Origin of the sequence: Agarivorans sp. JK6 (genome assembly GCF_045277145.1) — a bacterium.
Classification (GTDB): domain Bacteria; phylum Pseudomonadota; class Gammaproteobacteria; order Enterobacterales; family Celerinatantimonadaceae; genus Agarivorans; species Agarivorans albus.
The window spans coordinates 2682253-2739923 of record NZ_CP113525.1 but is presented as its reverse complement, the minus strand read 5'-3'; the positions used below and the strand labels follow the sequence as shown (position 1 = coordinate 2739923).

Genomic DNA, 57671 nt, shown 5'->3' with positions numbered 1-57671 from the left:
CATGTTGGTTGTACGGGTTAGAGACCAAACTGGCGAGCACATTCACAATGAAAACTACGATGTGTTGCTACTAGCAGGTAAAGGTTATAAACCTCATCAATTACCGGATGGTTTCTTTGTCGATAAGCAAATGAATAAAGCAACACATAGCTTGGTGTATTACATTGATGCCGACAAAATGTCGCAAATTAAAGATAACTGTTTTGGACTGCAAGTGATGGCTAGACCAAACAAGGGCTTTTCTTTTTACACCAACACCCAGTTTCGCTCTGAGGGTTTAGCCATCGATGAAGTGTGTGCTGCTAATCAAACCACCTATATCGATATCACCATTCATCGCGATGTCGATAAAAATGTGTTTAGGTTTGCGTCTGCTAAAGCGCCACGAGAAAGCTTTAAGAACATAAAACCCTCTGGTGATACTATTTCTTGAAACCGCAGGGAGTAAACTAGTTGTTTAAACTTATCGCAATAGCTTTAGCACTGTTTTATTGCATCTCAGCGAATGCAGGCTGTGGAAGAGATGTGTTTGAGTGCCGAGTTTATCAAGGTGATGAGATAACGCTTATGCCTTGTGAGATAAAAATCTGTGCCAGCGCTAACGATTCAACAATCTATTGGGCGCTGCAAGATGGCACCGAAATTTATGATCATGCGGAACAAGGCTTTAATGAAGTCACCATCAATAAGGAAGCGGCGCAGCAGCTTCCTAGTGACATCTTAAAAGACCCAGTAACTTGTTACAGTGCGTTGGGTAAGGCGATGGTTATATGTGCTGACGACGTATCGTTATAGGCACTACAGCATATAGCGAAGTCGTAAGCCCAAAATGGTATCTCCAGCAGTGTTAATGCCTTTGGTGGCTGCTTTGGTAAAGTAGTATTGAATATCAGGCGCAATGCTTAAGCGATTAGTCAGTTTTATATCGTAATAAATCTCGATGGACTTTTCGTTTCCGTGTTGTTTGCGGATCCTATCAACGGGTTCTACTTCGGCGTATCCAATGCCTAATACATCTTGGTTGTCTAACAAATCATTTATCACTAGGCCGGTCACGGCAACTGCTTTAGTTTTTGCTGCATAACGTTGATAAGAGCGATTGTAGCGAGCAAAGATGCCGAGATCGCCAAAGTCCTGGCTTACACTCAGAGATAAAGTTTGACCGGCCTTATTTGCCTCTAACTCATTTGCCGAGGTGTGTGAGCTAGTTGTATCGTCGATGTCTGCAAGACTGATTTTGTATTCACCTTCACCAAAGTCAAAGCTTGGTGTTAGCCCTAGCTCAAGATGGCGTACAAATTTCCCATCACTAAAGCTACGAATGTCGATATCTTTGCCGTTAGGTTTCGCATCGTTAAACCCCACCTGCACATAGGCCCATTGGTTTTGAACTGACAATGTCGCGCCTAGTGCACGTTGACCACTAGTCCAACTTAAGCCTTGGTGTGAAAATGGCGAGGCCATAAAGGTGCTACGATCATCACTTAGATATTTGTTGGTTGCCCATAGTCGGGTGGTGTAAAGGTGTCCTAGGCGATAGGTGAGTCCATGGTTTAGTAAGCTATGTTCCCACCATAAGCCGTTAATTGCGGTGATGTTTTGGTCTGGTCCTGTCATTCCACCATTTGGTTGACTTGGCCCTAATCCGACATCGTCGGAAAATTTTCGGGTATAGCTGTTGTTAAGCATGTTAACCATCACGCCGGCAAATACTAGCTTGCCGTAACCTTGTTGGTCTTCCCAAAATCGCTTGGTGATAATCAGGTCGGTTTCGTTATCAAGGTAGTTATGTCCATGGCCGTCGGTTTGGGCAATAGGCGCAATTTGAATTTGATAGTCTAAGCCATGATTTACCGACAAGTAACGTTTCATGCTTTGATAATTGCTTAGTTCATCGACATCACTCAGCAAGGGTTTGTGGTTGTAAGGGGAAACCTGTTTGGACAAATCTGCAAATTGTTGCGCTTGCAAACTCTTACTTAGTCCTAATGCTAACAGTGATAAACAAATCAGAATTTGTACGCTTTGCATGATGATGTCTCAGTAAATATTGAGTGACATATTCTCTTATGCAAACATCTAAGTGTTGAGTAAATTACGGTTTACTCCCGTTAATACAGTAAGTTAACGCTTTTTACCTAGCTGTTTGTTACCTAAAGTTACCTAGCTCCGGTTTTGCGTTCTGGTTAACACTCCAGTGTGTAACTGCTTAGCCAGTTAGCCTTGATTTAACGTTGCTTTAGTTTTTTGAATACAGGAGCAAACTTATGTGGGTGTGTTTATGTGAACAGATTAACGATCAAGCATTGACTGTTAGTTATGCGCAAGGCTTAAAAACAGTTAAGCAGTTAAAACAAGCAAAGCAGTTGGGCAACACTTGCGGTAAGTGCATTCGACTGGCAAAACAAAAGCTTGCTCAATTAGATAGCTCTCTTATTCAAGTAAGCCTGCTAACTTCGGCGCGCTAAGTAGCGAAGCGACTAAACTTTAGTCGTTATGAGTGTTGTACATGTATTAAATGATAAAAATTCATTTAATACATAGAGCTAGAGCGGCTACACTGATATTTGTAAATTTTGCTTACTAACTCGGAGCTCTACTATGTTTAAGGCACTCGTTCTCGATCAAGTTGAGAAACAAACCACTTCTAGCATTCGCCAACTTAATGATACCGACTTGCCCGAGAGTGACGTAATTGTAAAAGTTGATTATTCCTCACTTAACTATAAAGACGGCCTAGCCATTACTGGTAAAGGCAAAATTGTTCGCAATTTCCCTATGGTGCCCGGAATTGATTTAACCGGTACCGTTGAGCAATCTCACGACCCTCGTTACGCTGCTGGTGACAAAGTGGTGTTAACAGGTTGGGGAGTTGGTGAAGGCCATTGGGGTGGAATGGCAGAAAAAGCCAGTTTAAAAGCGGATTGGTTAGTTCCTCTGCCTGAAGGCTTAAGTGGTAAGCAAGCCATGATGGTAGGTACTGCTGGTTTTACCGCTATGTTATGTGTACAAGCCTTAGTTGATGCCGGTATTACGCCTGAATCGGGTGAAATTCTAGTTACAGGTGCTAGTGGCGGTGTTGGCTCGGTAGCCGTTACCTTACTTGCTAAGCTGGGATATAAAGTGGCTGCTGTTAGTGGTCGAATAGAACAAAATGGTGCTTTATTAAAAGAACTTGGCGCTAGTCGAATTATCGACCGTAGCGTGTTTGAAGAGCCAGCGCGCGCCTTAGAAAAACAAGTTTGGGCCGGTGCAGTTGATACCGTGGGTAGCAAGGTATTGGCTAAAGTACTGGCTCAAATGGATTACAATGGCGCCGTTGCCGCATGTGGCTTAGCTGGCGGCTTCGATTTACCGACTACGGTAATGCCGTTTATTTTGCGTAATGTTAGCTTGTTAGGCATAGATTCAGTGAGCTGCCCACGTGCGAAGCGGATTAAAGCGTGGCAACGTTTAGCTGAGTTGCTTCCAGATAGTTACTACCAGCAAGCGTGCACCGAAGTGGAATTAGAGCAAGTCGCGGAATACGCTGAAGCTATAACGAATGGCCAAGTCACTGGGCGGGTGGTTATCAAGCTTTAAAAACATAGTAACTTACGTCTAAGCCGATCTATAAGGTCGGCTTTTTTGTTGCTCTGCTTTTGATTGCTTAGCACCTATTCTACTAATCCCATGTCTTGCACTCGTTTGCTTATTAAGCGGCTACATTCTTGTTTAATTACATTGCGTAGCCAAATTTGCGGAGCAGAGTGCTCGCAGCGTGGGTGCCATAACAGTGAGTAGTCAAAAGGCTTAAATTCAAAAGGCAGCGGTTTAACTACCAGTTGATTCTTTTCCGCGACTAAATAGGCTAGATCAGCGGGAACCGTAATAATAACCGGGACTTGTTCACTAATTGCTAGGGCCGCTTCTAAGTGGTAGGCGCGAAGCAGCAGTTGTGGTTTATCTTGACCAGATAATGCTTCATCCAGCAAGCTTTTAACGCCATCGCTAATGGCTATCATCGCGTGTGGATAAGCCAAATACTCTTTTAGAGTGAGCTCTTTGTTTGCCAATGGGTGATGCTTGGCAAGTAAGCAAAATACACTCACTAAACCCAAACTATCTTTAGCAAGCGGGGCCACAGGTTTGGTAGGTCGACAAATCGCCATATCACAGCCATCTGCAGATAACTGTTGGGCGAGTTGTTCATGCTGCAGAGGAGCAAATTCGAGAGAGATATTCGGCGCTTCTTGATAAATCCTTGCTAGGGCAAAGGGCAGAATGGTTTGCATTGCATAGTCAGTAGTAGCAATGGTGAAATGTTGGCTGCATTCTGCTGGGTTAAACACGTTTGGGCTAAGTACCTGACGCAGGTTTTCTAAGGGACCTTGTAAGGCTTGATTCAATTCTAACGCTCGCTCAGTAGGCACCAAACCTTGCCCTTGGCGAATAAATAAAGGGTCATTGAGTAAGTCACGTAGGCGGGTTAATACTCTACTCATCGCCGATTGACTAAGACTCAAGCGGATAGCCGCTTTACTTACGCTACCTTCCTCGATGAGCACCTTTAAAGCTATGAGTAAGTTTAGGTCACGACGATAGATTTCTTCTAAGTCCATAATACTAAATACTGTCTAAACAATTGCTTAAGTATGCGTTATTTGCACAGGAGTCGGTATAAATCTTTGGTTTGAAGAAAGCTTTTAAAGAATTAATAACGAAGACGATTCAGTGTTGGAATGGGAGTTTAGCGCTTGGTTAAGTATTCTAACCGACAAACTGCGTCGGTTAGAACGTTAGTCTTATTCATGTTTTTTATCTTAATGGTGACTTTTTAGTATGGCTGCTACGTCCATTATTACTAAGTAAGAGGCGACTAATGCCAGGAATATTCCTACAAAAATCATAATGTTGTCCTTATTCTCGCGTTTAATTATTAAAACCAACAGTTCCGACAACAGTGCAATGAAGGTTTTAACGATGTATATCTTTCTTATTATTTTTTGCAGCGTATTTAGCTTATATCAGCTAGTACTCTGTTTTGCTATTAAAGCTACAAGCTTAAATAGTCATACAATTAAAGCCTATTTTTTAAACAGATGTCTGTGAGATTGATCTTGTTTTGCTTAAGAAATGGGGCATTTCAATCAGATTAGTGATGCTAAGCGCCTTAAGTAACAAAATTTGTTAGCGTTAAACCAGTAATAGCAATATACCTTCTGCCGATGAACCTAAACGGGCAAACAAGATATTTGTATTACCAATTACGGATTAGAGTGGAACTAAGCCAGAGTGTTTCTCTTAGCTAGCGATACAAAACTAGGCGCATTTAGCTGGTTAACAAGCCTACTAGTTTTAGCCTGTGTTCACTTATATCTGGTGCAACTGGAGAATTTAACCACTGGGGTTGTGGTGTTCAAGATCATTACTTAATAAGTTATTAAACAGTTATTTTGCTTTATAGTTTGCCTATAAGTTCGTTCCTCGCAATATCAATAATTTCATCGCTCACTCTGCTTTTATGTAGATTCTACGACTTGTGAAGCTAAAAAGATTAATCGCAAATAGTGCGAAGTCGGTCACTTTACAATCACAATCTTTTGCCACATTATAGTTTTGTATTACTAATACAATATGATCATTTTTACCGTAGTTAGGAGGTTTAAATGGGAACTTATCGCCGGCTAATCATTTAAGAGAGCGAATAGTCTGGAAAGGAAAAGTCATCTGGTTGTATTTCGTTAAATAGGTTTCGGACTATTTAACTACGGATGACCTTAGCAATATTAGTATTTTAACTATTACAATAATATTATTTATACCTACAAGGAGGTTTAAATGAAACCGTCTAAGCTGCTGCTAATCCCTATGAGCACAACTTTTATGTTTGGTTGTTTTGAGGCGCCAGAAGTATACGTTCCGCCACCAGAGCCTACTTATGCCATTGAAAACACCGATTGGAATATCTCTAGCGAAACCTCGAATATCACAACGTCGTCGACTGAATACGCACAAATCTATAAGTTTGTAGATGATGTGCTAACCATCTATAGCTACGATGAAACTAACGACCTTTATACCTACACGACTCAATCTTACACTGTTTCAGAAACCAATATTGCCTATGGTGATGTAGACGGTACATATGTAGTTGATGATGCAGGTGCTCTTGCAATTACTTACACTTTAAATGGAGTGGACTATAACGACTCTGGAGCAGAAGTAACCGACGAAACTATTTTGGCGGCTATTGCTGATGCAGAAAAAGAACAAACGCCAGGTGTAGAAGTTCCAACTGCTGACTATGAATGGGACTTTGCCGCTATCGACGCAGATGCTGCGCAGGGCGATAAAGAACTGCAAATGAGTAAAGCAGATGCTAATCCAAGAGCGGTTGTTGATGGCGCTGTGGATTCGAACGGTGCCGTATCTATTTCTCAGTCTACTGAATCTGGTTCTTACGGTTATCACTACACTACCATGGATAGCACCACAGACCCTCTTGCCGCTATTGATGGTGTAATTTCAATGGAAATTACTTTTAAAGCTGATAGTGCTAGCTTCAATGCTGACCTTGGCCAAGACCTACAGTTGTTAGAAAACACTGATAGCAATACCGGTTGGAAAGTAGTTGTAAATAAAAGCACTTTGATTCCTGAACTACGTATCTACAATGGCGATGGCTCAACCAGCATAAAAGCCACTTCGGTTGTAGAGGACGATACTTACATGCACCTTGTTGCTACTTACGATGGAACAACGGCCAGCATTTACATTAATGGCGAACTCGAGGGTACTGCTGAAGTAACTGACTATATTGCAAATACTAAAGAAGGCGACAAAGTATACGTTGGTGGCGGTTCTAACAGCTCTCAGAAAAACTTAGCTGGTGCTATTGATAGTGCAGCATTTTGGCTAGAAACTCTATCAGCTGAGGAAATTGCAGAACGTGCTAAAGTCTTCGGCTTTGGAGATACTGACCCTGAGACGCCTACTGGCCCAACAGCTGATTTTGAATGGGGCTTCAGTAGCATTGATGCTGCACCTTCTGAAGGTACAAAAGTTTTACAAATGAGTAAAGCTGACGATAATGCTAGAGCTGTGGTTGATGGCGCAGTAGAAGCTGATGCAGCGGTGTCTATTACTCAAACCTCTGCTTCTGGCTTATTTGGCTACCATTATACAGTAATGGACTCAACGACCGATCCTTTAGCTGCTATTAACGGTGTGATTTCAATGGAGCTGGTATACAAGTCAACCAGCGCTAGCTTCAATGCTGACCTTGGCCAAGACTTACAGCTACTTGAAAATACTGATAGCAATAAGGGTTGGAAGGTTGTGGTAAACAAAAGCACCTTAATCCCTGAGCTGCGCATCTATAATGGTAGTGGTTCTACATCAGTTAAAGCAACTTCAGTATTAGAAGATGATACTTATACCCACCTTGTAGCAACTTACAATGGCACTACAGCAAGTATTTATGTAGATGGTGTACTTGAAGGTACTGCTGAAATTACTGATTACATTGCAAACACCAAAGAAGGTGACAAAGTGTACATCGGTGGTGGTTCTAACAGCTCGCAGAAAAACCTTGATGGCGCAATTGATAATGCAGCGTTCTGGTTATCAACGCTAACAGCTGAAGAAGTTGCGGCGCGAGCAGAAGCATTTGGCTTTACTGCTAACTAGTTGTTGCTAATCAATAAACCCTCACTACTTAGTATGTGAGGGTTTGTTAAAAGTTCTACTTCGGCCTTATACAACCACTCACTATTGCTCAATTAGATACAAATGGAAACATCGCCGACCAGCAAGCTAGTTGTGATGCAATAGTCGTGAATTTGTAAATCGCTAACAATAGCAGTTCTAAAATGCACTTTATAGGGTGCATTTTTCTTTTCAGTAAACGCTCTTCTAAAAGTAAATGTGTCGCCTTCGAAGGTTTACATGCTATCAAGACGTTCTAACACTTCGTAAAGCAATATAGCTGCACCCTAAGTTAGCAATGTCGCCTACCGTCCTCCTTGCCATATTATATTTTGCATTTGAATCAACTATCAAATTAATGGGCTGTAAAAGGTGATCTGTTAGACGTTTTGCTTCAACACTAATGCTGATGATCACATTTTGAACGGTTTAGTCTATAAAATGCATTAAAATGATATTGTAATACAAATTATTGTGTTCAATGTAGAGTTATAAACATGAAATCATACAGTCTAGCGGTGTTACTAAGCGGTGGTTGTTTACTGAGTGCGAACGTTCTCGCGACTTCAGTGGACTTTCGCCATGAGTACAAAAGCGATACCAAGCAGCATGCTAGCCGAGTAAAGATGGCCCATACCTTTGAAAATAATTTCTCTATGGCTTTAGAGCTTAAATTTAAAGGAGAAGAGGGCAAATTCATGGAAGACTTACAATCAAACGGATCTGAAATCGACCTTGGCTACCGCTATAAAATAAACGATCAATGGGCGCTAATTCCTGGTATGCCTATAGAGTTTGGTCAATCCGGTGCTACCTACAAACCGCAACTCCGATTGACCTACACCCCAGAAAAGGTAAAGGGATTGTCATTAAGTGGCCGTTACCGACTTGACGTAAAACCGGGAGAAGATATTAAGAAGTATCGCCATCGCTATACCGCCAACATTGGGTATAAGTATCAGCAATGGACATTTGGTCTAGAGGGTAACTATTACTACTCCGACAACTCTGAATATCACCTCTATAACAATGGCCGAACTAATTATGAAAACAACTTTACCATTCATTACAGCATGGGCAGCTGGACGCCGTGGTTAGAGTTTGGTGATGTTTCAGTTTCCGATCAATCTAGCCAACGAGAGTTAAGAAGCCGCATAGGCCTACGCTATAACTTCTAAAGTGTGATCTGTGTATTTGTATTACAAATTATCAAGGTGTAGTCTATTTGTATTACTAAAGAGGCCGTTGGCTCTCTAACATTACTTAACCTTTAATTGAGAGTGTAGATATGTCTAATAAAGTTGCATTAATTACCGGAGCAACCGGTGGAATTGGTTTTCAAGTGGCAAAACGTTTAGGTGAAGACGGCTATACCGTTGTTTTGAACGGTATCGAAGATGAAGCCGGCGCAGCGCGCGTTGCTCAATTACAAGAACTGGGTATTGAAGCTGAATACTATAGCTTTGACGTTACTGATGAAGTTGCAGTTACTAGCAATGTGACCAAAATTGGTGAAAAGTTTGGCAAAATTGACGTGCTGGTAAACAACGCCGGTGGCTTAGGCGGTCGTAGCCCTATGGAAGAAATGACCACTGAGTTCTACCGTTTTGTAATGGCGCTAAATTTAGATAGTGCATTCTTTGTATCGCGTGCTGCAATTCCATTCTTGAAGAAAGGTGAAAGTGCTTCAATCATTAATTTCACCTCAAATGCTGGTTGGAATGCCGGTGGTCCGGGTGCTGGCATATATGGCGTTTCTAAGGGGGCGGTACATACCTTAACTCGCGCGTTAGCAAAAGAACTCGCGCCAGCTGGTATTCGTGTTAACGCAGTATCTCCTGGTACTATTGATACGCCATTCCATGCTCAAATCAAAGAAACTAAGCCTGAAGTATTTGCTTCTTGGAAAGATAGCATTCTACTAGGCCGCTTAGGTCAACCCGAAGAAGTTGCTTCAACTATCTCTTTCTTGGTAAGCAAAGATGCCTCATTCATCACTGCAGAAACTGTACAGATTGGTGGTGGACAAGCTTTAGGTATCTAATTGCTGCGTTTAGCGCTTTAGAATAGCAAAGCCACACTTACATTAAGTGTGGCTTTTTTAATGGCTGAAAGCACTCGGTGGGTGTTGTTTCTTTGGTAATGAGCTAAGACTTTAGTATTTAAGTGTTACAAATATAGCGATCAAGCCTACATTTGACGGCTTTTTTTGTATCTGGTCTATTACAAATAGGGTAGTATTAGTCATACTAAATGTAGAATGAGTTGTGTTAGCAATGATAAATCCGGCGGATTGGTTATTGCTAACACAATATTTGATTAAGGTTATTTTATGTCTAACGAATTCATGCAAATAGAAGGTGCGTCTCGAAGCCTACATTTGCAAGTAGCGAGAGAGATTGCCCGGGGCATCTTGTCGGGGAGCTTGCCTCAGGGCAGCATTATTCCTGGCGAACTCGACTTGTGCGAACAATTTGGTGTAAGCCGCACTGCATTACGTGAAGCGATTAAGTTGCTTAACTCTAAAGGTTTATTAGAGTCTCGCCCTAAAATTGGTACGCGTGTGCGTGACCGCGAATACTGGAACTTTTTAGACTCCCAATTACTTGATTGGATGATGGGTTTAAGCAATACAGAACAAGCTTATCAAGAGTTTTTGGCTTTACGCCGTGCTATCGAGCCAGAAGCAGCTGCCTTAGCGGCAAGAAATGCTACTGCCGAACAGCGTATGGGCTTGTCGGCTGTTTTTCAACAGATGTTCGATGTTGCTACCGGGGTTGATGAAGACACTTCGTGGACAGACGTAGATATGGAGTTCCACCGTTTGGTATTCCTATCTACTGGTAATAGCTTTTACATTCCTTTTGCTAACGTACTACGCACCATGTTTATCGGTTTTATTGATCACTCTTCTAAAGAAGGTGGCACCTGTATTGATGAGCATAAAGCAATTTATGATGCGATTATGGCTGGCAATGCAGAAAAAGCGCGTGAAGCTAACCTAGCCTTGCTAAATAACAGTAATCACCGTTTGCCTTCTGATAACGCTGCTTAGTATTACCTCTCTGATAATTGCTAAATGCCGACAGTTATACTGTCGGCATTTTTGTTTCTACTTCCTCTATAACTTGCTCTCTAATTCTTCTTTAAATGACTTTCTTGATTTTTATTTCATGCTTTCAAGAACTTATTTGTTTAGAAGAGGACAAACTATAGAGATAGTGCGTAGTGAAAGGGAGTACAATGCAACAACTTGCCGAGAATGTTTGGGTTGTAGAGGGGCCTAGTGTTCCCTTTTTCGGTTTACCGTATTCTACCCGTATGACTATTATCCGCCTGGATAATCAGCAGCTGTGGGTCCATAGTCCAATAGCCTTAAACGATAACTTGCTAACAAATATAGCCTCGCTAGGAGAGGTTAAGTATTTGGTCGCGCCAAATCATCTGCATCATCTGTTTATTGAGCCTTGGCAACAGCAGTTCCCTGATGCTCGCCTGTATGGCACAGAACAATTAATTATTAAGCGTAATGATTTGGATTTTGATGGCGCTTTAACCAACAGTTCAAGTGAAGTGTGGCCTTGGCATCAACAGATAAAACAAGTGCTTTTTACCGGTTCTCCATTGATGCAAGAATGCATTTTTTACCACCCTTCATCAGGTGTATTAATTGTTACCGACTTACTTGAGAACTTTAACCCAGCTGGTTTTGACTGGTGGCAACGTTTATTGGCAAGAATGACCGGTATAGTTGCGCCGAATGGAAAAATGCCGCTAGATTGGCGGCTTAGTTTTATGTTCGGTAAAGCCAAAGCACGCCAGCATTTAACCCTGATACTCAACTGGCAAGCTAATACCTTAGTGATGTCGCATGGTGAAATCATTCACGAAGATGCGACTAACTTTTTAAAACGCTCTTTTCGGTGGTTACTGTAAAGCCACTAGTTGTTAATGGCAAAACCAATACCCAAGCTTTGATTATGTTTATTGTAATCAATTAGGGATTCACCATAGCCGTTAAAGTACTTAAGGTAGAGCGCTAACTCTTGGCTTATACCATAGGACCAGCGTAGGTCTAAAGCGCCTTTGTTTTCCTTTTTAAAGTTATTGCGTCCTAAAAAGCTTAAACGATGACGCTCACTTATTTGCCATTTGGCCGTTAGCTCACCGTAGCCGTAGTAGTCTTCCATGTTAGGGTTATCGTCTTCAGACTCGTCTTCTGGTATTCGATACCATGGCTTAATCGAGATGCTTACCGGGTCTGCATCAAAGCCAAATTCTGCGTACACTCGGTTCCATGAGCGCGAGCGTATTTGTGTTTGTCCGTTTGATTCGTGCACTAAGCCAAGGCGCAGCCACTCAGGCGACCATTGTGATTTTTGGTCAGCTTGGCTATTCCATTGGTAGAAAAACTCGGGTTCATAGTTGGTTTCTCGAATCGAATCTCCCGAGCGTTCATAAGGCTGCCAAAAGGTTTGTTGAGTGTAAGCAAAGCTTAAATTATCGCTATCGGTAAATAGCGTGAAAGGAAGCGTGAGGCGGAAACTAAACTGAAACTCTACTTCCATTTTTTCAGGTTGTTGACCAGGTATTCCACCGGCTAAATCAGGGATAGCAGGGGAGGGATTATATTTAAATGGCAGAATATAGTTATCTCTAAACATGCTCATGCCGGCAAACGTCCATTGGCTGCTGGTAGACATCATTTCACGACGGTCACCGATCCGGTTGAGGGCAACCCCTAAACCAAAAGACTGGTTGTGAATGTTGTAGTCAAGCATTGACTCGCCATAGCCATTAAAATACTTGGCGTAGAGAGAAAATGCAGGGCTAATGCAGTAAGCAAAACGCAAATCTAAAGCGCCCTTATTATCTGATTGTAGATTATTGCGGCCCATTGCTGTGATGCGGTGGTTACATTGATTGTCACCAAATAAATACCCTACAGTCAGTTCTCCGTAACCATAATAATCGGTGAAGTCACCGCCGTTGTTTACTTCGGGGCCTACTGGGATCCACGGTTTAAAGGTGATTAACCAATCGTTATAAGAGGTATCAAGCTGGGCGTATATTCTCTCCCATGAGCGATCAAAATCACCGTAAGAACCATTTGCTTGATGGCTAAACCCAAGGCTAGCTGCGCGCAACAACCAGCGATTTTTGGCAATGCTAAATTGATCGGGGCGCCAAGTGTAAATGAGCTCGGGCTCGTAATTGGTATCACGAAATGGGGACGAGAAGGGTTTGTTATATACCTGCCAAAAACTTTGCTGAGTATAGGCAATGCTAAAGTAGTCTCTTTCACTTAATAGGTTTTCAGCTACGATGAGCTTGCCACTAATTTGAAACTCAGTTTCTAGGTTGTCGATACCTCTGCCATTTTCGCCTTCTTTAGTGGCTAATACTGAGGAGTAATCACCTAAACTTGGTGGGTTAGGGTTGTATTTCCCTAGCAAAATATAGGTATCACGATAGGCAACTAATCTAGGACCACCGTCTTGCTCTGCCAAGCTAGTACTTGATAGCGATAGCAGCAAGATACTAAGTACTGTTTTCTTCATTCCGTCCCTGAAAATCTTTGTTAACTAGCAAGCTAGCGTTAGATCAATGATTTAACATTTTTATGTTAGCGGGGAAAAGAAAAAGAAGCGAGTAAACCTAGTAGAAATTCTTTGTGGGTGAATTTAGTTTGGCGCAAGTAAAAGGACGCGAAAGCGCCCTTTGGGTGAATAAGGGGGTTAGTTAAGAGATGCTATAAGCAATAACAACGCCTAAGGCCACAAGGCCTAGCGCAAAGGCAAACTGTATTGCGGTAGACAATAACGCTAATACAAAACCCGCTACAGCAGTGGTTCGAAAGACCAAAGAGAATAGAATGCTAGTGATAACTAAAGCAACTAAAGAAGGGAAGAGCCCCTCACCAATAACCATTTCGGTAAACGCTGTAGCGGCTATGGCAGCAATTACAGCAACAAAACAAACATCTATTCCTGAGCGCTCAATTTTGAGCACTTGAGTGCCCAATTTAATTGGTGCAAGCATAATTAGTGTTAGTAGAGAAAGCGTTAATACTATCGTCATTCCTTTAACCTCTATTCGTTGATAACAATCCTTGTTAAACAGTTACCTAAATCAAGTATGTTACTAATTAGGTATGACGAAAGAGTAACCTAAGCTGATAATTCACGACCATTCCCCATTTGGGTTAAATTACTTGTTTGTTAATTAATCAACTTTGGCAAGCTTGTCAGAGTAGGGGATGGCGATAGATGAATATTTTGTTACAGCAGAATGTTGGTAGAGCAGTATGAGCTTGACGCGAGGCAATAAAAAAGCCCCGCATAGCGAGGCTTTTACAAGAATAGAGTGTATTAAGCTATGTAAACCGCGCCACTCCAGCGTAGGGTTTCGCCATTAATCTCTAATTGATGTTGAGTATCTGATTTCACGTTTGCTTGGTTAGAAACACAAACGGTAATCTGTTTGCCCGACACCAAGTGAATCGCCACTGCTGACGCCACTTTGTTGTGAGCCAATACTTCAACCGAAACAACTTGGCCACGAGCCTCGGTGCTTGCTTCAATCGCTTCATTAAAGTAGCCATGAGTTTCGAACACATTGGCGAACAAATGATCTTTACCTTGCTGGCGTAACAGTAATACTGGTTCGCTGCGCAAGTTGAAATCTGGATCGTTTGCACCGGTACGCGCCATAATAACTTGGCTATTTGCTACCGAAGAACTAACCATTGTGTAATAGCTGTTGCCTTGCAACCAAGTGATTAGGCTTGAACCTTCAACTTCTGCTGTTGCTTGATGCCATAGGTGCTGGTAACCATTGTTTTCACCTAAAGGCTTAAGGCGTGCATTGCATTCGTAGTTAAAGTCGCTGCGAATAAACTGGCCAGAGTAGTGAAGGGCGTAATCATAGTTATGCTCTTGCTCGCTTACTAGGCGGAACAAATCCAATACCAAAGGCTTAGCGAAGCCTTCTGCTTCAAACATGATTACACTGCGTTGTTGATCAACTCCAGGGTAGTAGTTGCGTACAAACGCACTCATTGCTTGTAACTGGTTGTCTCCACTTACAAAGAAGTGCTGCTCGCCCCATTTTTCTTCTGCGGTGGCGGTATCACCTTGGTTTTGGCTTTGGTAGTCAACAACCACAGTGTTGTGAGCAATGGTTTGCTTCGCGTAGCTTTTGTTCTCTGGAATGTAACGGCCGCCAAATTTTGGCTCTACATTTACCCAGCGGCCAAAGCCGTAGTCGTGCAATACTTCTTGGCCACGATTAAATAGGTTGAAGTGCAAGCCGTCAAAATGGCCATGGTCTAAGGCCGAGTGAAGTTTGTGGTCACTACCATGCTGGCCGAACCAAAGTAGCGCCATGCTGTCGTCTTGCTGAGCATCACGGTGGCGCAAAATTGCTACGCCGCCTCGGTCGCCTTCAGCGCCGTCGGTTAATACTAAGCTGCCCCAGTTAAAGCCACCAATACTTGCAGCATTTTCACTAGCATCCGATAGGCTGGCACCAGAACCATGCACCCAAACTTTAGCTTGGTGTTTGGCCATAGCCACTAAGTTGGCATCACGTTGGTAACGGCTAAAGCACATGCTGGTAGCAATCAAAATACCTTCGTCGTTAATGTCCATGGTTTTTGATGAATCATTAAGTGCAGGTAACACACCATTAGGAAAGGCGGTAGCCATTACTGCGTAGGTTGTAGTTTTAATAACCTGATCTTTTAGTTGGTAAATACCAATCTCTGGTTGGCGACGCTCAATAGCCTCGGCAAACAAGAAGATTGGGCGCAACGAAAAGCGGTGGTAGTAAGGACCTTCCATGTAGTAACCGTCAGGAGAAAACAGCTGAGTAAGCTGAGCAATAAAGCCGCCGCTTACGCTATCACCTTTAAGGCCATACAAGGCTTTATCTACGCTGGCTTGGTCTTGAATTGCGTAACCACAAATACCAACACCTGCTACTGCCCACAAACCGTGGTTGTGCACAATATCAAAGTCGTGGGCGTACACGTCTACAAACAGCTCAATCATTAACTTAAATAAGTCATTTTCGATCAGTGTTTGCTCGTCTTCTGCCAACTTATGACGAATGCAAGAATATGCACATGAGGCGTACAGCATCCACATGTTCTCGTTCAATGTTTGGTGGAATAAACGCCCTGGTGGGTTTGAGTCTCGGCTAGTGTTTAGCTCTAAAGTAGGGTACACCTTGGCGTATTCAACCAGCATGCTACGTGCATAATCTAAGTAGCGTTGGTCTTCAGTAATTAGGTACAAGCGGCCAGCTAAATCCAAGTGGATGTAGTTTTGCTTGTGGCGGTTATGCTCATAACCGCCTGCTTCACCGTGGCCTGGGATCTCAATGCCTAAAGGCATGTAGGCTTCTAGTGCGGCAACTTCTGCCGCGATAGATTGACCAATCAGCGAATCGGTATTTAGATGCTTAGCTAGCTCTTTTGCTTCTTCAAAGCTTATCAATAATGGTTGGTAAGTCATGGTTAACCTCGGTTCTTTTCTAACGCCAGAGATCCCTGCCAGCAATAAGTTTGTTGATTATGTTCAATAGTGTGCTGAGTTTCAGCGCTTACATCGCGTTGGTTGCTAAGCATTACGGTGAAATCAATGCCTTCACCTTTAACTTCAATAACGCTGCCAATGTCGTTGCTTACAACTACAGTAACTTGGTTTACTTTGCCGCGAGCATTAGTACTGGCTTCTACAGCTTCGTTAAAGTAGCCGTGCGTTTCTAATACGTTAGCAAATACCGTAGATTTAGCTTGGCGGCGTAAAATAAAGCTGGTTTCGCTGCGCAGGTTAAACTCTGGGTCGTTAGCGCCTACGCGAGTGAAGAAGAGCTCGTCGTTTGCTTCGCTGGCACTAATCCAAGAATAGTAGCTATTGCCTTGTAGCCAGCTTACTAAATTGTTTTCAGAGGCTTTGCCTTGCGCTTCGTTCCACAAATGTTGGTAACCAAAGTTGTCACCCATTGGTGCCAATTCTTTATGTGTTTGGTAATCGCTTGTACAACGTACAATTTGACCTTGGTATTGTAGGGCGTAGTCGTAGCTATGTTCGGTGTCGCTAGATAAACGGAAAACGTCTAGTAATAGCGGTGCTTCTAGTGCGTCGTCGTTAATGAGTACTACACTGCGTTGTTGGTCAACGCCAGGGTAAAACTCTTCAGCAAAGGCACTTACTGCTTGTAGATCTTGGTTGCTACTTTCGAAGAAGTGCGGAATGCCGTGTTTGCTGTCTGCCAATTCTACATCGAAGTTGTTTTGACAAGCTTGGTCTACAGCAACTGCGTTGTGAGCAACGGTTTGGCGTGCATAAGATTTGTTCTCATCTAAATAACGACCACCAAATTTAGGTTCTACATTTACCCAGCGGCCAAATCCGTACTCTTTAAGTACCTCTTGTCCACGGTTGAAGAAGCTAATGCCTAAGGTGTCGAAGTGACCATGTCCCATGCCGTGTTGGCCATAGTTCATTACCAATTGGCTAACGTCACCGTCTTTGCTTTGCATACGCACAAAGCCTTGTGCGCCGCGATCACCATTTGGACCTTCGTTTAACTCAACACTTGGCCAGTGAGGAAGGGCTGTGTTGGTTGACTCTTGGTAAGCTTTTGACAACGCTGCGCCGCAACCGTGTAACCAAACTTGCTGCTGAATTTTAGCCATGCCAAGCAGTTTTTCATCGTGGCCGTAGTGTTTGTAAGCTAAGCTCACTGCCACTACTACACCTTGATCTTTAATGTCCATTGTTAACGAGGCATCGTTTAGCGCTGGGAACACACCGTTAGGGTAGGCGGTAGCTAACATTGCTTTAATGGTTTTACCAATCACTTGGTCTTTGTAGTTAAAGATGTCTAGCTCTGGACGATGGCGGTGCAACACTTCGGCAAATAAACACAGTGGGCGGATCGCATAACGATGGTAGTAAGGCCCCTCCATGTAGTAGCCTGATGGCGCAAACAGTTGGCTAATTTGTGCTAAGAACCCACCAGTAACATCGTCACCTTTTAGGCCATGTACCGACATTTCTACATATTCTGGTTTGCCAATGGCTAGACCACAAATACCTACCGCTGCCACCGCCCAAAGGCCGTGGTTGTGAATGCGGTCAAAATCAAAACCGTATTTGTCGGTAAACATATCCAACATAGGTTGAAATAGTTGGCTTTCGATATGTTTAACTTGCTCTTCGTTTAACCAGTGCTTAATACAGCTGTAGCCTAAACTTGAATACAGAAGCCACACGTGTTCGTTAAGAATCTGGTGAAACAAACGCCCTGGTGGGTTGGTATTGCGTTGAATATGAAAGCCAAAGCCTAGGTACTTGTCGGCATACTCGGTCAGTATGTCTGCGGTGTATTGGGCGTATTGCTCTTCACCGGTAATAAGAAATAAGCGACCCGCTTGATTTATGTACTGGTAGTTCTGCTTGTGACGGTTGTGCTCGTAACCACCCGCTTCGCCATGGCCGGGTACCTCAATAGGCTTAGCCATATAAGCCTGAGTTTCGCTAATCATTTTAGCTAAGCTTAAACCCATTAAGCTTTTGGTGTTTAGCTCTTGGCTAATTTCAGCAATTTCCTGCTGGTCTAGTAACACTGCATTTAAATTCGCAAGCATTTGAAACCTCATACACATAATTTATTGATATAAAGTAATACAAATAAAAAATGAATTCAGCATAATCAGGTAAAAAAGTGAACTTACTCACAATATATCTTTTTGCTGTTTATTCGTTCTACAGCATTGTAGCTTACTTGTTGAAGCCATGTAGCGTGAGGCTGGATTTGCCTTAAAATTAATCAAAACAAGCTAAGCAAAAAATAATTGGATCTTCATCACACATAAAGTGTTTTTGTATTACAATATAATTAATTTGTAATACACTTAGCTGGCTTTAATTATTTCACACTTAACTTTTGACCTTCAGAGGCGGCTATGAGTATTGATATCGTTGTTGTACTAGCCTACTTCGTATTTTTAATTGCGATAGGTTGGATGTTTCGTACTTTTACATCTTCCACCAGTGACTACTTTAGAGGCGGCGGTAAAATGCTGTGGTGGATGGTAGGTGCGACAGCATTTATGACTCAATTTTCAGCATGGACCTTTACTGGAGCAGCAGGGAAAGCATTTAGCGACGGTTTTGCCATCGTTATCTTGTTCTTAGCCAACGCGTTTGGCTACTTTATGAATTACATTTATTTCGCTCCGAAGTTTCGACAACTTCGCGTAGTTACCGCAATCGAAGCGATTAAAAAACGTTTCGGCCGTACCTCTGAGCAATTTTTTACTTGGCTAGGCATGCCCGACAGTTTGATTTCTGCCGGTGTATGGTTAAACGGTTTGGCAATTTTTGTTGCCGCTGTTTTCAACATTCCTATGGAAACCACGATTATTTTCACCGGTGTAGTATTGGTGATAATGGCTGTAACCGGTGGTTCTTGGGCGGTTGTTGCGTCTGATTTCATGCAAATGTTAGTGATAATGGCTGTAACAATTACCTGTGCCATTGCTGCTTACTTCCATGGTGGCGGTCTAACCAACATCATTGGTAACTTCCATGGCGACTTTGTGATGGGCAGTAACCTTAACTATGTGAGCATTTTCTTATTGTGGATTGTATTCATCTTTGTGAAGCAATTCGGGGTAATGAATAACAGTATTAATGCATACCGCTACTTATGTGCCAAAGACAGTGATAACGCACGTAAAGCTGCTGGTTTAGCTTGTGTGTTGATGATTGTTGGTCCGCTTATTTGGTTCTTACCACCTTGGTACGTAAATGCCTTTATGCCTGACTTTGCGGAAGCTTATAGCACCGTAGGTGGCAGCGATGCAGCGTACTTAGCCTTTGTTCAAAACGTTATGCCAGCAGGTATGGTGGGTTTGTTAATGTCGGCAATGTTTGCCGCTACGATGAGCTCTATGGACTCGGGTCTTAACCGTAATGCAGGTATCTTTATTCGTAACTTCTATTCACCGATATTACGTAAAGAAGCAGCCAGCGAAAAAGAACTTATTGTTGCAAGTAAAGCCGCAACGATATTCATGGGCTTTGTGATTATCTCGATAGGCTTATTTATTAACTCACTACGTCATCTAAGCCTGTTTGACATTGTATTAAACATTGGCGCGTTGATTGGCTTCCCTATGCTGATTCCTGTGCTACTTGGTATGTGGATCCGCAATACGCCTGATTGGGCAGGATGGGCAACCTTAGTAGTTGGTGGTGTGGTGTCTTATGTATTTGGTATCGCGTTAACTTCTGACGACATTCAAAACTGGTTTGGCTTAGAGCAAGCCCTAACTGGTCGTGAATGGGCTGACCTGAAAGTAGGACTTAGCCTAGCAGCACACGTGATATTTACCGGTGGTTTCTTTGTTGGCTCAACCTTGTTCTTTAAAGGGCGTACGCCAGAGCGTGAAGCTGAAGTAGCTGAGCTGTTCCGCGATTGGAATACTCCAGTACATGCAAACACTGAAGAGCAACACAACCTAGATACTAAACAGCGTTCAATGTTGGGTAACCTAATTAGTGTTGCTGGTTTCGGCATCATCACCATGGCATTGATTCCAAATGACATTTCCGGTCGAGCACTGTTTGTTCTGTGCGGAACCATAGTATTGGTAGCTGGGATCTTGTTAGTACAAGCTTCTAGAAAACCAAATAAAAACTTAGACACAGAAGCGATAACGGAATAAACGCGAGAGGCTTAAGCCAAGGCGAGTGAGTCTCGCCTTGGTAAAAGAAGGATTTACCTTAAGCACAACTGAAAACTAACCATAACGAGAAACATTATGACAGCATTTTTTAATTCAGCAGAAACTCCTTGGGATGACCTTGGCGATGGCGTTACCCGTAAAATTGTGGGTCACACCGACCAGTTAATGGTTGTTCACGTACGTTTTGAAAAGGGCGCTATTGGTGCTCCACACGCCCACGAATTTCACGACCAAATTGGTTACGTAGCCGAAGGTAGCTTTGAAGCTGAAATCAACGGCGAAAAAAGAATTGTTAAGAAAGGTGATGCTTACATCGCCCCGCGTACTTTCATGCATGGTGCAGTTGCGCTGGAAGAAGGTAGCGTATTAGTAGATTGTTTCTCACCACCGCGTGAGGACTTCTTGTCTTAAGAGGAAACATTCATGACTGAGTTAAAAGTCGCCTTTATTGGCGAATGCATGGTAGAACTGCAGCAACAAGAAAATGGCCTTCGTCAGAGCTTTGGTGGCGACACGCTAAATACAGCGGTATATTTTTCGCGTATTAGTCAAAATGCCAAAGCTAGCTATGTTACCGCACTTGGCCGCGATGCCTTAAGCGAGCAAATGATCGCAACATGGCATGCCGACAATATTGATACCCACTTGGTACAACGTTTAGATGACAAGTTACCTGGTATTTATATGGTTCAGGTAGACGAGACTGGCGAGCGCAGCTTTTTGTATTGGCGCAACGATTCCGCTGCTAAATTTTGGTTAGAGCGTGCTAGTGACGCTTTAATTGAAGAGCTGACTAATTATGATGTAATTTACTTGTCGGGAATTAGCATTGCAGTGTTGCCAGAAGCATCTCAAGAGAAGCTTTTCCAAGTTTTAGCTCAGTGTAAAAACAACGGGGCGAAAGTTGTATTTGATAACAACTTCCGCCCAGCTTTATGGCAAAGTAAGCAACAAGCTATCGACGCATATGCCAAAGTTCTAGCCTGCACTCATACTGCTATGCTCACCTTTGATGATGAGCAAGAGATTTATGATGATGCGCATATAGAGCAATGCATAGAGCGTACTTTAGCGCTAGGTGTTAGCGAATTAGTGATTAAGCGCGGTAGTAAAGATTGTTTAATCGTTACTGAAGACGGCGCAATTAGTGTTCCAGCTACAAAAGTTGCTAATGTGGTTGATACCAATGCTGCGGGCGACTCATTCGCTGCAGGTTACTTGGTTGCTCGTTTACACGGTGCAAATACCGAACAAGCAGCATTAACTGGCCATAAAGTGGCTGGTACAGTTATTCAGCATAAAGGCGCAGTAATTGACGCCGCACATATGCCAAAGATTCAGCTATTATTTACCGCAGATGCGGTGTAAGAACTAGGAACAAAACATGAACTTAAATGAACAACTTCAAGCGCTTAAAGTAATTCCTGTTATCGCTATTGATAACGCAGATGATGCTGTGCCATTGGCAAAAGTATTGGTAGATAATGGTTTACCTTGTGCTGAAATTACTTTCCGCACGCCAGCTGCGGCTCAAGCAATTGCTAACATGCGCGAAGCCTACCCAGACATGCTAATTGGTGCGGGCACAGTATTAAACAGTGGCCAAGTTGATCAGGCTATCGAAGCAGGTGTTGATTTTGTGGTTAGCCCTGGTTTCAACCCAACAACCGTGCGTTACTGTCAGCAACGTAACATGCCGATTATTCCTGGTGTTAATAACCCTTCATTGGTTGAGCAAGCGATGGAAATGGGTTTAGACACCTTAAAGTTTTTCCCAGCAGAGCCATCAGGCGGCGTAGGCATGTTAAAAGCGTTAACGGCGGTTTACCCGGTTAAATTTATGCCAACTGGTGGTGTATCGGTTAAGAACATTAACGATTACCTAAGCATTAATGCTGTACTTGCTTGTGGCGGTACTTGGATGGTTCCAGCGAATCTAATCAAAGAACAAAACTGGGATGCTATCGCTGAGCTAGTTAAAGCTATCGATTTAAACTAGTATTTAGTTTTGTATAAAAAGCCCTTGCAGAGCAATCTGCAAGGGCTTTTTTTATTTGAAATTAGAATAACAACACAATTCGTCTATTGTTATAAGTGTAAGCAGCTTAACCTGTTGCATATGTTGTAATTATGTTTATTTATTGATGGTTTTGTAGGAACGTATTAGTATAATTTTTCTAATTTTGTAATTAAAGAAGCTCAAACTCATGAAAAGTTTTCTGTTCTGTTGTTTTGCTTTAATTTTTACCACACTACTTAGTGCTTGTATTTTCGACTCAACTGGCGATTTAGCAGTGGCTAAGTTACAAGTATCTATAGAATCACAAAAAGGTGACTCGTTAAACACGGGGGTTCCAAAAGGCTTTAGCCCATCGCTGATTGCCATTGCCACCTTGTATGATGGTTCAACAGAAGACGTTACTAATCAAGTGTTTTGGCATAGTAGTGATCAAGCTGTAGTTAAGTTTGAAAACAACAAAGCATTGGCTGTAGCACAAGGTACTGCACTTGTGTCGGCTGGTTTTCGCGGAATAGAAAGCAATCAGCTGAGAGTTGAAGTGACAGATGCAGTGTTAGTCGAACTTCAACTCACACCTGCATTAACTTCACTTCCGGTTGGTATTAGTCATGATTATCAGGTGTTGGCTACTTTTAGTGATTCAAGTATTGTTAACGTTACTGACGAAGTAACTTGGTCTCTGAGCGATGAAAAGGTGGCCAGTATTAATTCGGGTCAGTTGCTCTCACTAATGCCTGGCTCTATAGGTTTGTCTGCGAGCTTGTTAAACGTTCAAAGTAATCTTGTTGAGCTGGCAGTCACAGACGCTGAACTAGTCTCTATTCAAGTTACCCCTAGCGATCTCACTATTGCTTTTGGTACCAATGCAGAGTACTTGGCAATAGGTACTTACACTGATAATAGCACTCAAGAAATAAGCAATTTAGTTGAATGGAATAGCAGCGACACTGATGTGGCAACCATCGCTGATAGCATAGCAACAACAATAGCTCAGGGCTCAACAATTATTAGTGCGAGCTTCAAGGATGTATCGAGTAATAATGTAGCGTTAACGGTAACTGCCGCAGAGCTAGTTAGTATTCAAGTAACTCCTGCTTCAAGTTCTCTGCCTGAAGGAAGTACTCAAACTTATGTAGCTACTGGAACCTATACGGATGACAGCACTCAAGATATTAGTCATCTAGTTACATGGAATAGCAGCGCTACAGATATTGCGACCATTGTTAATGATTTAGCCACTGCAGTTGATGAAGGCACAAGTGTAATAAGTGCGAGTTTTAATGGGGTAAGCGGCAGTGGAACGTTAATTGTGATAGAAGAAGAACTCGTTAGCATTCAAGTAACTCCTGCTTTAAGTTTTATGCCTGAAGGGAGTTCTCAAACTTATGTGGCTACCGGAACCTACACCGATGGCAGTACGCTAGATATTAGCGGTCTAGTCGCATGGAATAGCAGTGCCACAGATATAGCGACCATTGTTAATGGACTAGCGACGGCGGTTGACGAAGGCGTAAGCGTAATAAGTGCGAGTACCAACGGGATAGCCAGTAGTGCAACGTTAACAGTGATAGAAGAAGAGTTGGTTAGCATTCAGGTTACTCCTGCATTAAGCTCTTTGCCCGAAGGGAGTACCCAAGTTTATGTGGCTACCGGAACCTACACAGATGACAGCACGCTAGATATTAGTGGATTGGTGTCGTGGAATAGCAGCGATACGAGTGTAGCAGTCATTATTGATGGTTTAGCTACTGCGACTGCACAAGGAACTAGTTTAATCAGTGCCAGTTTAGGGGGCGTTAATAGTAATAAAGCTATCCAAACAGTGACTGCTGAAGAGCTGGTCAGTGTTCAGGTTACCCCCGCAACAAGTAGTATTGCTAAGGGCAATACCCAACGTTTTATTGCAACGGGCACCTATACAGACAGCAGTACTCAAGACATCAGTAATATGGTGTCATGGAATAGCACAGATACCGGAGTTGCAACGGTTGTTGATGGCTTGGTTACTGGAGTTGTCGAGGGTAGCAGTACGATTACAGCTAGCTTAGCTGGTTATACAATTAATAGTAGTAGTTTAACGGTAACGGCTGCTGTGTTGTCGAGTATAGAGGTGAATGCCCCTAGCCAATTGTTAGTTAATGGGCGTACGAGTACTTATAGTGCCACTGGCGTTTATAGTGACAGTACAACGGCTGATCTCACTTCAATAGCTGACTGGAGTAGCAGCAATGCATCAATTGCGACGATCTCTGGTGGTAATGCTATCGCTGTTGCTACAGGCTCTGCAGAGTTTACAGCGAGTTTTAATGGTGTAAACAGCTCAGGGACTAACCTGTCGGTTGTTGATACAGTACCTGTGTGTGGCGCCACACCAGCGTCGAGTGATTGCATCTTGTATTCAACGGGTATATCTGGCAATGCCGCTGGTAAGTTGTTTACTGCAGGGCCTAGCTTATCAATAGTCAGCGCTATGGGGTATACCTCCATGCATAAGATAGCGAATAGCGGTTTAACGTATGCCCAGGCTATTGCAGAAGATGGTACTTATGCACCTGAAGGGATTTATGTAAGGTTTCGTAATGATGGTGCCGGTGGTGGTCAATACGACCGCTTTTGTCTAGATTTAAATAATATAGCCTTTGATGGAAAAACTAATTGGAGGCGAGCCACACGTTTTGAACTAAGTGATCTGTTTAATGACTATGGAAACATGTTTGTAAACCAAGGTTGGCCGGCTAGCTCTGGTTATTGGTCTTCAAATTACTATGGTTATAGTGGAACATATGACACTGACTTGTATTGGTTTGTAGCGATGCGTACCGGTGCAAATTATATACAAATTGATTGGACACCCAGGCCAGCGAGTTGTGTTTCAGATTAGGCTGAATGCTCTAGCCTTTGTTCAATAGTGATAATGAGGTTAATAAACAATTCAAGTGGCTAAAGTCATTTTTCTGTGTGGTTTTATTGGTTCAGGTAAAACCACTTACGCAAAAAAGCTAACGGCGGAGCTGCCGGCATTTCGTTTCACCATGGATGAGTGGATGATCCCTTTGTTTGGTGAGCATATGGAGCGCGAGATATTTGATGCGCGACAAGATGCTCTTTATGGCTTGTTTCAACAATCAGCAATATCGTTATTGAAGTTGGGAAACTCAGTTGTGTTTGATTGCGGCCTTTGGCAAAAAACAGAGCGAATAGAAATGGCTCAGTGGGCCCAAGCCGAAGGCTTTGAGTTTGAGATTCACTATCTAGACGTAAGTTTTGCGCAATGTTGTGACCGCGCTTATTCACGTAATAAGGATCGCGGTGAGAACGCTTACGAAATGACACCCGAGATGATGGAGATGTTTTGGCAACAATTTGAGAAGCCGAGTGCAGAAGAAGTCGTTATTAGAGTTTGCTCTTAGCGCTTTGCGAAATGGGGCCGATATCTCTTACCTAACTACTTTTTTGTATCTCAATCATAGATTCTTTCACAGCTCGCTTATTGTTTCGTAGGTATAAACGAGCCCAATTATAGCTAGTAACATCGTTTCTCACTGAGGTACGCTATCGGCATAATCAATCATTTACGGATGTAGTCGAATACCTATTTTTTAGGTAGCGCAGTGACAAAACGATATGCATTAAACTCTTGCCCATTGTAGCGGCCGCGAACCTGTACCGAGGTCATCGTCATTACACTTGCTACAGATTTTGCGGTTACGGTATGTGACATCGTATTCTCGAAAACACCGAATGATTCTTGATTAACAATCACTCCAGGGCCTGGTGCAATTTTTATAGCTAAGTCTTCTATCTCACCATCGGATTCAATAACAACCTGATAGCTAAATTCACGATCGACCAAGTCCAATATCTTCGGTGTTACAACTCTAACGCCATCGGGCAGCTTTATTGGTCTATTCAATATTGGGTCATAGCTTCCATGAAATCGTCCGTCCTCGCAGGCTGAGCTTATACCCGGTGTAAGCAAACAGAACAAACTCAATAGTATTAATAGCGGTCCATTTTTTACACTAAACATCAGTAGCTTGCCTTTTGTGATACTTCTTACCTATCTGCTTTTTAAAATCCTAAGTTAGGTGGAAGTAAATATTTTTAATGATTAATCATTGCAGTAATTCCAATTGTTATCAGTATGTTTAAGTTCAAACATCGATCTACTCCACAATAATGGTTGACCAATATGGATCGTTATCGCACTAAATATGAACCAATATTGAATCATGGTTTACCAATGAATTAGCTTAAGGGGGAATTTGGTTCCAGTCATAATCTGAATAAAAAGGATTTAATATGCCCCACATGGTTGAACGCTTTAATAAGCGTCTTTGTTTGACCTTGCTAGCCGCCTCTTTAACTACGTTATACGGATGTGGTAGCAGCTCAGACGATGGTACTCCCCCCCCAGTAGATGACAGTTTTACAGTTGGCATTTTTGAGCCAGTTACCTTAGAGAAAAATTTGAGTGGCGATTCGTTACAACGAATTGACTTTGAAGTTTCTATCGACAGTGACTTTGCCAATTTGTCGCTCTACATCGATGACAAGCTTGCAATAGACAATATTGATATTCCTGCCTCTGGTATCAATACTATTAATGCATTAGTGGATATTGGTGAGGTGGGTCAAAAAAGTATTAAGTTAATGGCCCGTGGTGGTGGTATCACTGTTAATAAAATGGAATTTAGTGAACGCCCCGATTTATTACTGCCTAAGTTTGTTGATATTGCCGAAGAGGTGGGGATCACTGACCAACTAAATCTACCTAAATATGGTGGGCCAACCGTTGCCGATATTAATAATAATGGTTACTACGATCTTATTCTTAATAACCATAACTGGCGTCCAACCAACCAGCTTTATTGGAATAACCAAGACGGCACGTTTACCTTAAACACTGGTGACTGGGATGGTTCTTTATCATGGGGTGACATGCATGGTACCGCCGCAGCTGATTATGACAAATCGGGTGATTTGGGCATTATCGTAACGCGAGGTGGTGGCAACGGAACAACACCTTCATACCCAGACTTTTTCGTTAACGAGGACACTACACTAACAGAGTCTTACCAAGAGGTAGGCATCACTGAAAGTGCCCGTGGTCGTGGTGCTCGATTCATTGATATGAATGGCAATGGTTTCCTTGACCTAGTATTCATTAATGCTGAAGGCATTAACGGTGACAGTGGAGCACAGCATTTATTTTACAAAAACAACCTAGACGGAACCTTTAGTCGAATTGATGTACCCGGCATCGAAAAAGCCAATACTGAACGGGTGTTAGTATTGGATTACGATGGCGATGGCGTAGATGACTTATTATTCCTCACTCCGATGACCTTGTGGAAAAATAATGGCGATTTCACGTTTACTGACGTAACAGACACAGTTTTACCTGAGAATGTACGCCAAACATGGCAAGTTCAAGCGGCTGCTGATGTGGATGTGACAGGAAATGGTTTTGCAGATATCTACTTATCAAAAGGCCTTCCGCATTACCAACTTTCAAATCGTTCTTTAGACTTTAACCCGACCTCACAAACACTTGATCTTAACGATGATGGTAATCAGGGGCGCAGAACCATGCAGCTCACGGTTGAAGATTCGTTTACACTAAAAAATCTTCACCTCACTTATCGTCAATATGACGGTGGTTTCCCGATAATGCTGGGCGAGAACAAAGTTGCCCATGAAGTGGTTAAAGTTGAGGACTACTACACACTTCCGGAAGACCTAACTATTGCCCAAGAAGCAGCAATGGGGTGGCCAGAAAATCGCGAAGAAAATGGCATTTACATCGGCTACGTTGGTGACAACCAGTGGAATGTGGAATGGGTTAAAAATGACAACGTGTTTTGGCAGGTAGCGTTCTCACTCGATAACATTCAAAATGTGAATACTGCATGGGAGCCTCAGAACCGAAATCAGCAAGATATACTGTTGGTTAACAAAGGCGGTGTATTTGTTGATGAAACCAGCGAATGGAATCTCCCTCCAGGGGGGAACCACTGGGGTGTTACTTACGGAGACTTTAACAACAACGGTTACAATGACATCTTTGTTCATCGCTATGGTTTCTTAAAGGAACGTGTTACCGATTATCTATTGATAAATACCGGTGAAGGTAAATTTGAATTAACTCAAATGCATGGCGCTCATGATCCAAAAGACCCTGGTCATGGTGATATGGGACAAGCCTTTGCACTAACTCGTGATGGTAAAGTTGACTTACTTAATGGCAGTGAAGACGGCATTTGGTATCTCTACAAAAACCAAACAGAAATTACCGACAGCCATAGTTTAGTGCACGTTGGTTATAGCCCAGTGCATAATGTCGACCCAATGTCGGCAGTTGTTAAAGTGTCAGTTGAAGGTAAGTCTTATACAAGACGTGTAGGCTCTTCTGGTGAAAACTTCTCACAAAGTTTACTTAACACAGTACATTTTGGTTTAGGTAAATCTACAGCTATCGAACAAGTCCAGATTACGTGGCGTAATGGTGAGACAGTTTATTTAAATGCTCCGGCCATTAATGAGCGAATCACCAGTGATGATGCTGAAATGCCAGCGCCAACTGATATCGATTTAGGTCGCGAAGAGCGTAAACTGCGCCCTGGTGATAGCTACCAGATTACACAAAGTTTTACGCCGGTTAATGCGATTAATGGCGTGACTTACTCCTCAAGCGCTCCAGATCTAGTGTCAGTTAGTGATACTGGCTTAGTCACTGCGATAGAGCTAGGCGAGGCAACAATCACTGTACAATCCACTGCCGCCGAAAGTGTCTCTGCTTCATTGCTGGTGAAGTCAGGCGAGTTTGATCCTATCTATGCAACAGGCATTAGCATCGACTGGGAAGAACAAGCTGTTTACATTGGTCAAAACTACCAATTAACCGCGCAGCTTACGTCCAGTGAACCTGGAGAACTACCTGATGATCCTTCAATTCTATGGTCTTCATCTGATGTGAGTGTTGCAACCGTATCAACCAGTGGTCAAGTTAACCCTATTGCTGCGGGTAATGTTGTGATTACTGCAACTGCTGTAGGTTCTGAAGTAGCTGATCAAGTAAAAGATAACGTTTCATTGGATGTAGAGGCATTTGTAGAAGCGAGTGTTGTATTTGATGACAACAGTAAATATCTCGGACCAGAGCTATGTACAAATCAACCTCTTGATGTGGTGGCAAATTATCATGCCGGTTCGGGGTCAGAAGTTAACAGCAATGGTTTAACCTTCCGCTTACGACACATGGATGCTGGTTGGGGGCTTGTTAATGATTACATCATTGAACATCCCGAATCGGCTAACAGTGAATCAGGTACGGCAACTGCCGAATTTGACCTAAGTGATCCTTTAGTTATCCCAACTGCAGATCTTCCAGACGGGCACTTCCACTTCCTATTTGTTGAATTTGTTACTGACGAAGGTAAGAAATTCGAGAGGGGTATCGGTTGGGCACCTGGAGATATTAAAATCGTAGACTGTATTTAAGTTTACTTCGCAAGAGCCGACTTATCGGCTCTTGCTTTCTGCTGTTATCCTACCGTTGAGCTTAGCGAACTTGCGCTTATCATTCGCTCTTAGTCTAACAAGCCTTAGGTTTTGAAACGCGCTAGGGCAACCAACTTGTGTTGTAATCAGTTTACTCTTTCAAATCGAGAAAATACTTTTGGCTCAACGCCTGAGTTTTGATTGCTATGTCAAATAATGCTCTGTTTTTTATCAATTTTATTTAATGTTATTACTCAATAGCTATTGTAAGGAAGTTCGCAAAGCAATAGACTCAACTTCATTAAATATGATGGTAATACAACCTTGATACTGGTGACTCAACGGCAATCACCAGCGCAAAGGCTTTAAACTCCAGGGATTGGGTTTGATTAGCAAAGCAAAACGTTCTAACAAGTGTATCGTTGCAGAATCTCTTGCGGCGTTATTGGCTACATTATTATTGGGATTTGTTCTCGCTCATCTCGAAGCGTTTGAAACCCTATATTCCTTTTCTCGCAACCATGAAAGTTGGGAACTGGACGAAATCATCTTAATGGTGCTGTTATCTCCGATTTTTTTGTTGTGGCTTGCGGTACGTAGATGGGCCGAAGCTCAATATGAAGCAAAAATGAGAGAAGAGCGCGAATCTCAGTTGGCTTACCAAGCTACGCACGACCCGCTCACCGGCTTAGCTAACCGAATATCTTTGGAAGACCGCTTAAGCCAAGCTGTGGCACGCTGCAATCGAAACAACTCTCGTATCGCTGTCTTGATGATAGATCTTGATGATTTTAAAAAGGTAAATGACTATTTAGGGCATGATGCGGGTGACCGCTTATTGCGGGATATTGCCCAAAAAATCGCCTCAGGTATTCGAGCCGAAGATACCATCGCACGGTTTGGTGGAGATGAGTTGGTTGCGGTACTAAATTGCGACAAAGGCCAATCAGCATGCTTGTTAACTGTAGAGCGCATCATAAAGGCCTGCAATTTTACCACTGTTATCGACGGCCTAAAGATTGAAACTTCGGCAAGTATCGGTGTGACATTTTATCCGGAACAGGATCAAGAAAGCTTGGCTCCGGAGCAATTAATCCGCCAAGCAGATCAAGCCTTATACCGCGCAAAACTGGCTGGTAAAAATCGTTATGAGCTATTTGATGGAGAAAGCGCTCGAACGATCAAGTCTCTATTTGCTCAACGCGAAGAGTTTAAAGCAGCCTTGGCAAATCAAGAGTTGCAACTCTACTATCAAGCTCAAGTGAATACCAAAACCGGACAAGTGATTGGTGCTGAAGCGCTATTGCGCTGGCTGCATCCTAACTTGGGAATACGTTCCCCTGTGAGTTTTTTGCAGGCCATTGAAGATCACCCGCTTATTATTGACTTAGGCGAGTGGGTAATAAACCAAGCTTTGGCTCAATTAGAGCGTTGGCAACAACAAGGCGTGCATCTTAAAGTAAGTGTCAATATATCTGCTTTTCATATCCAACAAGATAATTTTGCCGAACGCTTAGATCACCTTTCTAAGCAATACCCAACGGTAAAGCCTGGCTGCTTAGAGCTAGAGATTACCGAGACGGGAGTATTAGATGACTTTGCTCAAGTCGCAAAAGTGATGGCACAATGCCAAGGCCTAGGTTTTAGCTTTGCCTTGGATGATTTTGGAACTGGTTATGCGTCTTTAAGCTATTTGCAAAGCTTGCCTGCCGAACTCATCAAAATTGATAGAAGTTTTGTTCGTGATGTACTGGACGACCCTAAGGATCTCCGGATGATAAAAGGCATTATAAGTTTGGCAAAAGTATTTTCATTGCCGGTTATTGCAGAGGGAGTTGAAAGCAAAGCACAACAAGATAAATTGTTGAGCTTAGGCTGTGAGCTTGCCCAAGGGTATTTTTATGCAAAGGCCTTACCCGAGCGCGAGTTTCTTGAATGGCTCAGCAACAGGCAACGAGGTGCAGCTAGCAACCAAACTTTGCCACCGCTGCCTTGCACTAGCGCCGGTGATTTAGCTACTTAAGGTTTATTTATATTAAGTTGCAAAGAGCATGTTTTGTAAAAGCGGCCAACAGAGCCAATAAATAGTATTGTTATGCGTCGCTTTGTTGTAATTTGGTTGTATCAATGTAACGAAATGTGATTTTGTGACTACCAGTAAAAACGCGTTAACTAACAACTGCAGTTATTTATTGCACTCTAATATTAACCATAGTGAAATTACGCTTAATGCTAGCTCACCATTTCACAACCCATTGTTCTTACAAGCTTTAGAGCAACAAGCATGTGTGGGTGCTAATAGCGGCTGGCAGCCTCATCATATAGAGTTGCCCGATCATCAATTATTGTTTCCCAGCTATTTAAAGTCACATAGCTATGGTGAGTATGTGTTTGATTGGGCCTGGGCCGATGCTTATCAGCGTTACGGTTTACAGTACTACCCCAAGCTTGTAACCATGCAGCCTTTTACGCCTATCGCTGGGGATAAGCATTTTGGTAATGCCCTCACTGATAGCGCCGTTTCTCAACTGACCGATAGTGTGGTAGATATTTGCCAACAGCAGAACTTAAGCTCTTGGCACTGCAATTTTATTGAGCAGTCTTTTGCCGAGCAATTGCAAAGCAATGGTATGATGACGCGTCACGGGGTGCAGTTTGAATGGCATAATCAGGGCTATGCTAGCTTTGAAGATTATGTATCACGTTTTACCTCTCGCAAAAGAAAAACCACTAACAAAGAGCGCAGAGTAGCGATATCCAGCGTGGACGAGATAGTTTGGCGAAAGGGCGAAGATATCGACTATCAAGCCTTAGAGGCATTTTATCTTTGTTATCAAACTACCTATATGAAGCGTGGACAAAAAGGCTATTTGTCATTTGGCTTTTTTCAGCAACTCGCTAAGCAAATGGGCGATAACATGCTGCTAGTGACAGCAGAAAAAGACCAGAAAATTGTGGCTAGTGCTTTGTTCTTTTTCAATCAAGATAACTTATATGGCCGCTACTGGGGATGTTTGCAAGAGCTAGATATGTTGCATTTTGAGTTGTGCTTTTATCAAGGCATTGAGTTTGCGATTGCCAAGGGAATACAGCGGTTTAACCCGGGAACGCAAGGTGAGCATAAGCTTTACCGGGGCTTCGAACCGGTGACTACGTATTCTTCTCACTATGTTGCTCGTAGTGATTTTTCCGCTGCGATAAAAGATTTTTGCCTCGAAGAACAGCGGCAAATTGCGCAATATGCCGAGCAGTGTAAGAAGCTGCTTCCTTATAAAATACAAGCATGAGTTAATTGGAGTTAATCATGGATGTAGATTTACAGTGCCGTTGTGGGAAAATAAAAGGGCAGATAAAGCAAGTAAGCCCAAGCGCTGTTAAGCAGCTAGTCTGTTACTGTGAAGACTGCCGCAAGTTCGCTCTACATTTGCAGAGCGAGGGAGGCTCAATAAACCAATATGGTGGCTCCGAGCTATATTTAGCGGCGCCCGCTAAGGTTGAAATAGTTGAGGGCAAACAGCAGTTAGCCTGTTTGCGTTTAACGCGTAAAGGCATTTATCGCTGGTATAGCCAATGTTGTAATACACCTATTGCTAATACCGTGGGCATTAAACTGCCCTTAGTTACGGTTTATCAAGATTTTGTGGCTGCAGAGCAAACTAGCGCTTTACAAAGTCACGCTGAAGACTTGGGGGCCGTAAATGAGGAAGAAGCCTTAAAGCCACTTCCTAAGACACTGTTGGGAGCATCCCCACGGATAACCAAATTTAAACTGATTGTTAAATTACTAAGCTGGAAACTGACCGGAAAAGGAAAACCCAATCCATTTTTTGAAAACTCGGGTAGGGCAAAAGTAAAACCCTTGATACTTAAAAGCTAGTTTCCAAAGTTAACTCGCTACTTCTATAACTGATTTAATTAGCCCTCACGAGCAGTGAAGGCTGTTACACATTATCTGCTCGTCTTTTTCGAGCTCTTGTAATGTCCATTACCCTTTTTAGATTTAGGTTTGTAGTTGAGAATTGAAATGGGCACTTCCTTCTTTGGCTCAAACCCTTCTACTACCTTGCGCTCAATAAGGTGGCCAATTCGGCTTTCTATTGCACATAGGTTTCTAAAGTCATCTTTTGATACAAAGGATATCGCTTCGCCGCTTGCGCCTGCGCGGCCGGTTCGGCCAATGCGGTGCACATAGTCATCGGCTTGGTCGGGTAAATCGTAGTTAACCACTCGATTTAACTCTTCAATATCAATACCGCGAGCGGCAATACCGGTGGCTACCACAAACTTTACCTCACCGGCTTTGAAGCTTTCTAACAACTTAGTTCTAGATGCTTGGCTACGACCGCTGTGAAAGGCTTCTGCAGCTATTCCGCGTTTTTCCAATTGGCTAACTAATTTGGCCGAGCCATGTTTGGTTTGAATAAAAATAAGCGCTTGCTGCCAATCATTCTCGTTAATCATGTGACTAAGTAACGACGATTTTTTGTCTTTGTCTACGGTGATTAACCATTGATCAATATCAGGCGCGTTGTTGGCATCGTGGGTAAGTGATATTTCAACCGCATCACCAATCGTGGTCTTAGCAAGTTGTTTAACTTGTTTAGATAGTGTGGCTGAAAATAGTAGGCTTTGACGCTGCTCAGGTAGGCGATCAACAATTTTGCTTATGTCGTCGATAAAGCCCATATCCAACATACGGTCAGCTTCGTCGAGCACTAAGGTATCTAGCTGGTCAAAGTGCACCGCACGTTGATACATCATGTCCAATAATCTACCGGGAGTTGCCACCAAAACATCTACACCGTAAATTAAGGCCTGCTTTTGCGGTTCTGAGTCTACTCCGCCAACCATTGCTAGTGAGCTTATTTCAAGGTGTTTTGCATAGTCCTTTATACTTTGCTCAACTTGCTGAGCTAGCTCTCTAGTGGGGGCTAATATTAAGGCTCGTACTCTTTTACCGCGCAGTGCTTCGGTTTGCCGGGAAATACTTTGCAAAATGGGTAAGACAAAACTGGCCGTTTTACCTGTGCCTGTTTGTGCGGCTGCAATAAGGTTCTTGCCTTTTAATACCAATGGAATGGCTTTAGCCTGAATAGGAGTAGGCTGTTGGTAGTTTTGTTCTTGTATGGCTTGAATAAGCGGTGTGCTTAAACCAAGTTTTGTAAAAGGCATTGGAGTACTCTGCTAAATAAGCGGCAACAGCTAGTATAGTATCTAGCCTATAAGTTAACGAGCGCGGAGTGTAGCACCTTATTTACTTGCAAGCTTGGGAATTAGTAGCTTTCTTCGCAGGTCTATAGTTGGCGATATATGGTGTAGTGGGGTGCCTATGATTTCTTGCAACGAATATGATTATATTGAAATAGCCTGCATGTTTCGCTACTCCGTTAAGCTGTTATTGAGAGACGCTACCGTGCTTGAAGGGATAGCAGTTGATACCTGTACTAATCAACAGAAACAAGAATGTATCAAGTTACAACAAAATGAAGGTGAATGCCTTGTACTGCTTGATAGTCTCAAGCAGCTACAAGTATTAAGTGACAACCCGCGTTTTACTCTAGTGGACTTCGTTTGAAGCCTTTTATCGTTGGTTTTAATTAGAAAAGGCGAGCCATGCTCGCCTTTTTTAGTTTACACCTGCGCTAGAGTTACTGGCGCTGGTGTAAACGCACATTTAGCATGCGTAAGGTAGCTTGAATACCAGCAAACACCTGGTTGGAGTTAACCCCACGGGTATGAAATTGCTTAGCATCATCGGCCCATTGAATCACACACTCGGTAAGTGCATTTGCTTGGCCACCTGGAGGAATACGAACTTCGTAATCAATCAGTTCGGGCATGCTTAGCTTGGAATCACTTAAAGGATGGTCGAGTGCTTTCATGAAGGCATCAAAACCACCGTTACCGTGTCCTGAGCTCTTATAAACCTTATCACCAATGCGCAGGCGAATGTTGGCGGAAGACTCTAAATCCAATCCACTGGTAATTGAGCAGTTAAGTAACTCAATATGGGCGAAGTCATTGCTCTCCATGATATCGGCGATAATGAACGGTAAATCGTTAGGTGTGATAGTGGCTTTTTGATCGCCTAACTTAACGATTTTGTCGAGCAGCTTTTTCTGATTCTCTGGAGATATTTCTATCTCCATCGCTTCTAGGTTTTTAATAATTGAGGCTTTTCCTGCCATTTTACCTAAAGCATAACTGCGTTCACGGCCAAAGCGCTCTGGGCTTAGCTCGGTAATGTATAAACCACCTTTATGGTCACCATCGGCATGAATACCAGCGGTTTGAGTAAATACGTCTGCGCCAACAATCGGGGTATTAGCAGCTAGTCGTTTACCGGAAAAACTTTCAACTAGCTTGGCAATATTGTGAATTTCTTTTTCATCGATATTTAGCTGAAAACCGAGCTTATCTTTAAGCACTACTGACACTTCGGCTAACGAAGCATTACCAGCGCGTTCACCCAAACAGTTCATGGTGCAATGCAACGCTGCTACGCCGGCCTCTGCCGCTGCCATGCTATTGGCTGTAGCTAAACCATAATCGTTATGCGGGTGAAAATTAAACTTAATACTTGGGAAGCGCTCAATCATGTCAGTTAAGCTATCAAACACTTCTTTTGGTGCCATTACCCCTAGGGTATCTGGCAACATAAAGTGTTCTATGCCTAAGTCTTTAAGTGCGTCGACCAGTTGGTATACGTAGTCTGGGCTATCGGCATAGCCGTTTGACCAGTCTTCCAAATAGACGTTTACGTTTAAGCCTTGGGCTTGGGCATAACTCACCGTTTGTTTAATGTCGGCGATATGCTGCTCAATGGTTTTACCTAGCTGATTAGTACAGTGGTTTAAGCTGCCTTTGGTCAGTAGGTTAATGATTTTAGCGCCCGATTCTACAATCCAATCAACGCTTTTGGTGTGATCAACAAAACCAAGAATTTCGATTTGATGTAGGTGTCCTGCGTTGCTAGCCCAGTCGGTAAGCTGTTGTACCGCAGATTTTTCGCCGTCTGAAACACGTGCAGAGGCTACTTCGATACGATCAACTTTTAAGGATTGGAGTAGGGCTTTACCTACACTGACTTTTTCTTGGGGGAAGTAAGACACACCTTGGGTTTGTTCGCCATCGCGAAGGGTAGTGTCCATGAGTTGTATTGAGCGGTTTTGCTCCATAAACCATGTCTCGCAGTAAAGAAGTTAGCTAAAGAGTAGGCGCTACCTTAGTAGCGCCTAGCTGCAACTATGCGCTTGGCCACAACCAAGGTAGTTGTTGTTTGTGTTTGGCTTCAAATTCAGAGATCTTGTCTTCAAATTTTAAAGTCCAGCCAATGTCGTCAAGGCCTTTAGATAAAGTCTCTTTACGGAATGGGTCTACATCAAACGCTACTTCTTTACCGGCTGGAGTTTGAATTACTTGATTCTCTAAATCGATAGTAATTGAAATACCAGGTGCGGCTTCTACTTCATCCATTAATGCTTGTAATGTTTCTGCATCAACAATGATTGGCAAGATGCCGTTTTTAAAGCAGTTGCTGAAGAAAATATCAGCGTAGCTAGTTGAAATAATTGTATTAAAACCGTAATCGGCAATTGACCAAGGTGCGTGCTCACGTGAGCTACCACAGCCAAAGTTGTCACCAGCGATTAGGATTTTAGAACCCTTAAACTCAGGGCGGTTTAATTCAAACTCTGGGTTGTCAGAGCCATCTTCTAGGTAGCGCCAATCGTGAAAAAGGTGAACACCAAAACCGGTACGTTCTACTTTTTTCAAAAACTGCTTAGCAATGATTTGGTCGGTATCTACGTTACTACGATTCATTACCGCAGCAACTGAGCTGTGTTTTTTATATGGTTGCATAATAAACTCCAAAAATTTCACTCACATTGATTAATCAACGTGTTTACATTATTTCCAATTACGTAAATCGACGAACTTACCTTCAACGGCCGCTGCTGCTGCCATTGCTGGTGATACAAGGTGGGTACGACCCCCTTTGCCTTGTCGCCCTTCGAAGTTTCGGTTTGAAGTTGATGCACAACGCTGTTCAGGTTGAAGGTAATCACCGTTCATCGCTAAACACATTGAACAACCCGGCTCACGCCATTCCCAGCCAGCTTCGATAAGCACTTTATCAATGCCTTCTTTTTCAGCTTGCTCTTTAACTGGGTAAGAACCCGGTACAGCGATAGCTTGAACACCAGGTGCTACTTTTTTGCCTTTAGACACTTCTGCAATAGCGCGGAAGTCTTCAATACGGCCATTGGTACATGAACCAACAAATACCACGTCTACTGGGAAGTCGGTCATTTTCTTGCCTGCTTCTAGGCCCATGTAGTTTAGGGCGCTTTTAGCAGCTAATGATTTAATTGAGTCTTCAATCTTGGCTGGGTCAGGAATAGGCTGGTCTACAGGCAGTACTTGCTCTGGTGAAGTGCCCCAAGTAACTTGAGGTGCAATGTCTGCTGCGTCTAATTCAACTACAGCGTCGTACTCGGCGCCTTCGTCGGTGGTTAGAGACTTCCAGTATTCTAAAGCTTGTTCCCAATGTTCGCCTTTAGGTGCAAACTCTTTGCCTTCTAAGAAATCGAAGGTTTTTTGGTCTGGTGCAATAAGACCAGCACGCGCACCGCCTTCAATCGCCATGTTACATACGGTCATACGACCTTCCATGCTTAAGGCTTCAATTGCACTACCGGCAAATTCAATCACGTAACCGGTGCCGCCAGCAGTACCGATTTTACCAATGATGGCGAGTACGATGTCTTTAGCAGTTGCAAACTGAGTTAGCTCGCCGTCTACTTTGACCAACATGGTTTTAGATTTTTTCTGTTGGATGGTCTGAGTTGCCATAATATGTTCAACTTCAGAGGTACCAATACCAAACGCAAGGGCACCAAATGCACCGTGTGTAGCAGTGTGGCTATCACCACAACAAACCACCATACCTGGGTGAACAAAACCATGCTCAGGTACAACAATGTGAATTACACCGTTATTGGCATTGTTCATATCGTATAAGTTGATGCTGTTGTCGGCACAGTTTTGCGCCATAACTTCAATTTGTTTTTTGCCGATTGGGTCTGGCAAAGAAGCGCGGTCGGCGGCTTTAGTAGGAACACAGTGGTCCATAGTGGCCAAAATGCTGTGTGGATTGCGAACCGGGCGGTTAGCCATACGCAGACCTTCAAAGGCTTGCGGGCTTGTTACTTCGTGCATGAGGTGACGGTCAACAAAAAGGATAGATGCGCTACCTTTTGGTTCGTGGACTACATGCGCGTCCCAGATCTTTTCGTACATTGTTTTTTTCATGGCTTCCTTTACACCCTGTCTGTTGCTCTCACTCGCGCTATTCTTATTTATTTAGTCAAGCTTTAAGCGAATACTACTAACTTAAACTGTTTCTTTTATCTGTCTGCTAATTGTGTTTTTTAAGCGAATTATTCTGCAAAAATAACCACAATAAAGACCCGACATCATAAAACAACATCACAGGTGCAGCAAGGGGCACGCGCCAATGAATGTGTATATGACGGCGAACGTGCTGTTTTGCCAAATGAAAGCGCTGTCAGTCATAAAATTCGCAAATAATCATGCTTTGTTAGTGAAAACTTAAGTAGCTTTTGTTTTCATCACTTCAAATAGTTGAACGAGGTGTTTGCGCGCAGTTTGCGATAGGTAAATACCATGGAGGTTGAATGAAAGGTTTTAAACTAGGTTTATTGAGTGCGGCTCTTGTTATGGCGGGTGGTTCGGCGGACTTGTCGGCAGCGATGATCAAAACGCCTCTTTACATGAATTATGCCGATAGCGGTGTAAATGTTGAGCAGCGCTTAAAATTTGCAGGAAAAAGTAAATATAAAATTACTGTTCCGCTAGAGAAGGGGACTTACAAAGTTCAGATCTCTGACGAAGGCTTGCAGTGTGGCTTGCGTTTTGGTCCTGCTGAAGAAAGTAAACTTCGTTTTTCAAAACCTCACGACTTGAGTAATTGTGCTGAAGAACAGTATTACGAGTTGAAAATATTGTTTGCGGGTAACTACGAGTTAATTTTAGATAACTCAGATGCAGACAAACCTACCTTACAAGTTTCACGCAAAGCACAAGCTTCAACCTTTAAACGTAAACCGCCAGCGGTTGATTGTATTGCATGGGATGGGCAGCCGGTTACTGTTGACGTAAGCTCCACCTTTAAAAATGGTCAAACCGTTAAAGACTTTTATTCTGGCGAAACCCAGAAAGTGGCTAATGGTAAAGTTACCATGCAGCCAGACCCTGCTAGCGGCGGTATCTTGTTGCTGGAGGCTGCAGACGCCAAAGCCAGTGAGTTTTCATGGGATAACGCGAGCGTTTACTTCATCATGACTGACCGTTTTAACAATGGAGACACCAGTAATGATTATCCGCTGAATCGTAAGGCAGATGGTAAACAGGAAATTGGTACCTTCCAAGGTGGTGACTTTAGCGGTATTACCGCTAAATTGGATTACATCAAAGACTTAGGCATGAACGCTATTTGGGTTACGCCTATTGTTGAGCAAATTCATGGTTTCGTGGGTGGCGGCGATAAAGGCAGCTTCCCATTCTATGGTTACCATGGCTACTGGGCTTTAGATTTTACTAAAATCGATCCAAACCTAGGCAGTGAAGAAGATTTTGGTCGCTTTGTTGACGAAGCTCATAAACGCGGCATTCGAGTGCTGGTTGATGTGGTAGTTAACCACGTGGGTTATCCAACCATGGATGACATGCAAACCTTCGGCATTAACGCAATGGCGCCTGGTGCTCCTGTTCCAGAAAAGTGGGCCGATTGGCAGCCTGATTTTGATAAAGGACATAACTGGCACCGCTATAACAACTTTATTCGTTGGAGCTCTAGCGAGTGGGTAGATAACTGGTGGGGACCTGATTGGGTTCGCAGTGGCATGGCAGGTTACACCGCACCTGGTGGTGATGATATCACCATGAACCTAGCAGGTTTACCTGACTTATTGACTGAGAGCACTAAACACGTAGGTTTGCCGCCGATTCTTAAAAACAAAAAAGATACCAAAGCAGTAGAGCGTGAAGGCTACACGGTGCTGGATTACTTAGTTGAATGGCATACTAACTGGGTACGTGATTACGGTATTGATGGCTTTAGGGCTGATACTGTTAAGCATGTAGAGCCTGAAGTGTGGGCTAAGTTAAAAGATGCAGCTACCGACGCTTTAGCTGAATGGAAGAGTAAAAACCCAGAGAAAGCCATTGATGACAAACCATTTTGGATGGTGGGTGAAGTATGGCACCACGGCGCTTACCGCGACTTTTACTTCGACAACGGGATGGATAGCCTAATTAACTTTGAGTACGCTGGTGAAAGTGCAGCACTTAAAGGATCGCAGTGTTTGGCGCAAAATGAAAAAATGTATGCAAGCTACGCCAAAGATATAAACAGCGATCCAACCTTTAACTTACTTACTTACATTAGTTCGCACGATACCAAGTTGTTCTACTCAAACTATGAAGACTTACCGCTACAAGCGGGTGCCGGTACCGCATTACTCATGATGCCTGGTGGCGTGCAATTGTATTATGGTGATGAGAGCGGCAGACCGCGTGGGCCACAATCGGATGCCTTCGACTCTCCAACTCGTTCGTTTATGAACTGGGAGCAAATTGCTAAAGAAGCAGATCGCCAAGCGCTAGTAAAACACTGGCAAACGGTGGGTCAGTTCCGAGACCGCCATGTTGCCATTGGTGCAGGTGAACATAACAAGATAAGCGATCAACCTTACGCTTTTAGTCGCACCAAAGGTGACGACAAAGTGGTTGTGGTATTTGCTGGCATAAAGCAATAACAACAAGAAATAAGCGGTAATAGCAAAGCGACAGTGTAAATCTATGCTGTCGCTTTTTTTTATTTGCTTTAAACCTGGCTGCGCTTCATCTTTAGCGCGACTAAGCCCAATAGCACCAGCCAAATGCTCCTTGGTTCAGGTACTTGGCTAGCTAGTAGACTTTCTCCGTTAACGATAATCTCCCTAAAGGCGAATGCCTCAGTCCCACCATTTTGATTTGCGTTAAAGTACAAGCTTAGTATTGAACCACTGCCTATTAGGCTCTGGCTAAGTTGCTGGAATTGGTTGTTTAGCACCTGACCGTTTATAGATAGGGGGTCGTTTAGTAGGTATTGGTTCCCGTTGGCCATGGTGTAGCTCTGGTTGGCTTGTTCATCAACAGCACTAGCAAACAGTATTTGAATGGGGGAAGCATCAATTGCATAGCTAAAGCTAAAGTGATCAGATGATTCAAAATCACCCATAGCAGCCATGGAAATAGAAATTGAACTTAAGGAAAAACCACTAATATCAAACTGCCAAGTTGCTTGCGTATCACCGCTTGGGTTGTTTGGATTTAGCGTATCACTTACGCCAAAAAAGCTTTCTTGGTCAGTTTGTGAATCAACAATACCAAGGCTATCACTTGGGTTACTTAAGCTTGAATCAATCAAGCTATTTGGAATGCTGGCACTTGGAACTGCTTGGTATTTATCGAAGCCGTCCTGATCACTAACAAATTGTTGGCTAAATGGGTTTTGATAATCGACTACATTAAGGCTACTACTGTTTAGCATATCGTAGGCGATGATAGTTGCTTGAACAGGCGCGGTGAGTAGCAACAAGCTTACAGAGATTATATTTCTAGTGATTAGCATTAGGCATTCCTTTGTAAAGTGAACACCCTGTAAATCAATAATTGCGCCAAGATGTAAAAGTTATAAAAATCAGTACTTAAGAAAGCGTGGGCTGGTAAATCAAGGAATTATGTAAACATTAATGACACTTTTGTTACCAATAGCAGGGTGCTGTACTTATCACATTAATTAATGTTTTTGTAAATAAACTCCCTTGTAGCTTGAGTGGATGGTTTTTCATTTTGATATTAGCCACTTACAAAGACTCAGTTATTGCTGTAAAAAATTCTGACCAGCAGACTTTTTATTAAGTGGCGAAAAATTGAACTTTATCTCCTAAGGCTCCGTTCTAAATAGCAGAGAATGGGGGAATTGTTATGAAACAAGTAATCGCAGCTATGTTGTTATCCATTAGTGGCGTTGCTATGTCTTATCCTTTAGACAGCGACTATTGGGCACACCGGAGTGTGTTGTTTTTTGCGCCACAACAAGACCACGCAGTTGAACAATTTCTAGCAGATGAAATGCGTTATCGTTGTCAGATCCAAGAACGAGATCTTGTTGTTGTGGTGATGACACCACAACAAGCTTTAGGCAAAACTGGCCCAGTAGCAAGCCATGGGGTCTCTTATTTGCGTGATAAATATAAGGTAGAAGATAACAAGCACATAGCAGTGTTAATTGGTAAAGATGGCCACGAAAAACACCGCTGGGGCGCGACTACCAATTGGCAGGAAGTATTTGAAATTATTGATGCAATGCCGATGCGCAAACAAGAAATGCTAAATAATGCTAGTGTGTGCTCTGCATAAAAAAAGAACCAAGCAGAAAACCTGCTTGGCTTTAAAGAAGGAAAGCTAAGTATTTACGAAATGTTTAAAATTTGTATTTAACACCAACACGGGTTTTAAGTTGGCGTTGGTCAGTTTTAGAGCTAACGCTTGAGTTCCAAAACTCTACGTATGGACGCCATTTTTCAATTTGGTAACCGATGAAGATACCAGCGTCCCAGTTGTCATCACCATTGTTGAATTGTGGATCCTTTGCTTTACCGGCAATTGCGTCCCACTCATAGGTATGACTCTTCCAGTAGTTTGCTTCATAGTCCAACTTAAGGTTTGGCATGCTCTTCACTTTATAGCCACCAGTTAAAGTGATTTTAGATTTGTACCAAGTTTCCCCATTTTCCTTACCATCGGCATACTGGCGAATTTCGTAGCGGTAGCGCAATGCTGTTTTTAAACCGAAATCTGAGGTATAACCTACACGAAACTGCGGTTTATAAGTTACGCGCTCATCGCCAAAGGTAATTGGCATACCAGGTTGGACATACCACTTTTTGTTCAACTTGTGTTTGTAGCTTAAGTCAAACTCTGAGTCACCACGTTGTAAGTTTTCTAGAAAACCGCCGTATTCGCCGTCTTCATTCTTACCGCTAAAGAACTTCATCTCAACGCTGTAGTTCCATTGACCAGCATCGCTTACTTTAGTTGAATCACCGATTTTAATTCGGTAGGCGTGAGCTTCTGTTTCGTGTTTGTATTCACTACGAAAATCTAATTGACCCGCAGCTACAGGTGCTGCGATTAAAAGTGCACCAATTGCAATTGAAAGGCTTTTCATTTTTGTCATGATAAATTCCATTTCCAGTTAAGGCCCATTAACAGGCCTAGTTTTTATTTAGGGAGTTAGGGTAGTTGTTATTGTTTTCGGTATAACAGTTCTATATCTCGTTCAGCCCAAATTTCGGCGAGATTCTTTTTAACAGTAAACTGAGAAAAATCACCCGATTTTGAGAGAGCCAATAAGGTTTGGTCACTCATGCCTAGGGCCGCTTTACGATAAATTGGCATCATGCGCATTACTCGCGGAGTTTTTTTATGCGGGTAAGGCCAGTCTTCTGCTTTGTCTTGATATTGAGCTAACAGCTCGATACCTTTTTTTAATGAACCACCTTTAGGAGATTCATAATTCCATAGGTCTATGCCAATTTTTTCGCCCACTTGAGCAACACCAGATAAAGCATCTAAATTAAAGTAGCTGTAATGGTAAGAGCGAGTGCGCGCTAATTCATGTGGTTGAGTGCCGTCGGCTCTAAACTGACTGTCTATGCGCATTTTGCCTTTCTCTACCGCGTTCATGGCAATTGATTCTTTGCCTAAAAAGTAGGAGATGCCTGCAATTTGCAAGTCATACCAAGAACCATGGTTGTTTTCAGCATAGGCTTCGCCTTTAGGGCCTCCACCCAATTCGCTGGTGAGCAACCAATCTAAGTATTCGCCATACCATTGTTTAATGCCGTTCTCGTCTGCTTCTGTCCAAGCGGGAGACTGAGACACCATCGCAATTGCGTCTAACATTCTGTCTGCAAACGAACGTGAATCAATAATTCCTCCGCGGCGTCCTTCAGCTCGGCCTGGCACACCTTGGGCATAGTTCATGTTTGGGTTCATTCGTGTTTCAGGGTTTAAAAACCAAGTACGAATATAATCTATAGCCGTTTCTGCATATTGCTCGTCTTGACTAAAATAGTAGGCTATAGCTAAGGCTCTGACTGAGCGGGTAAACTTACCTAAGCGTTTAGAATCCGTTTCGCTAGTTTTTGATGCTGGATTTACCTTGCCATCAATACGATTCCAAGGAAGGCCATCAGCTTTATTTTTGTCAGGCCACCAATAAGGACTAATGCTTAAATAGTCGTTTTTGTTACCGCTAGGAGGAGTCATCCCTTTATCGGTCACCGAAAATCGACCGGCTTTGGTGGCGTATTTTGCTTCTTCTAACAAACGCTCATAGCTTTGAGTCATGGTTGCTGGAGCATTCTCAGAATGCAGCAATACTCGGTTGTTTTTTAATACTTCTTCTTTCACAAATACAAATTCGGCTGCAATAGCGCTTGAGCTGGTTGCGATACAAATTGCAAAAGCTAAAGGTTTATAACTTGTCATCATTAGTCCTTAGAGGTGACTTCGCTACTAGTATTAATGTAATACAAATATGCTATTGGGATTTTGGATTTGTATCTGTGAACCCGATCAGATTATTAAATATTTTTGTATGATTAAAAGAAAAAGGTTAAAAACTGTGGGCTAGATGAGGTTTAGCGTAAAGAAATGTGAGCTTAAACAGCTAATCAACCTTGTTTAAGGGAGAATTGAAACAACAAATTGGTGTTTAGCGCAAAGTAGAAACTTAGCTGAAAAAACACTTTATCGTAAGATTATAAGTTATTGAATAATTTGTTTATTGGATTGGAATAAGAGTAAAAGCTATTAAAGGCATGGATATAAGTGACTGATTTTCGTAATGCTTATCAAGGCTAAATCTTGTTGATGGCTAAAACTAAAAACGGTTTTGTATGGATTAATTAATAGTGTTGATTAGATAATGACAAAGGCTTTGTAAGCCTAAAAGTAGACTCTGTTTCTCTATTTTGTACTACATATCAAAGGGCTGTCGAAGCAACAACCCATAAAAATATGAAAGACTAGTTTTGATTTAGCGGCAACCAATCAACAGCAACACCTGCTTGGCTAAACATATCTTCACTAACTTTAATTTTGTCTCCCCAGCGCGATAAAAAGTCTTCAGATTGTTCTGGGCAATGCACGGTTGCAATCCCTGTTTGAATAATTTTTGCCGCGCAGTTAGGGCAGGGGAAGTGAGTAACCCAAATTTCGCAGCCAGACAAATCTCGTTTGGCAAACAGAATTGCATTTTCTTCAGCATGCAAGGTTTTAAGCAGTTTCATTTCTCTGTTGTCTGTTTCTGCGCTGTCAGATATACCGTGTGGGTAGCCATTGAAGCCTAAAGAAACAATGCGGTTACTCTCGGTGATCACGGCCCCCACTTGAGTAGAGGGATCTTTACTCCAAGAAGCCACGAGTTCTGCCATTTGAAAAAAGCGCTTAGCCCATTTAGAAACCATTTGTCTTACTCCTTCGTTAACGCGGCTATTGTGCGGTTGAACGCCTTGGCTTGCAAGTATTGATAAACATTACAAAAAACAGCTCAAGCAATACAGCCAATCTTTACTCGCTAAATTTGTTAATAGCCTGTGGTTTGCCATAGAGCCAACCTTGGTGCAAATAAACGCCTTTAGAAATAAGGTAATTTGCTTGTTGCTGATTCTCTACGCCTTCGGCCACTATTTGTAGATTTAGGTTTAAGGCTAAGTCGATTACGCCATCTAGTACTTTGGCTTGTGGAGAATTGGTATTAATGGCTACTACAAAACTGCGGTCTATTTTTAAGGCATCTAATGGCAGTTGTTGTAAATATTGTAGGCCGGCATAACCAGTACCAAAATCGTCGATAGCCAATTTAACGCCTTGCTCTTTTAGGCTCTGCAATGATTGTTGTACCTGAGGAGAATCTATTTCTACTAGTTCGGTTTCGGTTACTTCTAAACACAAGTTAGGGAAATCGGCATGTGCGCTTAGCACCTGTTTAATAAAAGACGCGTCTTTTAAATGCTGCCCGGTGATGTTGATATTCACTTTTAGCTGAGGACATTTGGCTAACAACGAGTGAAGGTCATTCTTTAAGTTACTGATCACTTGTTCTGTAAGAGCAACTTGCAAACGATAGCGGTCAATATCGGGCAAAAAAGCATCTGGGTAACGCAGGCCATCTACCGGGTGCATCCAGCGAACAAGCGCTTCTACTGCGACTAGCTGGCTGTTTCTTGTGTCAAAAATAGCTTGGTAGTAGTTTATAAACTCGTGGTTTTTAAGTGCTAACTTAAGCCGAGAGCGCTGGCTAAGACGCTGGCTGCGATGTCGGTATACCAAGAACACGGTGCAGCATAGCAGTAGGGTATACATGCTTAACTGCACCAGGCTTAAGCAATAGACACCTTTGTACAGTTCAGAAGTCGGGCGGCTGGCTACGAGGGCCAGCCCTGGCAGTGCGGGAAAAACTTCGCTAACAAAATATTTATTGCTGTCATCGTCAAATTGCGCAAAACCGCTGGTTTTACTTTGTTGTAATGGGAACAAAGGGCTATTTAAGTTTAGCGGCAAGCTGTAACTACCACTTACAAAAAGGGGAGTGCCATTTTGGCTGTCGCTTAAAGCGACTATGTCACTAGATTGGCTTGTATCTTCGATAAATGAACGGAATACCTCTAGCGGTATTGCAGCATTAATTTCGCTGCCATCGGGGCGCGTTTTGGCAACAACCATGGCTGGTTCTTTGGTGTACTCTAGAACAAGAGGCCCAAAGTAGCGCAACACTTTAGAGTTAATTGGCTTAAGTACGTCAATGGGAGGATCAAGCTTCCCCCAGCTGGAGCACAGCAATTTTCCGTGTTGGCTTACCAAGCCCATTTCTGCGATGTAAGAGATCTTAAAGTGAACTTTGCGCAAGGCGATTAAAGTATCTTCTTGGCACTGTTCACTTACATGAGAGAGTTGCTCAAACTGCTTGTCAATGGCCTTTAGGTTATGACTAATGTTGTTGAAGGTTATTTGATAGTCGTGATTAAAAGCTTCTCGCCTTTGTTGTTTGCTGGTTTCAACAATCCAAAAATAACTAATGATGATGGGAAACAGGCTGCAAAGTAGCGCAAATAACGCAGGCTTAAGTTGTAGCTGTTTAATCCGATAAAACATCAATAAAGTACCTTGGCCTGCAACAGAATTTAAGCGCTTAGCTATTGTGCTGCTTAGTTCAAAAATAATTTCGAGTGGCAAATTTACTTCATTTTTATGAAGAAAATGTTACAGCTGTTGGTAAGAAGGGATTGATAGTAGAAAAGGCAAATAAAAGGCTACAAAAGAAGGACTTGTAGCCTTGCAACTTATTTATTTCATACTTGCGATGAATTTGTCTGATTCGGCTATTGCTTTGCTCATTTGTTTAATTACGTCGGCAACTTCTTGCTCTAATCGAGAAAATTCTTTGCCAACCGCGCCAATGGCTCGAGCATTTAGATTATGTTTTAAGTAAAGCTGATTATCGTTTAAGCGACTAAGAACTGGATCCATTTGCGCTTCAGCTTTGAGCATGGCTTTGAGCATGGCTGCGTAACGTTTACGCGTATCTGAAAGCTGCTGCTTACTTTCTGCTTTTAAGCTGGCTGACTGGTATTGCTCTAACTCATCTTGCCATTCATCAAAAAGTGCTTCTGCAACACTGTCTACTTCATCTATCCGTTCACTTACGGTTTCGGCTGCTGCTTTAGAGTCTTTATATTGGGCATTTACTTCATCGTAAACATCTTCTAAATCGCCGCCATCAAAATTAGTTAAGGTTTTAAGTTGTTCAAGAGCCGAGGTGAATTGTTGCTGCGCATCTTGTTGGCTTTCTTGTGCTTCTTCCACTCGGTCAACTAATATCTCGCGTTTGTGGTAGCCCACCTTTTCCATTGCGGAGTAATAGGTGGATTCACAAGCAACAAGGCCTGTAAGCAATAATAATATGCTAAAAATTCTCATTAGTTACTCCCTGGTGTAAATCTCGCTGCGTCAATAATTGCCCAAATATGAACGATCACCGCAATCACAATGGGCACAATTAACCACCAAAGCGCGTAGCCTGCAGCAGTTATTACAAAAAACATTAAAGCCGACAGAATTCTGCCTTGAACTAATTGGCCTAAACCGGGGATAAAAAAGCTACAAATAGCGGCAAGCACGTTGCCAGTAGAACCTTGATCAGACACTGTTCTTCCTTGAATTAACTCGAAACAATAATTGTATGTTGCCAGAGTCTAAGGCGCTATGCGAGTTTCGCTGACGAATTCATTTCTTTGAATGTTTGCTTGGTGTCAATTGTGTATATTCATTGCCTTAAAAGCATGGCTTGGCGATAATGCTGGCACTGCAATTAGTAAAGCACTTGTGCTTGTTTCTGGTTTAACTTACGGATATTGAATGAAATTTCTCCACACTTCTGATTGGCACCTTGGACGCCAGTTACACAATCAGTCTTTATTAGAAGATCAAGAGTATGTGTTAGAGCAAATTATTCAAATTGCCCAACAGCAACAAGTGGATGCGTTAATCGTAGCTGGTGATATATTTGATCGCTCTGTGCCTCCCAGTAATGCTGTTAAGCTGCTTGATGACACCCTAGATAAACTCGTTAATCAGCTAAACATTCCTGTGATACTGATTGCTGGAAATCACGATGGCGCGCAGCGCCTAGCTTTTGCATCGAGACAAATGCGTGAAAGTGGCCTTTATATTAGTGGTACTTTAGGTCAACAAATTCCGGCCATTAAGCTTGCCGCCAAAGATGGTGAATCAGTGGTGTTTTATCCGCTCCCTTATGCTGAACCAGCGACCGTGCGCGAAGTGTTTGAATGCCAGGCAACTAGCCATCAAGAAGCAATGCAAGTGCTGGTGGAACAAGTTAAACAACATGATAGCGAAGGCTTAAAAAAGGTGGTGATTGCTCACTGCTTTTTAGATGGCGGTGATGAATCCGAATCAGAACGGCCACTTAGCATTGGCGGGGCCGACAAGATTTCTCCAAAGCTATTTAGCGACTTTGATTATGTTGCACTAGGCCATTTACATGGGCCTCAATACAAGGGCTCACAGCAGATCCGTTATTCCGGTTCTCCATTAAAGTATTCCTTTAGCGAGCAGCATCAGGCTAAGTCTGTGACTTTGGTTGAGCTCACTGAAGACGACAGCAAAATAGAGCTGATTGCTCTAAACGCTAAGCGAGACGTACGCATTAAAGAAGGTTATCTCGACGAGTTATTAGCTAGCGGAAGCGCCGATAGTCACCGAGATGATTACCTAATGGTGCGTTTGTTAGATAAGTCGGCCATTTTAGATGCCATGGGTAAGTTACGCGAGGTATACCCAAATGTGCTGCACCTTGAGCGAACCGGCTTGATGGCAAATACAGACAAGCTTGAGCTTAATCGAGAGCACATAAAAAAAGGTGAATACGACATGTTCACCGACTTTTTTGCTCAAGTATCTGGCGACGAGCTAAGCGCTGAGCAGCAAGCCTTGTTAAAGAAAACTATCGACCAACTGCACCGCGGAGACCAATAATGCGCCCAATTTCTTTATGCATGAGCGCCTTTGGCCCGTTTGCAGGAACAGAGTTGATAGATTTTCGCCAACTCGGTCAAAACCCGCTGTTTCTGCTCAATGGCCCTACGGGCGCGGGTAAAACCACCATTTTAGATGCCGTGTGTTTCGCCTTGTATGGAAAGAGCACAGGTGACGAGCGCGAAGCTTCACAAATGCGTTGCGATTTGGCAGATGAAGCCCTACTAACTGAAGTGATTTTTGAGTTTGAACTAGGGGCGAAACGCTACAAAATTCGTCGCGTGCCCGAACAAGCACGCTTAAAAAAATCAGGTGATGGTTATACCCAACAAAAGCCCGAAGCACAGTTAAGTTTAGTTAATGATGACGGCAGTGAAGAGCTGTTGGTGCCCGCCAAAGTGTCTGAAGCCAATAGTCAGATAGAAGCGCTTACCGGTTTAGATGCCGACCAGTTTCGCCAAGTGATGGTCTTGCCGCAGGGCAAGTTTCGTCAGCTGTTAATGGCTGACTCGAAAGAGCGGGAAAAAATATTTTCTCAATTGTTTCAAACGCATATATATAGAAAAATCGAAGATAGCCTTAAAAACCAAGCGGCTAGCATTCGCACAAAAGCCTTAGAGCAAAAAAATATTCGCGAAGGTATTTTACAAAGTGCAGATCTAAATGAGCAGAGCGATTTAAGCGAAGAGTTAGCCCAGTTAAGCTCGCAACTTGAGCAAGCCTTAGCGCAAAAGCAGCAAACTGAGGCTAAGTACTCAGTAGCAAATAAAGACTATGAAGCGGCCAAGTTACTCGACGAAGACTTTAGTTTACAGGCTAATCTCAAAACATCTTTAAGTGCTTTGAACAAACAAAAAGCCAATATTAGCGAAAAGCAAACTCGCTTAGACCAAGCCAAAGCCGCTCAGGCTATTGAGGCCTTTGATACGGCAAAAGTGCAGCGTTTTAACGAGGCTAAGCAAGCCAGTTTGGCACAAAGCCAGGGTGAATCGGCATTAAGTTTGGCTCAACAAAACTTGCAGCAAGCTCAGCAACAAGTGGAGCAAATGCCAGAGAAAGAAGCGCAATTAGCGCAAGCTCAAGAAGGCCTACTTTCGCTACAGAACTTTAAGCCACTGATTTTAGAGCTAGAAAAGCTTAAGCAACAGCAAACTGCTGCTCAAGCAAAACTAGATAGTCAAGCAGAACAAGGCAAAGGGTTAAAGCAGCAGCTGGTAGATTTAGTTAGCAGTAAAGCCGCTTTGAGCGAGCAACTTACCAGCAGTCGCCAATTGGCGGAAACCCAAGCGGATAAACAGCGGCTTTTAGGTTTGTCTCAACAGTATGTTGAGCAGGCTGATTCTTTAGCAAAACTCAATCAACAGTTAAGCGAGAATAAACGGGAAGTTGAACAATCTGCTGAGCAAGGTAAGCAGCTTAAAGCTCATTACGAGCAAGCTCAGCAGCAGGCGAATCAGGTTCAACTAACTTGGCACCAAGGCCAAGCAGCTATCATGGCGCAACGACTTAAGGCTGGCGATGCTTGCCCTGTATGCGGCAGCACTGCGCATCCTCAACTTGCGGCGAGCCAGCAAGCATTGCCCAGCGAAAATGATGTGGAGAAGGCGCGTAACATTGAGCAAATCGCGCGCGATAAACTAGAAGAAGCGCGTCAACACTACAAAACCTTAAAGACCAAGCAAAGCGAATGGCTAAATCAACAACAGAACCTTAGCCAGCAACTGGGCGATAAAGCGGCAACCTCCTTGCAACAGTTTCGCGCAGAACTGGATGCTGCTCAGCAAGCTTTGGCCGCCACTCAACAGGCTCAGTTACAAGCTAAACAACAGCAACAACAACTTGAGCAAACAGAGCAAACAGAGAAGCAGCTGCAAGCTCAGGTAGAGCAAGCGCGAGACTTATATCAGCAAACCAAAAGCCAGTTAGATGTATTGCAGGGGCAGCGTGAGAGTGCTGAGCAAAATTTACCCGAGAAGTTTCAGCAGCCGTCAATTCTTGATGAAGCTATAAACTTACAACAGCAGCAAATTGAGCAACTTAAGACATCTATTGCAGTGATAAACGAGCAACACAATGTCGCCCGAGAAGACTTAAGTGCTAAACAATCAGCAGCTACAGCGGCAAAACAGGCGCTGCAGCTCGCTCAGCAAGCTTTAAGTGAAGCGCAAGCTAAGTTTTCTGAACAATTAGCAAAGTCTAGTTTTGCCAATGAAAGCGCCTTCAATATGGCATTGATTAGTGATGATGAAATGGCAGCACTTGCCAAGGAGCTAGAAGAATATCATAGCGACTTAACAACAGTGTCTGCGCAATTAGAGCAATTAAAGGTCAAACTAAAGGGTAAAAAGCAGCAAAATCTTGAAGACTTAGCGCAAGCGCTTAACAAGCTGCTAGAACAAAAAGATTTAGCAGATGCGGAGTGGAACAAGCTCAATAATCGTCACTTGAGTTTGTTAGAGATTCAAAATAAGTTAAATCATGCCGATAAGAATGCCCAATCTCTCGCTGACCAATACCAAGTAGTAGGCACTTTAGCCGATGTGGCTAACGGTCAAACCGGTAACAAAGTGAGTTTGCAGCGTTTTGTATTGAGTGTTTTGCTAGATGACGTATTGCTGCAGGCCAGCCAGCGGCTAAGCGTTATGAGCAAAGGGCGTTACCAGCTTATTCGCAAAGAGCAACGGGCGAAAGGCAACAAAGCCTCTGGCTTAGAGCTAGAAGTGGAAGATAGCTACACTTCTAAAGTACGCCCTGTCGCAACCCTAAGTGGGGGCGAGAGCTTTATGGCTGCGCTAGCCATGGCATTGGGGCTGTCTGATGTGGTACAAGCCTATGCGGGTGGCATAAAACTAGATACTCTGTTTATTGATGAAGGTTTCGGTAGCTTGGATCAAGAGTCATTAGATTTGGCGATTCGAACTTTGGTGGATTTGCAAAGTGCAGGCCGAATGGTGGGGGTGATTTCCCATGTGTCTGAGATGAAGGAACAAATTACCAGCCGTATAGATGTGCTTAAGCATTCATCTGGCAGCACTACTCAGTTACACCTTCCTTAAACAAAAAAGCCAGGCAATGCCTGGCTTTTCGTTCAACTACATACAAACTTAGAAGTTGTAACGTAGTGAATAAATGAAGGCGTTTTGGTTGCCCACAGTACCTAGCTTGTTGTAAGCGTAACGGTATTGGATACCGGTAGTTACGTGGTCTGTGGCATCCCACCAAAATGCTAATGCACCATTCATTGATACATCATCAGTTTCGCCAGAAACGTCGGTGTAGTCTGACTTACGTGCAAATTCAGATTCGTGCCAGTTAGAGATCCAGAATTTTTGGTCCCAAGCGGTAAAGTTGTAAACCGCGGTCCAACCGAACATACCACCGTTAAAACCAGTGAAACCGTCGTTCCAAGAAGGGTTTGTGATAGTCATGTGAGCACCAACCCAAGGAGTAACAAACCAACCGTCACCTTGGAAGCGGTATTGGCCACCTAGTACAGTGTTGTTGGCAGCAAAACCTTTTGAGTCAGTTGCGTAGTGTTGGCCGTATAAACGGAAATCAGTATCAGCGATTTTGTAAGCAATAGTCCCTTTATATGCTGTACGTAGTTCATCGCTTCCATCTTGAACGTTTTCTAGATCGAAGAAGCCGTATACTTCACCCCAATCGAAACCTGCGCCACCTTCTAATTCAAGGTAAGCAAAATCTTCTTGGAAACCAGTACGGTCTTGAGTGTTTTTAGACCAATCTAAGTAGTTTACGCTAATGTTACCAAAACCGTAAAGATACTCGGCGCTGGCAGGCGCGCTGGCTAAAAGAGCGGCAGCTGAAAGTAGTGCAATTTTTTTCATTGGGTAGTTCCTTGTTCACGCTTAGGTGAATTACCGTGTGTGTTTTGTTATGAGTTCGGCAGAAAGTTTATAGGGGAAGGGAACTAAAGTTCTGACCTAGATCACAAAATACTGTGCACTTATTGGTCAATTAAATCTTATTAACCAAATATGTTTATGGTATTTGGTTTTTCACAAAAAAATAATAAAAATATATAAGTGACAAATATCTAAAATTCAGGCTCTTAGGCTTATTGTTGAGCACTAAGTTAAATTTGTGAGGATATTTTGAGTTTAATCTTCTGGTTTTGCTTGTTCTGCAAGTTTTTTTTGGCAGTCTTGGCTCACTATTTCTAGTGCTTTAAGCGCGAGCTCTGGCTCAATGTGGTTTTCTTCAAGTAATTGAATTAAATCTACAGCCAACTGAATGTGTTTTGGAGCGGAGTTAAGAGACATAGAGATCCGGGAGAGCTAAAGCTATAGGAAAATGGCCTGAGTTGACACAACTCAGGCCAGTATTCGTTAGGTTTTTATTGCTGTTGGATTACCCAAATTTGAAACTGCTTACGAGTAGCTGCATCGGCACGCTGATACCAAAATTGCAGCATTTGTAATTCGGTATTGTCACCTGCAGGAACTGCTACATCGTTACTCGCTGCAGCTGGACTATCGTTAGAGGCTGCTACTGCTGTAGCTGCAACAGCGGTTGTTGCTACTACGGCAGTGGCATTGCTGTTGCTGTTTGTAGAGCTTGCCGCTGGAGTGTCTGTTTTAGCTACCACGGCAGTGGTTGTGGCGGCAGCTGCTGTTGGAGCCGTTGTACCTTGTTTAGCTTCAATGGCTGCAATCTCTTCTAAATAATCACGAGAAAACTGCATACCTGGTTTTAAAGGCAGAAGATAATAACTTGAGTCTACAGAACCACCGTTTTCATCTTTTAAACTAAAGCTTGGCTTATCAGCAAATTTTTTGGCTTTGCTAATACTGCGGGGTTGTTGAGCTTTTAAAACGATGTCTTGGCCATCTTTAACATTTAAGTTGATAACGATGGGCGTTGACTTAATTATTTCTGAATTGCTGTTAGAGCCTACGTTGTCTGCGTAGCGAACCACAACTTGATGAGGACCAGCATTTAAGTCGGCGCTAGTTTTGCTAAGGCTAAGTACACCAGTAGACTGTTTATCTACATACATAATCTCAAAGTGACTAGGTGTAGAAAAGCTCGCGGCAAAGGCGTTGAAGCTTGCAATACAAGCAAATGTTAAGCTTACAGTCTTCCCAAAGAATCGCATGAATTACTCCTTAAAGCGTGATTCTAACTGATTTATTTTCTGTTCCAGTTTCCAAGTGGTTTTTTGACACTCACCTAAACGACTTTTTAAGCTGAGGATCTCCGCGCTTAGTCTAGCAGTATCTGTCTTGATATTACTACGATTAAGTACTTGGTTTTTTTCTGCAATTTTTTGTTCTAATTGAGCTTCAAATTGCTTTTGTTGATTGAGCTTTTCGCGCAGTTGATTTTGATCGCCGGAGTTGATTACTTTATTTAAGCGATTTTGCCAACTCTGGATCCGTTGCTGCTGGGGAATGGAGCGTTGTTTTTGTTTGCGAGTTATCTGGTTAATTTTACCTTGCAGCATGGCAAATTTACCTACAAATCGGTCGCAGTAGAGTTTGAGTAAGTCGATGTCTTTGGTTTTTTTACCTAAGCGACTTATTTGAAGGAGGTCTTGTTCAAGCTCGCTAACATAGTCACTAAACAGATCACTACGACAGCTAAATCGCTCATCAAGTACTGCGGTTTTTGCGTACGCGCTGCGCTCACCTTGCAAATCTCGGTGTTCGGCTTGCTCCTTTAGTTGGCGAAGCTTTTGCGCCAACGTTTCAAGTTCTAACTCAACCATGCTTGCCAAGCCAGTTTACCAGCAATAACCATTACCACAGTAATAAACACCGGACGAATAAATTTAGCACCAAAGTGAATGGCAGAATGCGCGCCAACAACTGCACCAAGCATAATACTTACGCCCATCGTTAAACCAATTGCCCAATTTACATGGCCTAAGTATACAAAGGTAATAAAGGAAACAAAGTTACTGGTGAAGTTCATTGCTTTTGCTAAGCCGGAGGACAATAAAATGTTCATCTTATATAAGGCCATGGACGATACCGTCCAGAAAGCTCCGGTACCTGGACCGGCAACACCATCGTAAAAGCCTAAGCTTAAACCTTGCCCAAGCATTTGTTTAGTTAGTTTTTTGTCTGCTTTGGGAAGCACTGCTTGGCCGTCGGCTTGTTTACGATTTAGGATGGTATAAACCGCGGTTGCCATAATTACTAGAGGTAATAGCTTTTCTAACCACTCGGTACTAATAAAATCTACGATAAAGGTGCCGGCAAAAGCGCCAATTGCGGTAGCAACAAAGCTCCAAAGCCAAAACACCGGGTTAAACAGTTGCTTGCGATAAAATGTCCATGCAGCGGTGCTTGAGCCAAAACTCGCAGCAAGCTTGTTGGTACCTAAGGCAATGTGAGGAGGTAAGCCAATGCTTAGTAAGGCGGGAATGGTTAATAGGCCCCCGCCTCCTGCAATAGCATCAATAAAACCGGCTGTTAGGCCTATGCCTACGATAAGGATTAAAACAGAAGGGTCGAGTCCCAGTTCTAACATCAATGGTCACTTCTTTTATAAGGTGGTAATGCAGCTAATAGTTGCTTGCCGTATCGTCGAGTTGTGAGTCGACTATCGAGCAGCACGATTCTACCTGAATCACTTTCTTTTCTCATTAGTCTTCCGCAGCTCTGTACTAGTTTTCTGCTGGCGCTAGGTAAAGTTAGCAACATGAACGGATTTTGGTTGCGACTTTCAAGCAGCTCAGCATGGCTAGCCATTACTGGCTCTGTAGGAACAGCAAAGGGGAGGCGAGCAATGATAAGGTCGGTTAATAGATCACCGGGTAAGTCGATGCCTTCGCTAAAGCCGATAGTTGCTAGAATAGTGCTGGTTTGATTTTGTTGGCGGCTTTGTCGGTGTTTTGCCAGTATTTGCTGATTGGTTAATTGACCTTGAATCCAAAGGTTATCTAGTTTCTGCTTTTCTAATTGCTCTGCAACTTTATCCACTAAACGATAAGAGTTACAAAGTATCAATATACCGCCTTGATTGTGC

General features: G+C 42.9%; 47 protein-coding genes and 1 pseudogene (2 of these 48 only partly in view). 24 read left to right on the top strand and 24 right to left on the bottom strand.

Annotation, left to right across the window (positions count from 1 at the left end; translation table 11 throughout):
- Together OV592_RS12760 and OV592_RS12755 are read left to right on the top strand one after the other, a co-directional pair.
- Positions 1-433, top strand: partial view of an esterase/lipase family protein gene (locus OV592_RS12760; RefSeq protein ID WP_406608830.1) — the 3' end only. It extends 980 nt beyond the left edge of the window; 433 of the gene's 1413 nt are visible here — the last part of the coding sequence; its start codon lies beyond the left edge, outside the window; it ends in the stop codon at positions 431-433.
- Between the two features lie 20 nt (positions 434-453).
- Complete coding sequence (locus OV592_RS12755) at positions 454-795, top strand: hypothetical protein (protein ID WP_406608829.1); 342 nt, start codon at positions 454-456, stop codon at positions 793-795.
- A 3-nt stretch (positions 796-798) separates the two neighbouring features.
- On the opposite strand, the gene OV592_RS12750 is transcribed toward OV592_RS12755, so the two are convergent.
- A complete protein-coding gene (locus OV592_RS12750) occupies positions 799-2031 on the bottom strand; it encodes a carbohydrate porin (protein WP_406608828.1) in 1233 nt (410 codons plus the stop codon).
- 236 nt (positions 2032-2267) lie between these two features.
- Here OV592_RS12750 and OV592_RS12745 point away from each other — a divergent pair, with 236 nt between their 5' ends.
- Together OV592_RS12745 and OV592_RS12740 are read left to right on the top strand one after the other, a co-directional pair.
- Entirely contained in the window at positions 2268-2468 is a 201-nt protein-coding gene (locus OV592_RS12745; RefSeq protein ID WP_406608827.1) for a bacterioferritin-associated ferredoxin, read from the top strand.
- Positions 2469-2601: 133 nt separating this feature from the next.
- Entirely contained in the window at positions 2602-3582 is a 981-nt protein-coding gene (locus OV592_RS12740) for an MDR family oxidoreductase (protein WP_406608826.1), read from the top strand.
- 74 nt (positions 3583-3656) lie between these two features.
- On the opposite strand, the gene OV592_RS12735 is transcribed toward OV592_RS12740, so the two are convergent.
- The gene (locus tag OV592_RS12735) at positions 3657-4601 is read right to left on the bottom strand and encodes a LysR family transcriptional regulator (protein ID WP_338621528.1); all 945 of its coding nucleotides are present in this window, start codon (positions 4599-4601) and stop codon (positions 3657-3659) included.
- Positions 4602-5820: 1219 nt separating this feature from the next.
- Between OV592_RS12735 and OV592_RS12730 the strand changes: the two genes are divergently transcribed.
- The 5 genes from OV592_RS12730 (at position 5821) to OV592_RS12710 (ending at position 11625) form a co-directional block, all read left to right on the top strand.
- Positions 5821-7671 (top strand): LamG-like jellyroll fold domain-containing protein, encoded by a 1851-nt coding sequence (locus OV592_RS12730; protein ID WP_406608825.1) that lies wholly within the window; start codon positions 5821-5823, stop codon positions 7669-7671.
- Positions 7672-8186: 515 nt separating this feature from the next.
- Positions 8187-8867: an oligogalacturonate-specific porin KdgM family protein gene (locus tag OV592_RS12725; protein WP_406608824.1), complete on the top strand. Its 681-nt coding sequence runs from the start codon at positions 8187-8189 to the stop codon at positions 8865-8867.
- Between the two features lie 110 nt (positions 8868-8977).
- The gene (locus OV592_RS12720; RefSeq protein WP_406608823.1) at positions 8978-9733 is read left to right on the top strand and encodes an SDR family NAD(P)-dependent oxidoreductase; all 756 of its coding nucleotides are present in this window, start codon (positions 8978-8980) and stop codon (positions 9731-9733) included.
- Between the two features lie 288 nt (positions 9734-10021).
- Positions 10022-10744: a FadR/GntR family transcriptional regulator gene (locus OV592_RS12715; protein ID WP_016404001.1), complete on the top strand. Its 723-nt coding sequence runs from the start codon at positions 10022-10024 to the stop codon at positions 10742-10744.
- Between the two features lie 188 nt (positions 10745-10932).
- Positions 10933-11625 (top strand): DUF4336 domain-containing protein, encoded by a 693-nt coding sequence (locus OV592_RS12710; RefSeq protein ID WP_406608822.1) that lies wholly within the window; start codon positions 10933-10935, stop codon positions 11623-11625.
- A gap of 5 nt (positions 11626-11630) precedes the next feature.
- Here the strand turns inward: OV592_RS12710 and OV592_RS12705 are convergent, their stop codons facing one another.
- From OV592_RS12705 to OV592_RS12690, 4 genes are all read right to left on the bottom strand, one after another.
- A complete protein-coding gene (locus tag OV592_RS12705) occupies positions 11631-13250 on the bottom strand; it encodes a phospholipase A (RefSeq protein WP_406608821.1) in 1620 nt (539 codons plus the stop codon).
- 181 nt (positions 13251-13431) lie between these two features.
- Positions 13432-13770, bottom strand: coding sequence for a hypothetical protein (locus OV592_RS12700; protein ID WP_016403997.1), 339 nt, complete (start codon positions 13768-13770; stop codon positions 13432-13434).
- Positions 13771-14060: 290 nt separating this feature from the next.
- Entirely contained in the window at positions 14061-16208 is a 2148-nt protein-coding gene (locus OV592_RS12695) for a heparinase II/III family protein (protein WP_406608820.1), read from the bottom strand.
- A 2-nt stretch (positions 16209-16210) separates the two neighbouring features.
- On the bottom strand, positions 16211-18349 hold the full coding sequence (locus OV592_RS12690) for a heparinase II/III family protein (protein WP_406608819.1): 2139 nt from the start codon (positions 18347-18349) through the stop codon (positions 16211-16213).
- Between the two features lie 318 nt (positions 18350-18667).
- Here OV592_RS12690 and OV592_RS12685 point away from each other — a divergent pair, with 318 nt between their 5' ends.
- The 6 genes and pseudogenes from OV592_RS12685 to OV592_RS12660 all read left to right on the top strand — a co-directional run bounded on the left by OV592_RS12685 (position 18668) and on the right by OV592_RS12660 (position 25885).
- A complete protein-coding gene (locus tag OV592_RS12685) occupies positions 18668-20434 on the top strand; it encodes a sodium:solute symporter family transporter (protein WP_406608818.1) in 1767 nt (588 codons plus the stop codon).
- Positions 20435-20530: 96 nt separating this feature from the next.
- A complete protein-coding gene (locus OV592_RS12680; RefSeq protein ID WP_016403993.1) occupies positions 20531-20866 on the top strand; it encodes a cupin domain-containing protein in 336 nt (111 codons plus the stop codon).
- Positions 20867-20878: 12 nt separating this feature from the next.
- Positions 20879-21823, top strand: a complete 945-nt coding sequence (locus tag OV592_RS12675) for a sugar kinase (RefSeq protein WP_406608817.1) — start codon at positions 20879-20881, stop codon at positions 21821-21823.
- A 16-nt stretch (positions 21824-21839) separates the two neighbouring features.
- Complete coding sequence (locus OV592_RS12670; protein ID WP_016403991.1) at positions 21840-22454, top strand: bifunctional 4-hydroxy-2-oxoglutarate aldolase/2-dehydro-3-deoxy-phosphogluconate aldolase; 615 nt, start codon at positions 21840-21842, stop codon at positions 22452-22454.
- A gap of 208 nt (positions 22455-22662) precedes the next feature.
- Positions 22663-24504, top strand: a pseudogene (locus OV592_RS12665) (Ig-like domain-containing protein); the annotation flags it as partial.
- Positions 24505-25411: 907 nt separating this feature from the next.
- Positions 25412-25885 carry an AAA family ATPase gene (locus OV592_RS12660; protein ID WP_406608816.1) on the top strand — a complete coding sequence of 158 codons (474 nt, stop codon included), beginning with the start codon at positions 25412-25414 and terminating at the stop codon, positions 25883-25885.
- A 182-nt stretch (positions 25886-26067) separates the two neighbouring features.
- On the opposite strand, the gene OV592_RS12655 is transcribed toward OV592_RS12660, so the two are convergent.
- Positions 26068-26388, bottom strand: coding sequence for a hypothetical protein (locus tag OV592_RS12655; protein ID WP_406608815.1), 321 nt, complete (start codon positions 26386-26388; stop codon positions 26068-26070).
- A 389-nt stretch (positions 26389-26777) separates the two neighbouring features.
- On the opposite strand from OV592_RS12655, the gene OV592_RS12650 reads away from it, so the two are divergent.
- The 4 genes from OV592_RS12650 (at position 26778) to OV592_RS12635 (ending at position 33855) form a co-directional block, all read left to right on the top strand.
- A complete protein-coding gene (locus tag OV592_RS12650; protein ID WP_406608814.1) occupies positions 26778-29978 on the top strand; it encodes an FG-GAP-like repeat-containing protein in 3201 nt (1066 codons plus the stop codon).
- Between the two features lie 385 nt (positions 29979-30363).
- Positions 30364-32001, top strand: a complete 1638-nt coding sequence (locus OV592_RS12645; RefSeq protein ID WP_406608813.1) for a putative bifunctional diguanylate cyclase/phosphodiesterase — start codon at positions 30364-30366, stop codon at positions 31999-32001.
- A 124-nt stretch (positions 32002-32125) separates the two neighbouring features.
- Positions 32126-33265 (top strand): GNAT family N-acetyltransferase, encoded by a 1140-nt coding sequence (locus tag OV592_RS12640; protein WP_406608812.1) that lies wholly within the window; start codon positions 32126-32128, stop codon positions 33263-33265.
- Positions 33266-33282: 17 nt separating this feature from the next.
- Positions 33283-33855, top strand: a complete 573-nt coding sequence (locus tag OV592_RS12635; protein ID WP_406608811.1) for a DUF6151 family protein — start codon at positions 33283-33285, stop codon at positions 33853-33855.
- A 71-nt stretch (positions 33856-33926) separates the two neighbouring features.
- Here OV592_RS12635 and OV592_RS12630 read toward each other — a convergent pair whose 3' ends face one another.
- Positions 33927-35150, bottom strand: coding sequence for a DEAD/DEAH box helicase (locus tag OV592_RS12630; protein WP_406608810.1), 1224 nt, complete (start codon positions 35148-35150; stop codon positions 33927-33929).
- Between the two features lie 157 nt (positions 35151-35307).
- Between OV592_RS12630 and OV592_RS12625 the strand changes: the two genes are divergently transcribed.
- Positions 35308-35553: a Rho-binding antiterminator gene (locus OV592_RS12625; RefSeq protein ID WP_406608809.1), complete on the top strand. Its 246-nt coding sequence runs from the start codon at positions 35308-35310 to the stop codon at positions 35551-35553.
- 73 nt (positions 35554-35626) lie between these two features.
- Here OV592_RS12625 and OV592_RS12620 read toward each other — a convergent pair whose 3' ends face one another.
- The 3 genes from OV592_RS12620 to leuC form a co-directional block, all read right to left on the bottom strand.
- Positions 35627-37129 (bottom strand): alpha-isopropylmalate synthase regulatory domain-containing protein, encoded by a 1503-nt coding sequence (locus tag OV592_RS12620; protein WP_406608808.1) that lies wholly within the window; start codon positions 37127-37129, stop codon positions 35627-35629.
- A 94-nt stretch (positions 37130-37223) separates the two neighbouring features.
- Complete coding sequence (gene leuD / locus OV592_RS12615; RefSeq protein ID WP_016403980.1) at positions 37224-37841, bottom strand: 3-isopropylmalate dehydratase small subunit; 618 nt, start codon at positions 37839-37841, stop codon at positions 37224-37226.
- Between the two features lie 48 nt (positions 37842-37889).
- A complete protein-coding gene (gene leuC / locus OV592_RS12610; RefSeq protein WP_040307706.1) occupies positions 37890-39293 on the bottom strand; it encodes a 3-isopropylmalate dehydratase large subunit in 1404 nt (467 codons plus the stop codon).
- Between the two features lie 386 nt (positions 39294-39679).
- On the opposite strand from leuC, the gene OV592_RS12605 reads away from it, so the two are divergent.
- Positions 39680-41821 carry an alpha-amylase gene (locus OV592_RS12605; RefSeq protein ID WP_406608807.1) on the top strand — a complete coding sequence of 714 codons (2142 nt, stop codon included), beginning with the start codon at positions 39680-39682 and terminating at the stop codon, positions 41819-41821.
- Between the two features lie 68 nt (positions 41822-41889).
- Here the strand turns inward: OV592_RS12605 and OV592_RS12600 are convergent, their stop codons facing one another.
- Positions 41890-42678, bottom strand: coding sequence for a PEP-CTERM sorting domain-containing protein (locus tag OV592_RS12600; RefSeq protein ID WP_406608806.1), 789 nt, complete (start codon positions 42676-42678; stop codon positions 41890-41892).
- A gap of 356 nt (positions 42679-43034) precedes the next feature.
- Here OV592_RS12600 and OV592_RS12595 point away from each other — a divergent pair, with 356 nt between their 5' ends.
- On the top strand, positions 43035-43469 hold the full coding sequence (locus OV592_RS12595) for a DUF4174 domain-containing protein (protein WP_406608805.1): 435 nt from the start codon (positions 43035-43037) through the stop codon (positions 43467-43469).
- Between the two features lie 64 nt (positions 43470-43533).
- Here the strand turns inward: OV592_RS12595 and OV592_RS12590 are convergent, their stop codons facing one another.
- From OV592_RS12590 to OV592_RS12565, 6 genes are all read right to left on the bottom strand, one after another.
- Positions 43534-44289: an oligogalacturonate-specific porin KdgM family protein gene (locus tag OV592_RS12590; protein ID WP_016404078.1), complete on the bottom strand. Its 756-nt coding sequence runs from the start codon at positions 44287-44289 to the stop codon at positions 43534-43536.
- Between the two features lie 68 nt (positions 44290-44357).
- Positions 44358-45608: an alginate lyase family protein gene (locus OV592_RS12585; protein WP_406608804.1), complete on the bottom strand. Its 1251-nt coding sequence runs from the start codon at positions 45606-45608 to the stop codon at positions 44358-44360.
- Between the two features lie 536 nt (positions 45609-46144).
- Complete coding sequence (locus OV592_RS12580) at positions 46145-46585, bottom strand: dCMP deaminase family protein (protein ID WP_016404080.1); 441 nt, start codon at positions 46583-46585, stop codon at positions 46145-46147.
- A gap of 103 nt (positions 46586-46688) precedes the next feature.
- Positions 46689-48353, bottom strand: a complete 1665-nt coding sequence (locus tag OV592_RS12575) for an EAL domain-containing protein (RefSeq protein ID WP_406608803.1) — start codon at positions 48351-48353, stop codon at positions 46689-46691.
- Between the two features lie 111 nt (positions 48354-48464).
- Positions 48465-49097: a DUF2959 domain-containing protein gene (locus OV592_RS12570; RefSeq protein ID WP_406608802.1), complete on the bottom strand. Its 633-nt coding sequence runs from the start codon at positions 49095-49097 to the stop codon at positions 48465-48467.
- Entirely contained in the window at positions 49097-49324 is a 228-nt protein-coding gene (locus OV592_RS12565) for a hypothetical protein (protein WP_220718200.1), read from the bottom strand. The genes OV592_RS12570 and OV592_RS12565 overlap by 1 nt, the downstream gene beginning before the upstream one ends.
- A 211-nt stretch (positions 49325-49535) precedes the next feature.
- Between OV592_RS12565 and OV592_RS12560 the strand changes: the two genes are divergently transcribed.
- Together OV592_RS12560 and OV592_RS12555 are read left to right on the top strand one after the other, a co-directional pair.
- Positions 49536-50675: an exonuclease SbcCD subunit D gene (locus OV592_RS12560; RefSeq protein WP_406608801.1), complete on the top strand. Its 1140-nt coding sequence runs from the start codon at positions 49536-49538 to the stop codon at positions 50673-50675.
- Positions 50675-53731, top strand: coding sequence for an AAA family ATPase (locus OV592_RS12555; protein ID WP_406608800.1), 3057 nt, complete (start codon positions 50675-50677; stop codon positions 53729-53731). Before OV592_RS12560 ends, OV592_RS12555 begins: the two co-directional genes overlap by 1 nt.
- A 48-nt stretch (positions 53732-53779) precedes the next feature.
- Here OV592_RS12555 and OV592_RS12550 read toward each other — a convergent pair whose 3' ends face one another.
- The 6 genes from OV592_RS12550 to dinG form a co-directional block, all read right to left on the bottom strand.
- Positions 53780-54523 (bottom strand): outer membrane protein OmpK, encoded by a 744-nt coding sequence (locus tag OV592_RS12550; RefSeq protein WP_406608799.1) that lies wholly within the window; start codon positions 54521-54523, stop codon positions 53780-53782.
- Positions 54524-54796: 273 nt separating this feature from the next.
- Complete coding sequence (gene rsmS / locus OV592_RS12545; RefSeq protein WP_016401153.1) at positions 54797-54958, bottom strand: pleiotropic regulatory protein RsmS; 162 nt, start codon at positions 54956-54958, stop codon at positions 54797-54799.
- Positions 54959-55032: 74 nt separating this feature from the next.
- On the bottom strand, positions 55033-55794 hold the full coding sequence (locus OV592_RS12540) for a DUF2057 family protein (protein ID WP_406608798.1): 762 nt from the start codon (positions 55792-55794) through the stop codon (positions 55033-55035).
- Positions 55795-55797: 3 nt separating this feature from the next.
- Positions 55798-56406 (bottom strand): primosomal replication protein PriC, encoded by a 609-nt coding sequence (priC, locus tag OV592_RS12535; RefSeq protein ID WP_406608797.1) that lies wholly within the window; start codon positions 56404-56406, stop codon positions 55798-55800.
- Complete coding sequence (locus OV592_RS12530) at positions 56394-57173, bottom strand: TSUP family transporter (protein ID WP_016401150.1); 780 nt, start codon at positions 57171-57173, stop codon at positions 56394-56396. Before OV592_RS12530 ends, priC begins: the two co-directional genes overlap by 13 nt.
- Positions 57173-57671, bottom strand: the end of a protein-coding gene (gene dinG / locus OV592_RS12525) for an ATP-dependent DNA helicase DinG (RefSeq protein ID WP_406608796.1). The gene runs 1526 nt beyond the window's last position; only the last 499 of its 2025 coding nucleotides appear in the window; the start codon falls outside the window, past its right edge; it ends in the stop codon at positions 57173-57175. The genes OV592_RS12530 and dinG overlap by 1 nt, the downstream gene beginning before the upstream one ends.

Bases quoted from the DNA above. Each gene is read 5' to 3' on its own strand.
- OV592_RS12635 (WP_406608811.1), top strand. From the start codon at position 33,283: ATGGATGTAGATTTACAGTGCCGTTGTGGGAAAATAAAAGGGCAGATA.
- OV592_RS12585 (WP_406608804.1), bottom strand. From the start codon at position 45,608: ATGATGACAAGTTATAAACCTTTAGCTTTTGCAATTTGTATCGCAACC.
- OV592_RS12695 (WP_406608820.1), bottom strand. From the start codon at position 16,208: ATGACTTACCAACCATTATTGATAAGCTTTGAAGAAGCAAAAGAGCTA.
- OV592_RS12570 (WP_406608802.1), bottom strand. From the start codon at position 49,097: ATGAGAATTTTTAGCATATTATTATTGCTTACAGGCCTTGTTGCTTGT.
- OV592_RS12740 (WP_406608826.1), top strand. From the start codon at position 2,602: ATGTTTAAGGCACTCGTTCTCGATCAAGTTGAGAAACAAACCACTTCT.
- OV592_RS12605 (WP_406608807.1), top strand. From the start codon at position 39,680: ATGAAAGGTTTTAAACTAGGTTTATTGAGTGCGGCTCTTGTTATGGCG.
- OV592_RS12620 (WP_406608808.1), bottom strand. From the start codon at position 37,129: ATGGACACTACCCTTCGCGATGGCGAACAAACCCAAGGTGTGTCTTAC.
- OV592_RS12600 (WP_406608806.1), bottom strand. From the start codon at position 42,678: ATGCTAATCACTAGAAATATAATCTCTGTAAGCTTGTTGCTACTCACC.
- OV592_RS12625 (WP_406608809.1), top strand. From the start codon at position 35,308: ATGATTTCTTGCAACGAATATGATTATATTGAAATAGCCTGCATGTTT.
- OV592_RS12560 (WP_406608801.1), top strand. From the start codon at position 49,536: ATGAAATTTCTCCACACTTCTGATTGGCACCTTGGACGCCAGTTACAC.
- OV592_RS12720 (WP_406608823.1), top strand. From the start codon at position 8,978: ATGTCTAATAAAGTTGCATTAATTACCGGAGCAACCGGTGGAATTGGT.
- OV592_RS12550 (WP_406608799.1), bottom strand. From the start codon at position 54,523: ATGAAAAAAATTGCACTACTTTCAGCTGCCGCTCTTTTAGCCAGCGCG.
- OV592_RS12715 (WP_016404001.1), top strand. From the start codon at position 10,022: ATGTCTAACGAATTCATGCAAATAGAAGGTGCGTCTCGAAGCCTACAT.
- OV592_RS12685 (WP_406608818.1), top strand. From the start codon at position 18,668: ATGAGTATTGATATCGTTGTTGTACTAGCCTACTTCGTATTTTTAATT.
- OV592_RS12540 (WP_406608798.1), bottom strand. From the start codon at position 55,794: ATGCGATTCTTTGGGAAGACTGTAAGCTTAACATTTGCTTGTATTGCA.
- OV592_RS12675 (WP_406608817.1), top strand. From the start codon at position 20,879: ATGACTGAGTTAAAAGTCGCCTTTATTGGCGAATGCATGGTAGAACTG.
- OV592_RS12730 (WP_406608825.1), top strand. From the start codon at position 5,821: ATGAAACCGTCTAAGCTGCTGCTAATCCCTATGAGCACAACTTTTATG.
- OV592_RS12725 (WP_406608824.1), top strand. From the start codon at position 8,187: ATGAAATCATACAGTCTAGCGGTGTTACTAAGCGGTGGTTGTTTACTG.
- OV592_RS12710 (WP_406608822.1), top strand. From the start codon at position 10,933: ATGCAACAACTTGCCGAGAATGTTTGGGTTGTAGAGGGGCCTAGTGTT.
- OV592_RS12580 (WP_016404080.1), bottom strand. From the start codon at position 46,585: ATGGTTTCTAAATGGGCTAAGCGCTTTTTTCAAATGGCAGAACTCGTG.
- OV592_RS12735 (WP_338621528.1), bottom strand. From the start codon at position 4,601: ATGGACTTAGAAGAAATCTATCGTCGTGACCTAAACTTACTCATAGCT.
- OV592_RS12705 (WP_406608821.1), bottom strand. From the start codon at position 13,250: ATGAAGAAAACAGTACTTAGTATCTTGCTGCTATCGCTATCAAGTACT.
- OV592_RS12590 (WP_016404078.1), bottom strand. From the start codon at position 44,289: ATGACAAAAATGAAAAGCCTTTCAATTGCAATTGGTGCACTTTTAATC.
- OV592_RS12745 (WP_406608827.1), top strand. From the start codon at position 2,268: ATGTGGGTGTGTTTATGTGAACAGATTAACGATCAAGCATTGACTGTT.
- leuD (WP_016403980.1), bottom strand. From the start codon at position 37,841: ATGCAACCATATAAAAAACACAGCTCAGTTGCTGCGGTAATGAATCGT.
- priC (WP_406608797.1), bottom strand. From the start codon at position 56,406: ATGGTTGAGTTAGAACTTGAAACGTTGGCGCAAAAGCTTCGCCAACTA.
- OV592_RS12630 (WP_406608810.1), bottom strand. From the start codon at position 35,150: ATGCCTTTTACAAAACTTGGTTTAAGCACACCGCTTATTCAAGCCATA.
- OV592_RS12750 (WP_406608828.1), bottom strand. From the start codon at position 2,031: ATGCAAAGCGTACAAATTCTGATTTGTTTATCACTGTTAGCATTAGGA.
- OV592_RS12650 (WP_406608814.1), top strand. From the start codon at position 26,778: ATGCCCCACATGGTTGAACGCTTTAATAAGCGTCTTTGTTTGACCTTG.
- rsmS (WP_016401153.1), bottom strand. From the start codon at position 54,958: ATGTCTCTTAACTCCGCTCCAAAACACATTCAGTTGGCTGTAGATTTA.
- OV592_RS12595 (WP_406608805.1), top strand. From the start codon at position 43,035: ATGAAACAAGTAATCGCAGCTATGTTGTTATCCATTAGTGGCGTTGCT.
- OV592_RS12700 (WP_016403997.1), bottom strand. From the start codon at position 13,770: ATGACGATAGTATTAACGCTTTCTCTACTAACACTAATTATGCTTGCA.
- OV592_RS12555 (WP_406608800.1), top strand. From the start codon at position 50,675: ATGCGCCCAATTTCTTTATGCATGAGCGCCTTTGGCCCGTTTGCAGGA.
- OV592_RS12670 (WP_016403991.1), top strand. From the start codon at position 21,840: ATGAACTTAAATGAACAACTTCAAGCGCTTAAAGTAATTCCTGTTATC.
- leuC (WP_040307706.1), bottom strand. From the start codon at position 39,293: ATGAAAAAAACAATGTACGAAAAGATCTGGGACGCGCATGTAGTCCAC.
- OV592_RS12680 (WP_016403993.1), top strand. From the start codon at position 20,531: ATGACAGCATTTTTTAATTCAGCAGAAACTCCTTGGGATGACCTTGGC.
- OV592_RS12530 (WP_016401150.1), bottom strand. From the start codon at position 57,173: ATGTTAGAACTGGGACTCGACCCTTCTGTTTTAATCCTTATCGTAGGC.
- OV592_RS12690 (WP_406608819.1), bottom strand. From the start codon at position 18,349: ATGCTTGCGAATTTAAATGCAGTGTTACTAGACCAGCAGGAAATTGCT.